This window comes from Paenibacillus sp. BSR1-1 (assembly GCF_030403775.1).
Taxonomy (GTDB): domain Bacteria; phylum Bacillota; class Bacilli; order Bacillales; family Cytobacillaceae; genus Neobacillus.
Genome location: NZ_JAQMWQ010000018.1, coordinates 1 through 57,671, shown reverse-complemented (window position 1 = coordinate 57,671; position 57,671 = coordinate 1). Strand labels below are relative to the sequence as shown.

64 protein-coding genes, 1 pseudogene and 1 riboswitch (1 of these 66 running past the window's edge) are annotated in these 57,671 nt (G+C 37.6%); of the genes and pseudogenes, 49 read left to right on the top strand and 16 right to left on the bottom strand.

Going from position 1 to position 57,671, the window contains the following annotated elements:
• Positions 1-321: pseudogene (locus PH210_RS21275) on the top strand (hypothetical protein); it begins 212 nt to the left of the window's first position.
• 53 nt (positions 322-374) lie between these two features.
• Here PH210_RS21275 and PH210_RS21270 read toward each other — a convergent pair.
• The gene (locus tag PH210_RS21270; protein WP_289988268.1) at positions 375-905 is read right to left on the bottom strand and encodes a YceI family protein; all 531 of its coding nucleotides are present in this window, start codon (positions 903-905) and stop codon (positions 375-377) included.
• A gap of 171 nt (positions 906-1,076) precedes the next feature.
• Between PH210_RS21270 and PH210_RS21265 the strand changes: the two genes are divergently transcribed.
• Entirely contained in the window at positions 1,077-1,943 is an 867-nt protein-coding gene (locus PH210_RS21265) for a hypothetical protein (protein ID WP_289988266.1), read from the top strand.
• 187 nt (positions 1,944-2,130) lie between these two features.
• Positions 2,131-4,455 (top strand): RNA polymerase recycling motor HelD, encoded by a 2,325-nt coding sequence (gene helD / locus PH210_RS21260; protein WP_289988264.1) that lies wholly within the window; start codon positions 2,131-2,133, stop codon positions 4,453-4,455.
• 52 nt (positions 4,456-4,507) lie between these two features.
• Here helD and PH210_RS21255 read toward each other — a convergent pair whose 3' ends face one another.
• A complete protein-coding gene (locus PH210_RS21255; protein ID WP_289988262.1) occupies positions 4,508-4,642 on the bottom strand; it encodes a BA3454 family stress response protein in 135 nt (44 codons plus the stop codon).
• A 106-nt stretch (positions 4,643-4,748) separates the two neighbouring features.
• Between PH210_RS21255 and PH210_RS21250 the strand changes: the two genes are divergently transcribed.
• Positions 4,749-5,210, top strand: a complete 462-nt coding sequence (locus PH210_RS21250) for a GNAT family N-acetyltransferase (RefSeq protein WP_289988261.1) — start codon at positions 4,749-4,751, stop codon at positions 5,208-5,210.
• A gap of 22 nt (positions 5,211-5,232) precedes the next feature.
• On the opposite strand, the gene PH210_RS21245 is transcribed toward PH210_RS21250, so the two are convergent.
• Positions 5,233-5,463: a hypothetical protein gene (locus PH210_RS21245; RefSeq protein ID WP_223595546.1), complete on the bottom strand. Its 231-nt coding sequence runs from the start codon at positions 5,461-5,463 to the stop codon at positions 5,233-5,235.
• Between the two features lie 207 nt (positions 5,464-5,670).
• Here PH210_RS21245 and PH210_RS21240 point away from each other — a divergent pair, with 207 nt between their 5' ends.
• The 4 genes from PH210_RS21240 (at position 5,671) to asnS (ending at position 9,340) form a co-directional block, all read left to right on the top strand.
• A complete protein-coding gene (locus tag PH210_RS21240) occupies positions 5,671-6,420 on the top strand; it encodes an SDR family oxidoreductase (RefSeq protein WP_289988258.1) in 750 nt (249 codons plus the stop codon).
• Positions 6,401-7,429 (top strand): S-adenosylmethionine:tRNA ribosyltransferase-isomerase, encoded by a 1,029-nt coding sequence (locus PH210_RS21235; protein WP_289988256.1) that lies wholly within the window; start codon positions 6,401-6,403, stop codon positions 7,427-7,429. The genes PH210_RS21240 and PH210_RS21235 overlap by 20 nt, the downstream gene beginning before the upstream one ends.
• Before the next feature lie 15 nt (positions 7,430-7,444).
• Positions 7,445-7,798, top strand: a complete 354-nt coding sequence (locus tag PH210_RS21230) for a VOC family protein (protein WP_289988255.1) — start codon at positions 7,445-7,447, stop codon at positions 7,796-7,798.
• 150 nt (positions 7,799-7,948) lie between these two features.
• Entirely contained in the window at positions 7,949-9,340 is a 1,392-nt protein-coding gene (gene asnS / locus PH210_RS21225) for an asparagine--tRNA ligase (protein WP_289988252.1), read from the top strand.
• 57 nt (positions 9,341-9,397) lie between these two features.
• Here asnS and PH210_RS21220 read toward each other — a convergent pair whose 3' ends face one another.
• Entirely contained in the window at positions 9,398-9,571 is a 174-nt protein-coding gene (locus PH210_RS21220; protein WP_289988251.1) for a hypothetical protein, read from the bottom strand.
• Between the two features lie 111 nt (positions 9,572-9,682).
• On the opposite strand from PH210_RS21220, the gene PH210_RS21215 reads away from it, so the two are divergent.
• The 4 genes from PH210_RS21215 to PH210_RS21200 all read left to right on the top strand — a co-directional run bounded on the left by PH210_RS21215 (position 9,683) and on the right by PH210_RS21200 (position 11,120).
• The gene (locus PH210_RS21215) at positions 9,683-9,907 is read left to right on the top strand and encodes a helix-turn-helix domain-containing protein (RefSeq protein ID WP_223595553.1); all 225 of its coding nucleotides are present in this window, start codon (positions 9,683-9,685) and stop codon (positions 9,905-9,907) included.
• 183 nt (positions 9,908-10,090) lie between these two features.
• Positions 10,091-10,462, top strand: coding sequence for a DUF2089 domain-containing protein (locus PH210_RS21210; protein ID WP_289988248.1), 372 nt, complete (start codon positions 10,091-10,093; stop codon positions 10,460-10,462).
• On the top strand, positions 10,463-10,846 hold the full coding sequence (locus PH210_RS21205) for an SHOCT-like domain-containing protein (protein WP_289988246.1): 384 nt from the start codon (positions 10,463-10,465) through the stop codon (positions 10,844-10,846).
• A gap of 4 nt (positions 10,847-10,850) precedes the next feature.
• Positions 10,851-11,120, top strand: coding sequence for a hypothetical protein (locus tag PH210_RS21200; protein ID WP_289988244.1), 270 nt, complete (start codon positions 10,851-10,853; stop codon positions 11,118-11,120).
• A 37-nt stretch (positions 11,121-11,157) separates the two neighbouring features.
• Here PH210_RS21200 and PH210_RS21195 read toward each other — a convergent pair whose 3' ends face one another.
• Positions 11,158-12,633: an amino acid permease gene (locus tag PH210_RS21195; protein WP_289988242.1), complete on the bottom strand. Its 1,476-nt coding sequence runs from the start codon at positions 12,631-12,633 to the stop codon at positions 11,158-11,160.
• Between the two features lie 101 nt (positions 12,634-12,734).
• A riboswitch (Lysine riboswitch) is annotated at positions 12,735-12,924 on the bottom strand.
• 312 nt (positions 12,925-13,236) lie between these two features.
• Here PH210_RS21195 and PH210_RS21190 point away from each other — a divergent pair.
• Positions 13,237-14,052: a YitT family protein gene (locus PH210_RS21190; protein ID WP_289988240.1), complete on the top strand. Its 816-nt coding sequence runs from the start codon at positions 13,237-13,239 to the stop codon at positions 14,050-14,052.
• A gap of 125 nt (positions 14,053-14,177) precedes the next feature.
• A complete protein-coding gene (locus tag PH210_RS21185; protein ID WP_289988238.1) occupies positions 14,178-14,813 on the top strand; it encodes a nitroreductase family protein in 636 nt (211 codons plus the stop codon).
• A gap of 690 nt (positions 14,814-15,503) precedes the next feature.
• On the opposite strand, the gene PH210_RS21180 is transcribed toward PH210_RS21185, so the two are convergent.
• Complete coding sequence (locus PH210_RS21180) at positions 15,504-16,118, bottom strand: PH domain-containing protein (RefSeq protein ID WP_289988236.1); 615 nt, start codon at positions 16,116-16,118, stop codon at positions 15,504-15,506.
• Between the two features lie 159 nt (positions 16,119-16,277).
• On the opposite strand from PH210_RS21180, the gene PH210_RS21175 reads away from it, so the two are divergent.
• Positions 16,278-17,264 (top strand): DMT family transporter, encoded by a 987-nt coding sequence (locus tag PH210_RS21175; protein ID WP_289988235.1) that lies wholly within the window; start codon positions 16,278-16,280, stop codon positions 17,262-17,264.
• 48 nt (positions 17,265-17,312) lie between these two features.
• On the opposite strand, the gene PH210_RS21170 is transcribed toward PH210_RS21175, so the two are convergent.
• The 3 genes from PH210_RS21170 to PH210_RS21160 all read right to left on the bottom strand — a co-directional run bounded on the left by PH210_RS21170 (position 17,313) and on the right by PH210_RS21160 (position 18,680).
• Positions 17,313-18,173, bottom strand: coding sequence for a DUF421 domain-containing protein (locus PH210_RS21170; protein WP_289988233.1), 861 nt, complete (start codon positions 18,171-18,173; stop codon positions 17,313-17,315).
• A gap of 18 nt (positions 18,174-18,191) precedes the next feature.
• Positions 18,192-18,398: a DUF1657 domain-containing protein gene (locus PH210_RS21165; RefSeq protein WP_223595569.1), complete on the bottom strand. Its 207-nt coding sequence runs from the start codon at positions 18,396-18,398 to the stop codon at positions 18,192-18,194.
• 78 nt (positions 18,399-18,476) lie between these two features.
• Positions 18,477-18,680, bottom strand: a complete 204-nt coding sequence (locus tag PH210_RS21160) for a DUF1657 domain-containing protein (RefSeq protein ID WP_223595571.1) — start codon at positions 18,678-18,680, stop codon at positions 18,477-18,479.
• A gap of 181 nt (positions 18,681-18,861) precedes the next feature.
• Between PH210_RS21160 and PH210_RS21155 the strand changes: the two genes are divergently transcribed.
• Positions 18,862-19,200 carry a YmaF family protein gene (locus PH210_RS21155; RefSeq protein ID WP_289988228.1) on the top strand — a complete coding sequence of 113 codons (339 nt, stop codon included), beginning with the start codon at positions 18,862-18,864 and terminating at the stop codon, positions 19,198-19,200.
• Positions 19,201-19,338: 138 nt separating this feature from the next.
• Positions 19,339-19,944, top strand: a complete 606-nt coding sequence (locus PH210_RS21150) for a PH domain-containing protein (protein ID WP_289988226.1) — start codon at positions 19,339-19,341, stop codon at positions 19,942-19,944.
• A 42-nt stretch (positions 19,945-19,986) separates the two neighbouring features.
• On the opposite strand, the gene PH210_RS21145 is transcribed toward PH210_RS21150, so the two are convergent.
• Both PH210_RS21145 and PH210_RS21140 read right to left on the bottom strand, forming a co-directional pair.
• Entirely contained in the window at positions 19,987-21,240 is a 1,254-nt protein-coding gene (locus PH210_RS21145; protein WP_289988224.1) for an erythromycin esterase family protein, read from the bottom strand.
• A gap of 97 nt (positions 21,241-21,337) precedes the next feature.
• Entirely contained in the window at positions 21,338-22,120 is a 783-nt protein-coding gene (locus tag PH210_RS21140) for a GNAT family N-acetyltransferase (RefSeq protein WP_289988220.1), read from the bottom strand.
• Positions 22,121-22,271: 151 nt separating this feature from the next.
• On the opposite strand from PH210_RS21140, the gene PH210_RS21135 reads away from it, so the two are divergent.
• From PH210_RS21135 to PH210_RS21125, 3 genes are all read left to right on the top strand, one after another.
• Positions 22,272-22,931, top strand: coding sequence for an HlyD family secretion protein (locus PH210_RS21135; protein ID WP_289988218.1), 660 nt, complete (start codon positions 22,272-22,274; stop codon positions 22,929-22,931).
• Positions 22,932-22,939: 8 nt separating this feature from the next.
• The gene (locus PH210_RS21130) at positions 22,940-24,727 is read left to right on the top strand and encodes a DHA2 family efflux MFS transporter permease subunit (RefSeq protein ID WP_289988215.1); all 1,788 of its coding nucleotides are present in this window, start codon (positions 22,940-22,942) and stop codon (positions 24,725-24,727) included.
• Positions 24,728-25,410: 683 nt separating this feature from the next.
• Positions 25,411-26,280 (top strand): YitT family protein, encoded by an 870-nt coding sequence (locus PH210_RS21125; RefSeq protein ID WP_483312135.1) that lies wholly within the window; start codon positions 25,411-25,413, stop codon positions 26,278-26,280.
• Between the two features lie 167 nt (positions 26,281-26,447).
• Here the strand turns inward: PH210_RS21125 and PH210_RS21120 are convergent, their stop codons facing one another.
• Positions 26,448-26,699: a sigma-G-dependent sporulation-specific acid-soluble spore protein CsgA gene (locus PH210_RS21120; protein ID WP_289988211.1), complete on the bottom strand. Its 252-nt coding sequence runs from the start codon at positions 26,697-26,699 to the stop codon at positions 26,448-26,450.
• 81 nt (positions 26,700-26,780) lie between these two features.
• Positions 26,781-27,494 (bottom strand): class I SAM-dependent methyltransferase, encoded by a 714-nt coding sequence (locus tag PH210_RS21115; protein ID WP_289988209.1) that lies wholly within the window; start codon positions 27,492-27,494, stop codon positions 26,781-26,783.
• A 254-nt stretch (positions 27,495-27,748) separates the two neighbouring features.
• On the opposite strand from PH210_RS21115, the gene PH210_RS21110 reads away from it, so the two are divergent.
• Entirely contained in the window at positions 27,749-28,300 is a 552-nt protein-coding gene (locus PH210_RS21110; protein WP_289988206.1) for a YkoP family protein, read from the top strand.
• 104 nt (positions 28,301-28,404) lie between these two features.
• On the top strand, positions 28,405-28,674 hold the full coding sequence (locus tag PH210_RS21105; protein ID WP_289988203.1) for a hypothetical protein: 270 nt from the start codon (positions 28,405-28,407) through the stop codon (positions 28,672-28,674).
• Between the two features lie 27 nt (positions 28,675-28,701).
• Here PH210_RS21105 and PH210_RS21100 read toward each other — a convergent pair whose 3' ends face one another.
• Entirely contained in the window at positions 28,702-29,583 is an 882-nt protein-coding gene (locus PH210_RS21100; protein ID WP_289988201.1) for a VanW family protein, read from the bottom strand.
• 173 nt (positions 29,584-29,756) lie between these two features.
• On the opposite strand from PH210_RS21100, the gene PH210_RS21095 reads away from it, so the two are divergent.
• From PH210_RS21095 to PH210_RS20995, 21 genes are all read left to right on the top strand, one after another.
• The gene (locus PH210_RS21095; protein WP_289988383.1) at positions 29,757-30,296 is read left to right on the top strand and encodes a helix-turn-helix domain-containing protein; all 540 of its coding nucleotides are present in this window, start codon (positions 29,757-29,759) and stop codon (positions 30,294-30,296) included.
• Positions 30,297-30,308: 12 nt separating this feature from the next.
• Positions 30,309-31,286, top strand: coding sequence for an alpha/beta hydrolase (locus PH210_RS21090; RefSeq protein ID WP_289988199.1), 978 nt, complete (start codon positions 30,309-30,311; stop codon positions 31,284-31,286).
• Between the two features lie 64 nt (positions 31,287-31,350).
• Positions 31,351-32,346, top strand: a complete 996-nt coding sequence (locus PH210_RS21085; RefSeq protein WP_289988197.1) for a L,D-transpeptidase family protein — start codon at positions 31,351-31,353, stop codon at positions 32,344-32,346.
• Between the two features lie 152 nt (positions 32,347-32,498).
• Entirely contained in the window at positions 32,499-32,693 is a 195-nt protein-coding gene (locus PH210_RS21080) for a hypothetical protein (RefSeq protein WP_289988195.1), read from the top strand.
• Between the two features lie 224 nt (positions 32,694-32,917).
• On the top strand, positions 32,918-33,670 hold the full coding sequence (locus PH210_RS21075) for an SDR family NAD(P)-dependent oxidoreductase (protein WP_289988192.1): 753 nt from the start codon (positions 32,918-32,920) through the stop codon (positions 33,668-33,670).
• 38 nt (positions 33,671-33,708) lie between these two features.
• Positions 33,709-35,322: a long-chain-fatty-acid--CoA ligase gene (locus PH210_RS21070; protein ID WP_289988190.1), complete on the top strand. Its 1,614-nt coding sequence runs from the start codon at positions 33,709-33,711 to the stop codon at positions 35,320-35,322.
• Between the two features lie 288 nt (positions 35,323-35,610).
• Complete coding sequence (locus tag PH210_RS21065) at positions 35,611-36,177, top strand: TetR/AcrR family transcriptional regulator (protein ID WP_289988189.1); 567 nt, start codon at positions 35,611-35,613, stop codon at positions 36,175-36,177.
• Between the two features lie 121 nt (positions 36,178-36,298).
• The gene (locus tag PH210_RS21060) at positions 36,299-37,078 is read left to right on the top strand and encodes an enoyl-CoA hydratase/isomerase family protein (RefSeq protein WP_289988187.1); all 780 of its coding nucleotides are present in this window, start codon (positions 36,299-36,301) and stop codon (positions 37,076-37,078) included.
• A gap of 56 nt (positions 37,079-37,134) precedes the next feature.
• The gene (locus PH210_RS21055) at positions 37,135-38,211 is read left to right on the top strand and encodes a phosphotransferase family protein (protein ID WP_289988186.1); all 1,077 of its coding nucleotides are present in this window, start codon (positions 37,135-37,137) and stop codon (positions 38,209-38,211) included.
• A 12-nt stretch (positions 38,212-38,223) separates the two neighbouring features.
• Positions 38,224-38,994, top strand: coding sequence for an SDR family NAD(P)-dependent oxidoreductase (locus PH210_RS21050; protein ID WP_289988184.1), 771 nt, complete (start codon positions 38,224-38,226; stop codon positions 38,992-38,994).
• Between the two features lie 25 nt (positions 38,995-39,019).
• Positions 39,020-39,799, top strand: coding sequence for an enoyl-CoA hydratase/isomerase family protein (locus tag PH210_RS21045; protein WP_289988182.1), 780 nt, complete (start codon positions 39,020-39,022; stop codon positions 39,797-39,799).
• 9 nt (positions 39,800-39,808) lie between these two features.
• Positions 39,809-40,789, top strand: a complete 981-nt coding sequence (locus PH210_RS21040; RefSeq protein WP_289988180.1) for a quinone oxidoreductase family protein — start codon at positions 39,809-39,811, stop codon at positions 40,787-40,789.
• Positions 40,790-41,095: 306 nt separating this feature from the next.
• On the top strand, positions 41,096-41,797 hold the full coding sequence (locus tag PH210_RS21035; protein WP_289988178.1) for a response regulator transcription factor: 702 nt from the start codon (positions 41,096-41,098) through the stop codon (positions 41,795-41,797).
• Positions 41,769-43,196 carry a sensor histidine kinase gene (locus PH210_RS21030; RefSeq protein ID WP_289988176.1) on the top strand — a complete coding sequence of 476 codons (1,428 nt, stop codon included), beginning with the start codon at positions 41,769-41,771 and terminating at the stop codon, positions 43,194-43,196. Before PH210_RS21035 ends, PH210_RS21030 begins: the two co-directional genes overlap by 29 nt.
• A gap of 225 nt (positions 43,197-43,421) precedes the next feature.
• Positions 43,422-44,825 (top strand): S1C family serine protease, encoded by a 1,404-nt coding sequence (locus PH210_RS21025; RefSeq protein ID WP_289988173.1) that lies wholly within the window; start codon positions 43,422-43,424, stop codon positions 44,823-44,825.
• 44 nt (positions 44,826-44,869) lie between these two features.
• Positions 44,870-45,283 (top strand): hypothetical protein, encoded by a 414-nt coding sequence (locus tag PH210_RS21020; RefSeq protein WP_289988168.1) that lies wholly within the window; start codon positions 44,870-44,872, stop codon positions 45,281-45,283.
• A gap of 80 nt (positions 45,284-45,363) precedes the next feature.
• Positions 45,364-45,498: an RAxF-45 family protein gene (locus tag PH210_RS21015; RefSeq protein ID WP_289988166.1), complete on the top strand. Its 135-nt coding sequence runs from the start codon at positions 45,364-45,366 to the stop codon at positions 45,496-45,498.
• A gap of 152 nt (positions 45,499-45,650) precedes the next feature.
• Positions 45,651-47,522, top strand: a complete 1,872-nt coding sequence (abc-f, locus tag PH210_RS21010) for a ribosomal protection-like ABC-F family protein (RefSeq protein WP_289988164.1) — start codon at positions 45,651-45,653, stop codon at positions 47,520-47,522.
• A 137-nt stretch (positions 47,523-47,659) separates the two neighbouring features.
• On the top strand, positions 47,660-48,985 hold the full coding sequence (locus PH210_RS21005) for a Na+/H+ antiporter NhaC family protein (protein ID WP_289988163.1): 1,326 nt from the start codon (positions 47,660-47,662) through the stop codon (positions 48,983-48,985).
• A 109-nt stretch (positions 48,986-49,094) separates the two neighbouring features.
• Positions 49,095-49,664, top strand: a complete 570-nt coding sequence (locus PH210_RS21000) for a YitT family protein (RefSeq protein ID WP_289988161.1) — start codon at positions 49,095-49,097, stop codon at positions 49,662-49,664.
• Between the two features lie 53 nt (positions 49,665-49,717).
• Complete coding sequence (locus PH210_RS20995) at positions 49,718-50,227, top strand: mismatch-specific DNA-glycosylase (protein ID WP_289988159.1); 510 nt, start codon at positions 49,718-49,720, stop codon at positions 50,225-50,227.
• Positions 50,228-50,251: 24 nt separating this feature from the next.
• Here the strand turns inward: PH210_RS20995 and shc are convergent, their stop codons facing one another.
• Positions 50,252-52,120, bottom strand: coding sequence for a squalene--hopene cyclase (gene shc, locus PH210_RS20990; protein ID WP_289988158.1), 1,869 nt, complete (start codon positions 52,118-52,120; stop codon positions 50,252-50,254).
• Between the two features lie 122 nt (positions 52,121-52,242).
• Here shc and PH210_RS20985 point away from each other — a divergent pair, with 122 nt between their 5' ends.
• The 6 genes from PH210_RS20985 (at position 52,243) to PH210_RS20960 (ending at position 57,003) form a co-directional block, all read left to right on the top strand.
• Complete coding sequence (locus tag PH210_RS20985; RefSeq protein WP_289988156.1) at positions 52,243-53,331, top strand: DUF2515 domain-containing protein; 1,089 nt, start codon at positions 52,243-52,245, stop codon at positions 53,329-53,331.
• Positions 53,258-53,707 (top strand): CBO0543 family protein, encoded by a 450-nt coding sequence (locus PH210_RS20980; protein WP_289988155.1) that lies wholly within the window; start codon positions 53,258-53,260, stop codon positions 53,705-53,707. The genes PH210_RS20985 and PH210_RS20980 overlap by 74 nt, the downstream gene beginning before the upstream one ends.
• Positions 53,708-53,938: 231 nt before the next feature.
• The gene (locus PH210_RS20975) at positions 53,939-54,379 is read left to right on the top strand and encodes a peptidylprolyl isomerase (protein WP_289988153.1); all 441 of its coding nucleotides are present in this window, start codon (positions 53,939-53,941) and stop codon (positions 54,377-54,379) included.
• Positions 54,380-54,480: 101 nt separating this feature from the next.
• On the top strand, positions 54,481-55,269 hold the full coding sequence (locus tag PH210_RS20970; RefSeq protein ID WP_289988151.1) for a divergent polysaccharide deacetylase family protein: 789 nt from the start codon (positions 54,481-54,483) through the stop codon (positions 55,267-55,269).
• A gap of 100 nt (positions 55,270-55,369) precedes the next feature.
• Positions 55,370-56,122 (top strand): exodeoxyribonuclease III, encoded by a 753-nt coding sequence (locus tag PH210_RS20965; protein ID WP_289988149.1) that lies wholly within the window; start codon positions 55,370-55,372, stop codon positions 56,120-56,122.
• Between the two features lie 110 nt (positions 56,123-56,232).
• Complete coding sequence (locus PH210_RS20960) at positions 56,233-57,003, top strand: class I SAM-dependent methyltransferase (RefSeq protein WP_289988146.1); 771 nt, start codon at positions 56,233-56,235, stop codon at positions 57,001-57,003.
• 56 nt (positions 57,004-57,059) lie between these two features.
• On the opposite strand, the gene PH210_RS20955 is transcribed toward PH210_RS20960, so the two are convergent.
• Positions 57,060-57,197: a hypothetical protein gene (locus PH210_RS20955; RefSeq protein WP_289988143.1), complete on the bottom strand. Its 138-nt coding sequence runs from the start codon at positions 57,195-57,197 to the stop codon at positions 57,060-57,062.
• Positions 57,198-57,671: the final 474 nt, after the last annotated feature.

Genomic DNA, 57,671 nt, shown 5'->3' with positions numbered 1-57,671 from the left:
TTGCCTGGCTTAATTCCCATGGGAGAAAAGTTTTTAATGGGACACGTGCCCTCCAGCTAGAGGTACGCAAGGTTAAAGTTCCAAATCAATGAAGGATTTAATGCCCCAATTATTATTAAATACGAACAGACTCTCTCTGCTAACCAAATTAATGTCGCTGGATTTGAATTTATTCGTAATTCAGCTGGTGAAATATTCACCTATGATATCAACACCAATACAAACTATAATTCAGATGCAGAAGATATGGCAGGTAAATTTGGCATGTTAGAGTTGGCCAAGTTTTTGAAGTATGAGATAAATTTACTATCTGAGGACTAAAACAATAGGAAAGAGGCAGTTCCGATTGGAACTGCCTCTATTTTTATTCAGATTTAAGCTTTAGCAGCCTGAATTTGCAGGTTGATTTTTACTTTATCACCAACAAGTACTCCGCCAGTTTCAAGTGCAGCATTCCAAACTAGGCCATAGTCAGAACGGTTTATGCTTCCTGTTGCACTGAAGCCAGCCTTTTCATTTCCCCATGGATCTTTTCCTGTGCCTTCGAATGTTACAGCAAAAGTTTCTTGTTTTGTTACACCACGAAGCGTTAAATCACCTGTCACATTATATTCGCCATCATCTGTTTTTTCAATGCTAGTAGCCTTGAAAGTCATGTTAGGATGATTTGCAGCATCGAAGAAATCAGCAGAAACTAAGTGTCCATCACGATCTTGGTTGCGAGTGTCAACACTAGCTGTTTCAATTGCAAATTCGATTGAAGCAGTTGTCAAATCAGATGGATCTGCTTCAATTGTTGCATTAAAGCTGTTGAAAGAACCTTTTACGTTTGCAATCATCATGTGTCGAACCGAAAAATCTACACTGCTGTGTGCAGCATCTAATGCCCATTTTGATTTAGTCATGGAAAAATCTCTCCCTTTTTTGTTTTGAAATAATTTATCTTGAAATTGAAATAACTTAATTCAAAATAAATTATATGGTTTTGGACATCTTGTTGTCAATTGATTTTTTATAATTTTTTTTCAATCATGACAAATACTAATAAATAATGGTTTATAAGGAGGTGTTGTATTTTGAGAAGATTGAATCGAAATCGTTTGCCTTTTTTCATCCTTTTTCTAATACATACATTCCTTCTAATTGTTGCGGTACATAAAAGCAGAAATCGAAAAAAGATATTTGTTTTGTTGTTAGCAAATATGGGTTTTTCGTATTTATTCGAGTACTTTGTCTTTAATTTAATGAAGGCATATTCCTATAAACCAAAAATTCTTCAAAAGAAACTCTTTGATAATATTTTGGGTGCTTTTTTATCGCAAGCGATCTATGTGCCATTTACGGCTGTTTTTTTAACAGGAATTAAATCAGGCTGGGGAACAAAAGTAGCAGCAGGACTTTATTTTTATTTAGTAGAAAAACTTTTTTTATGGCTTGGGGTTTTTAAATTATCTGGCTGGAAAACAATCTACACGTTAATATTTCTGCCTTTTTATTTTAAATTAAGTGATTTCTGGTTCGCTTCATTAAATAAAAAAACTTCAATTATACGGTTTACCTCACTCTTTTTTATGATCATGGTTACCGAGACTAATCTGTTTTTACTATTTGCCTTTATAAGACGCTACCGATTTGGTATAGGAAAGTACCATTCATGGAGAGAACATTTTATTTTATCACCTTTATACACAACACTATTGTCATTATTTACAGCACTTACATTAAAGAAGAAGAATACAATAAAAGTTAAATTTGGAGTTGTTTTATTTGCCGCTTGTTTAAATAAATTTTTCATAAAGATCAAGCTGTTAAAAAATAATCTTCATCCAATTTCTTATTTTGTAATAAGATTGATAATGATCTTAATTTATGGAGAATATAGCAAGTGGATTTACGAGAATGGAGAAAACGAATCATTAGAAAACAAAAAAACTAATCAGTAGATGCCTAATGGCATTTATTGATTAGTTTCAAAATTTACTTGTGAAAAAGAAAAAAGCGTGGTAAAATGATTTTTGGTTTAATATGTAAAGTGTTGTTTGTTGAATATAATACCCTATAATAACATTAACATATTAGTTTGTGAAAGTCAAACAAAATGGACCAAAATTTTTTCTGGGGAGTGGTTTCATGAACGAAATACAGAATAAAGTTTGGCAAATGGAACAAGAGCGGGTACATGAGGTTGTCGATGAAATTGAGAAAAAAGAAAATAAATTAATGCAAAATACCGGAAAAGTCAGTTCAGATGTCTTAGAGCTTCGAAAAACTTTTTGGGAAGATGTTACCGTCAATTTGGATGATCCTGATGATGTTATCGAAACGGCAGCAAGTATTAAGCAGCAATCAGAATTACTCTCTGAGCGGGAACGGACCCATAAACAATTGGATAAACACCTTAAAACGCTTGATCGGCTTAAATACTCCCCGTACTTTGGAAGAATTGATTTTTTAGAGGATGGAGAAAAGCGAACAGAAAGTGTCTATTTGGGAATTGCTTCGTTTATGGATCAGGAAGATGAGAATTTTTTAATTTATGATTGGCGAGCGCCCATTTCGAGCCTTTATTATGATTATTCCCCAGGACCAGCTCATTATAGAACCATGGATGGAAACATTGAAGGAGTAATGAAATTAAAGCGACAATTTATTATTCGTGCCTCTGAAATAAAAGGGATGTTCGACACCGGTGTAACAATTGGCGATGAAATGCTTCAGGAAGTGCTTGGGAACAACGCAAGCACACAAATGAAAAGCATTGTTGCGACAATTCAACGTGAGCAAAATCTGATAATCCGAAATGAAAAAAGTAAATTACTTATTGTCCAAGGAGTAGCGGGAAGCGGGAAAACCTCAGCAGCCCTGCAAAGAGTAGCTTATTTATTATATCGATATCGTGATACCTTAAAGTCAGAAAATATTATGCTATTTTCTCCAAATCCCTTGTTCAATAGCTATGTGGCTACAGTGCTTCCTGAACTTGGAGAAGAAAACATGCAGCAAGCGACCTTTATGGAGTTCCTTAATCACCGTTTGAGTCATGAATTTGAAGTAGAAGATCCATTCAATCAGATGGAGTATTTGTTAAACGGACAAAATGACGAGGAATTTCAGGGGAGAGTTTCAGGCATCCGATTTAAGGCAAGCCTCGAATTTAAACACATCATCGATCAATATGCATCTAATTTATCAAATGAGGGTTTGCTTTTTAGAGATTTAATCTTTAGAGGTGATGTGTTAATTTCGAAATCTGAAATCCATCGATATTTTTATAATTTAGATAAAAATTTCACTATGCCCAATCGGATTCAGCTTGTTAAAGAATGGTTAATAAAAGAATTGAAGCGTGCTATGAAACGTGAGCGTTCAAGAAGCTGGGTGGAAGAAGAAATTCAATTTCTTGAAAAAGAAGATTATATGGAGGCATACAATCAGCTGCTAGAGAAGAAACATTTTACTGAGAATACGTTTAATGATTTTGAAAGAGAACAAAAACTTCTAGCTGAAATGGTAGTGAAAGAAAAATTTAAACCTTTATTTGCAAGGGTGAAAAATTTAAAATTTATCGACATGCCGGGAATTTATCGGCAAATTTTTGAATCGAGAGATGGAATGATAGAGAATTTACCAGCCAACTGGGACAATTTTGGCAGGCAAACTGTCGATAAATTAATAAATGGGGAAATTCCATATGAAGATGCCACTCCATATGTCTATCTTCAGGATTTAATTCAAGGGAGAAGATCGAATACTTCTATCCGCCATATTTTTATTGATGAAGCACAGGATTATACACCATTTCAATTTGCATTTATCCAAAAATTATTCCCGTATAGCAAGATGACGTTGCTAGGGGATTTCAATCAAGCCATCTTTTCAGGCGCTACGGGTTCCGAGACTGTGTTAACAGATTTAGACTTGAAAGGTGAGGACATTGAAACGTATGTTTTAACAAAAACGTATCGTTCTACTAGAGAAATCGTTGAATTTACGAGTGGGTTGATAGACGGCGGAGATAAAATTGAACCATTTAATAGGAGAGGCAGTAAGCCAATTCTAGAAAAAGCAGAACAATCACAGCTATTTTCTCTCATCACTGAGAAAATCAAAAGCTTTAAGAAACAAGGGCATAAGACTATCGCCGTTATCTGCCGCACAGCAGAGGAAAGTAAAGGCGTGTTTGAGGCGCTTAAGAATAATGTCTCGATCCATTTAATTGAAAAAGGTACTATTTCTTATGAAAAAGGAATTCTCGTTATTCCTTCGTATCTTGCGAAGGGGATAGAATTCGATGCGGTCATTTTGTACGATAGTTCAGCATATAAAAGTGAAAATGAACGAAAGCTCTTTTATACGGTATGCACTAGGGCTATGCACGAATTGCATCTATTTGCAGCTGGTCCGATTAATCCGTTATTAAATTCTGTTCCGAAAGATACCTATGAAATAATTTAATCAATGTGAAAAGCTGCAGGTTCTGAGAATCTGCAGCTTTTCGTTGGTTCATTTATTTTTTCCATTGCTTTTGAACCTGTTCAAAAGCAAGTCGCAGGATTTCTTCATCGGTAGTGTCTCGAGTAGTTATAACATTCGTTAAATAGCTTCTGCCTTCAAATGTAATTGTTACTTCAACTTGTACCATTGGAATCACATACCTTTCTATATTTAATTTGTAAGTTTGCTAAAGTTAATATGGTTTTTTGATATAATGGTTCCAAAAATGGATTGTTAGGTGATCAATTATGTCGATGTTTTTTGAAGAGATAAAGAAAGATACACTTTATATTGCTGTTGAAATAGTTAATTCAAACCCTGAGTATAATGTGTTTGAAAACAGTAAAGAAACAAGGAATCTCGAGGACCTTGAAGATCAATTTTTAAATCAAAACACAATTTGTTCTTTCATTAAACTTGATGACACCTATATTGGCATTATTGATTTTATACTGGAAAATCCAAATGATCATTATCCGTGGTTAGGTTTATTGATGATACATGGTGATTATCAAGGTTATGGTTTTGGTGCACAGGCCTATGCACTATTTGAAAAAGAGATGCTAAAACGAGGTTTGGACACTGTCCGAATTGGTGTGTTACAAGAAAATAAAAAAGCGCAGCATTTTTGGGAGTCGCAAGGATTTGTTTATTATAAAACGACAGTATCCAAAAATGGAAGTGGAATAATGTGCTATCAAAAATCAATTGAATAGAAAACTTCCTAAAAGGAAGCTCTTATACCTCAACAGTCATAAATTCCTCCACAAATAGCTGCACCTCATTCTTGTCAATTTGATTTTTCTTAAGTAGGGATTCGACAATGACAAGATGGGCTTGAATGGAAATATTTTTCTTTAACTCTCGAACTGATACATCGCCATTCAATAATTGGATGGCTTTTTCTCTGATGTCTTGATTCTTAGAAGACTTGTAAAGAAGATAGGCAATGCACGTAATCTTATCCACTGCAAACACTCCTCATTAATCAAGAATCGAACTTTTTTATATAATTCGGCCTTCAATATTTATTTTCCTGCTAATTTTCTGAAAATTATTAAAAAATATTAGACTAAAGTCGTAGATAGAATCGAGCTTCTTTACGAGGTGCTTAAAATACAATTTCCGTATGATAAAACCATAGAAAACAAATTAATTCGTAAGGGGTTTTATAAAATGGAAAATAATCAAGTAGTGATAATTACTGGTGCATCAAAGGGATTAGGGAAAGCATTAACATTAGCATTTGCAAGAAAAGGAGCAAGCTTAGCAATCTGTTCACGAGGAAGCAAAGACTTACTACAGGTAAAGGAGGAAGCGGAAGCTCTTGGTGCAGCAAATGTTCTAGCACTAACTGCTGATGTCTCTAAATCACGGGATGTTGAAAGATTCGTGGCGATTACAGAAGAGGCCTATGGGAAAATTGATGTCTTGATCAATAATGCTTCGATTCTTGGGCCAAGTCCTATGCCGTTGTTAGTAGACTTTCCAGAGGAAGATTTTTTTGAAGTGTTAAAAGTCAATGCTATGAGCCCGTTTTTAGTGACGAGAAGGGTGCTACCTGGCATGCTTTTAAGAAATAGCGGATCTGTCATAAATGTAACTTCAGAAGCGGGTAACACAGGATATGCAGGCTGGGGGGCCTACGGGATTTCAAAATTTGCGGTTGAAGGACTAACAGAAACATGGGCAGATGAGTTGGGCGAAACGGGTGTCCGGGTTAATATGGTTGATCCTGGTGAAATGGATACAGAGATGCACCAATTAGCAGTACCCGATTGTGACTATGAATTAGCCAATCCCAAATATATTGTCGAAGTATTCCTTTACCTCGCCTCAGATAAGTCCAGGAAGGTAAATGGACAGCGATTCCAAGCGCAGGAATTTACCAAAGGGAGTGTTGAAGATGCTGCAAGAAACGCTTAAGTTTGAACTGCCTTCCATTTTAAATGCTTCCATGCCGCCAGAAAGAAGAGGAGTCCGCAGAGACCAGGTCAAAATGATGGTCCAGAACCGCAAAACAGGACTTACAACACATGATCACTTTTTTAATCTTGATGACTATTTAAGAATAGGAGATGTCCTTGTTCTAAACAGCAGCAGAACAGTGCCAGCAATATTAAAATCGGAATTGCTGCGCAATGGGATTTTAATCTATAGAGAAATTGAAATTCGCTTAGCTCGGAGGATAAATGAACGCACTTGGGAAGTACTGGCTGTTACTGAGAGGGTAGAAAATGGCGATTTGCTTGTCTTTACACCGTGTCTGACCGGGGAGGTAATATCTGCACCTAAAAATACCCCGTTTATTACTATCCAGTTTAATCAACGAGGTTCTGCCTTGTATAATGAAATCTACGCAATCGGAGAGCCGGTTCGATATGAATATATTAATAGCGCTTGGGGACTCGATTATTATCAAACGGTTTTTGCCACTCATCTTGGATCAGTTGAAATGCCATCAGCAGGCCGTGCTTTCAGCTGGGAATTATTATTTAAACTACAGAAAAAGGGGATAAAGCTCGTTTTTATCCAGCTCCATACAGGTTTAAGTTATTTATTAGATGATAAGTGGGAGCATTCACCAACTGAAAACCGTGAAGAATATAATATTCCAGGTGAGGCATGGGAGGATATTTTACAGGCAAAGATGAATGGTAAAAGGATAATTGCAGTAGGAACGACAGTTGTCCGAGCAATGGAAACGGCTGCCTTAAACGGTTGTTTATCTGGATGGACAAATCTATATATTAAGCAGAATTACAACATAAAAATCGCTGATGGAATTATTACAGGTATGCACGAACCAGAAGCAAGCCATTTAGATATGCTCTCAGCCTTCATCAAACAGAAGGATTTATTCAATGCTTATCAAGAGGCAATCTCAATGGGCTATTTATGGCATGAATTTGGGGATATGAATCTTATTCTATAATGTCAGGAGAATAGTATGTTAAAACTCCACCATTACTCAATAGAAGTTACTGACGTTTATATTGTTAAGGCTTTTTATATAAGTTTATTGGGGTTTACCGAGGATGAAAAGGTAGAGTTTGCCGGTGAAGAAATCCTATTTTTACGGAATGGAGATTTTCTCCTTGAACTTATTGAAGTAAATCAAGCAGAATCTCCTCCTGGAAATGTTCATCTATGTTTTGAAACAAAAAATATAAATGATATTATGGAAAAGTTTTTAAAAGCTGGAATTGCTCCTAATGAAGGTCCGTATATCCTTAAAAATGGCTGGAAGACGGTTTTCTATAGAGGACATGCGAATGAAATATTAGAATTTCTTGAGCCTTAATTTGTTGTATATTGCTTATTGAGTTAAATTTTTTGTATAATATTGAAGGGATAAAAGAAAAACGATATTAATGCCAAATTCTACCTTTCGTCCCGCATTGGGAGGAAGGTTTTTATTTATCCATTAAGCAATACATAGGAGGATTTACTGATGAAACAAGCCTTGATCAAGGATTTGTACCGAAATACAGAAACTTATGTGGATCAGAAAGTTCAATTATCCGGCTGGATTAGAACGATCCGTGATTCCAAAACCTTTGGCTTCATTGAATTAAATGATGGAAGCTTCTTTAAAGGTGTGCAAATTGTTTTCGATGATCAATTAGAGAACTTTAAGGAAATTGCCAAGCTGCCAATTAGCTCTACGATTAAAGTGGAAGGAAATTTCATCCACACTCCTCAAGCTAAGCAGCCATTTGAGATTAAAGCAACAAACATTGCCATTGAAGGAATCTCTAGTGTGGATTATCCTTTACAGAAGAAAAAGCATACCTTTGAATACTTACGGACGATCGCTCACTTAAGACCAAGAACAAACACATTCTCTGCCGTTTTTCGCGTTAGGTCTTTAGCGTCCTATGCAATTCATAAATTTTTCCAGGATAAAGGTTTTGTTTACGTTCACTCTCCGATTATCACAGGCAGTGATACTGAAGGGGCAGGGGAAATGTTCCGTGTAACCACACTTGATATGGACAACCTTCCAAAAAATGACGAAGGAAAAACGGATCTTTCAATGGATTTCTTTAACAAAGAGACCAATCTAACCGTTAGTGGACAGCTTTCTGCTGAAGCCTTTGCTTTAGCCTTCCGCAATGTCTATACTTTTGGTCCAACTTTTAGAGCAGAAAACTCAAACACTGCAAGGCATGCTGCTGAATTCTGGATGATTGAGCCTGAACTCGCATTCGCTGAACTTCCGGATATTATGGACCTTGCAGAAGAGATGGTAAAATATGTGATTGGTTACGTATTGGAACAAGCACCAGAAGAGATGAACTTCTTTAACAGCTTCATTGAAAAAGGTTTGTTAGAACGTTTAAATAATGCTCACACTGCTGAATTTGGCCGGGTAACCTATTCGGAAGCCATTGATTTATTAAAAGAATCCAAAGAAACGTTTGCATATCCAGTTGAATGGGGATTGGATCTGCAAACAGAACACGAACGCTATTTGTGTGAAAAGGTATTTAAGCGTCCTGTTTTCGTTACGGATTATCCAAAGGAAATAAAAGCTTTCTATATGCGTTTAAATGAAGACAACAAAACAGTGGCCGCGACTGATCTGCTTGTTCCAGGAATTGGTGAGCTAATCGGCGGCAGTCAGCGTGAAGAACGCGAAGATGTACTTGCTGGTAAAATTAATGAACTTGGTATGAATGAAGAAGATTATTGGTGGTATTTAGAATTAAGAAAATACGGCGGAACAAAGCATTCTGGCTACGGGCTTGGCTTTGAGCGTTTAATTATGTATCTAACAGGAATGTCAAACATTAGAGACGTCATTCCATTCCCAAGAACAACTGGTAATGCTGAATTTTAAACTTTATTAACAAAAAGAAGACCAATTCACTGAATTGGTCTTCTTTTTAAAGTTAACTTATATATTTTTCAATTCTTCCTCGAAATAAAATGTGCCAGGATATTCTTTAACAATATAAGAAAATCTTTTCATATTTTTAACGTATTGCCATTTTAATATGGTAACAACCTCGCCAGTATCCTTAATATTAACAGTTTGACCGTTATTAAAACGGTTATTTGTGTTTTTCAAAGTAACACCCCTTTTATGATCTATTTAATTATAACATATAATGAATGTAACCAACTCCCCTTTCTATTACCATTTTACTGTGTTATGCTTAATAAAAGTGAGGTGTCATTTTTGACCAATTATAAAGCAAAGAAAAGCAACCTCAAGGACTTATTAGCGAAAAACGGTATGGACTTGGATAGTTTGGAGCGGAATACGCAAATTCCGAAAAGTCAACTTAACGACTACATATCAAAAAAGGTAATGAACCTAAATACTGCGATGACCATTTCCAAAGAATTAAATTGCCAAATTGAAGATTTATATGTTTGGTCTTTAGAGGAAAAGCTAAGTTAATCGTTCCATTAAAAACAGACTCAATTGTGAGTCTGTTTTTTTTATATCAATGAAACAATATAATTAATTTTAAATATAATATAATTAATTTTTTTATTAGTTTTTATCAAATAATTAAATTAATACCTTTAAAAATTTTATTAATTATTGTATGATGTGGTTAATAAAGGAAAGGAGAATATGATGGCGTACCCGCTCATAACAAATTGTCCGGTTTGCAGCAAACAATTAAAAATTACGAAGCTTCAGTGTACCCATTGCCAAACGACTGTGGAAAATGAATTTCAACTATCTAAATTTGCAGCTCTTGGACAGGATCAGCTTCAGTTTATAGAAACATTTTTAAAATGCCGTGGAAATATTAAGGAAGTTGAAAAAGAACTTGGAATTTCCTACCCAACTGTACGTGGAAAATTAGACGATATTATTACTTCACTTGGTTACACCACAAATAAAAAGGTGGAAATTGATAAGAAAAAAATAGTTTCGATGCTTGAAAAAGGCGAAATCACTGCTGAAGAGGCCATTCATTTATTAAAAGAGGGGGAACTATAAATGAAAGAAGAGATCTCAAGGGTGTTAACGATGGTAGAAGAAGGGAAGCTGGATAAAGAAAAAGCAACAGAATTAATTAATGTACTTCAAGGTAAGGAGCAATTCATTCCACTTAACAAAGATGCTCCTTATTTAAATAAAACATTAAAGATCCGCGTATCTTCAGAAGAAGGAGACAACGTGAATGTAAACCTTCCGATTAAGTTAATTAAAGCTGTTTTAAAAGTTGGCACGAGTATTGCGGAGAAAATACCTGAGGCTGAGAAGTATGTAAAGCATGTTAATGTAGATATGTTAATCGAAGCTATCGAAAATGAAGTAGATGGACAGATTGTCGATATCACTTCGGCAAAAGGTGAAAAAGTTTTCGTGGTCATTGAATAAATCTATGCTTAAAGTTCGAGTGAAATTAAAAGAAAAAAAGGTAACCATACCTGTTCCTTACCCGATCTTAAACCTCCTTTTAAGATTGATTACTTCAAAAAGAATAACAAGTTTGGTAAATAAAGCAATCGAAAATGATGGGAAAAAGTTTACGATTCCGCAAATAGATAGAAAAGACGTAAAGCCACTATTTAAGGCATTAATAGAGCAACGGGGATTAACTTTGGTGGAAACTAAATTTAAAGATGGAACTGAAGTAACCGTTCAGTTATGAATAATAAAGAGCACGCTCAAATGCGTGCTCTTTAACATTAATTATTTAAATCACATTTATCTAAAGGAATAACCTTAGTTTTCTTTGTGATTTTATATCCAAGCCATAGGATTAAGAATAACGGCAATCCGATATAGGAAACCATAACCCCGTTCCAATCAATATGATCCCCCATAAATGCGGAATAGTTTTGTCCTAGGACAACGAAACCACAAACTGCAAAGGCAAAGATTGGTCCAAATGGGAAGAGTTTTGATTTATATGGTAATAAGTTTAAATCTCTACCCTGAGCAACATAGGATCTACGGAAGCGATAATGACAAATTGCAATTCCAAGCCAGGCGATAAAACCAGACATACCTGAAGCGTTTAACAACCAAACGTATACGGTTCCATCACCAAAGAAAGAAGCAAGAAATGCAAGTGTACCCACTAGTGTTGTTACGATTAATGCATTTACAGGAACACCGTTTTTATTTAATTTACCAAGAAATTTTGGTGCTTTTCCTTCACGTGCCAAATCCCAAAGCATTCGAGTTGAAGCATACATGCCTGAGTTTCCTGCAGACAGTACAGCTGTTAAGATAACGGCATTCATAACTGAAGCAGCAAAAGCAATGCCTGCTTTTTGGAAAACAAGTGTGAAAGGACTGACTGTAACATCACCATTCGCTAAGTCGCCATTAGTATATGGAATTAAAAGGCCGATAACTAAAATAGCTAAAACATAAAATAAAAGAATACGCCAGAATACTTGTTTAACCGCACGCGGAATGGCTTTTGTTGGATTATCTGTTTCCCCGGCTGCAACTCCAAGGAGTTCTGTACCTTGGAATGAGAATCCAGCTGCCATAAAGATACCTAACATCGTCATAAAACCGCCGTGAAAAGGTGCATCGCCGACAGTTAAGTTTTTGAACCCTACGGCTTCTTCTCCCATAATGCCAAAAATCATTAACGTGCCTGTAACGATAAAGATAATTACCGTAACTACTTTCACTAAAGAGAACCAATATTCAGCTTCTCCGAATCCTTTTACAGAAAGGAAATTTAATAAAAACATAACGACTAAGAAGATTCCGCTCCAAATAAAAGAAGGAGTGTGCGGAAACCAGAATTTCATGATCATTGTAACGGCTGCTAATTCTGCCGCAATGGTAATGGCCCAGTTATACCAATAATTCCAGCCAAGTGCAAAACCGAGTGAAGGATCAACAAATTTAGTGGCATAGGTGCTAAAGCTTCCAGCAACTGGCATGTAAGCACCCATCTCAGCTAAGCTCTGCATTAAAAAGTACACCATTATGCCAATAACGAGATAAGAAAGGATAGCACCTCCAGGACCGGCAGTATGAATAGCTCCGCCACTTGCCAGGAATAGCCCTGTGCCAATTGTACCTCCAAGTGAAATCATCGTCAGGTGTCTCGATTTTAAACTCCGTTTTAATCCATCTTTGTTAGAAGGTTTAACATCTATGCTTACATCTTCTTTTAATACCCGTGCATTTTGCATAATTATAACTCCCTTAAAATTAGTTTATGGAAGGAGTTTGGAATAAAAAATGCCATCGAGATAGACATCGATGGCATTTATAATACCCCGCATCATACCTTCCGAAAGATAGCTCAACACGAACAGCTGGTAGGGCCATTCGTGACAGTTCTGTTCCTATTTGGAGACAGCCCCAGCATGCTTGTTCAGAGAAGAAAGCACACTTCGGCAGTTTTTCCTTTCATACGGAGTCAATAATGTCTCTGCATTTCGTCCGTGATACTAATAAAAACCGCGACCTCTACCTCATCGGCTTGATGAGGATTTATTTATGAAGTTTAATATATTACTAAAGTATAAATGCTATTGGAAAATTGTCAATGATTCATCACAAAAAAATAATTTAATAAGCATGAAATAAAAATTTCTTGATGAATAAATATTCATATAAAAGGAAAATCATAATTGGGTATGAATATTATATTATCCGATATTTCTCCCGTATAGAGGATGAAAATAATTGTCAGATAATTTATTATTATTATAAAAAACTATTAAATTTACATGAGGAAATAAAGTCGGTATTATTTCTAAATAAATGGATAAGTATGGGAGGATTTCCTCGTGCGGATTTTTGGACTGATTATTGGATCTCTTATTATTGTTATTGCTTTTAACCTTTTTTTAATTCCACATGAAGTGTTAAGCAGCGGATTAAGCGGAATTTCCATGATGTTTGGAATGATTACCCCGATTAATACAGGGTTGGCCAACTTTCTTTTGAATTTCCCGTTATTAATCATTGGATATAAAATGCTTGGGAAAAAGTTTATCATGAATACCATCTTTTCAGTATTAATTATTTCTGTAGGGCTTTATGTAATACCAGTATTCCCAATCGCAAAAGGCACAATCCTTTCCTCCATATTCGGTGGAGCTTTAACAGGCTTAGGTGTGGGAATCGTGTTCCGCTGTTCAGGATCAACTGGAGGCTTTGACATTATAGGGATGATCGTTGCACGTAAAAAAGACTTTCCAATAGGTGTTTTACTTTCAGGCATGAATGCAGTCGTTATTTTAATAAGCGGCTTTTTGTTCACGTGGGATGCTGCTCTTAATACATTAGTTTCGATATTTGTTACTGGTAAAGTGGTGGATGCTATCTATACCGATCATGCAAAATTAACAATCATGATTATAACAGAAAAAGGCGAAGAGATGAGACAGCATTTACTGACTAACCTGTACCGGGGTTTAACCATAATGGATGGAGTAGGCGGTTATTCAAATGATAAACGTAATGTAATGTTTACAGTTATTTCCCGTTACGAACTTAATGAAGTAAAAACGCTGATAACCGAAGTTGATCCAAATGCTTTCGTAAATATTACCGAAACAATTGAAGTCATGGGGCTGTTTCACAGGCCAAGTCCTTCATAACTAATGCTTGCACTTATTCAAAGTGCAAGCATTTTACTTGTATCTAGGTAATGATTTCATGGTATCGTTATCGGGGGATAAACAAACGATAAGTAATATCTCCCACCCAAAAGGAGGAAGCATCGATGACAACATCTGTTAGTACAAAAAGTTTGACTGAGTTGATTAATGAACGTCATTCAGTAAGAAAATATGATGCAAATTATAAAATTCCTAAAGAGGAAATTAATGATATTGTAAAAGAAGCAACAAAAGCACCATCGTCTAGTAATTTACAGCCATGGCGCTTTATTGTGATCGAAGACCAAGAAGTTAAAAAAGAACTTAGAACAATTGCGAACAATCAAGAACAGGTGGAAACAGCTTCTGCCGTGATTGCGGTCATTGGCGATAAAGAGATGTATAAAAGTGTAGAAAAAGTTTATCGCAGTGCTTTTGAAGCTGGATATTTAGATGAAGCAAGCATGAGTCGATTAATCGAAAACACCAACAAAACGTATCCTTTTGCTTCGGAAGAGATTCTAAAAAACATCGCTTCCTTTGATGCAGGACTAGTTTCCATGCAATTAATGTTAATTGCTAAAGATAGAGGCTATGATACGGTGCCAATGGGCGGTTTTAGCAAGGAGCAATTTGCGAAAAAATTTGACCTGCCTGAACGCTTTTTCCCTGTTGTCCTAATCGCCATTGGGAAAGCCGCTGCACCGGCTCATCATACAACCAGATTGCCATTAGATGATGTTTTAATTGATTATATCTAAATAAAATAACCCCTGTTGGGGATTATCAGATTGTCGAGAAAGGGGATTTTTCTCGGCAATTTCTTTGTCTAAATCTAAATTACCGATGTTTAATTAATTGATTGTCCCTGCTATTTGGCCTGTTGATTTCCGCTCCAGGCACTCGCTTTCCGCGGGGAGGTCCTGGAGCCTACTCGGCGCTTTGGCCTGCGGGGTCTCCAGTGACCTCTATTTCCCGCAGGAGTCGAGTGCCCTCCGCTTCAATCAACAGGTAGGTAGATGAACCAAAGTTATTGCAACACACCTTTTTCCAACCTGGCTAAATGGGCTGCAAATTTTTTTATATTTTTAGCAGCCTTTCCCCTTAACAGGGATTGGCGGAGCCTGTACAGTTTTTGAGTCTGCGAAGCTTCACTCAAATTTTTCCTTTCAAAATTTATAAAGCATTTTTTCCTATTGAAAAACACTCTGTTGATTGGAGCGGAAGGCGCGAAGACTCCTGCGGGAGTACGGGGCAGGGGAGACCCCGCAGAAGCGAAGCGACAAGGAGGCTCCCTGGCACGCCCGCGGAAAGCGAAGCGCCTGGAGCGCAAATCAACAAGACTTGTTTAAAAACCTATACATTATATATAAGAATATGAATGAAATAAAATGCTGCCGAAGGGTTTTCGACAACCTGATAACCCCCGATTAGGGTTATTTTTGTTTGATTTAATTATTAATGTACTTTTCAAAAACAGAGCCAAAGTCCTTCACGCAATATTGCTTTTTGCTGTCTTCTAACCATTGGAATGCCGCTTGGTTAAGCATTTTAAACTGAACCACTAAATTGCTGTCAGGACTTGTTACACGGCCTAATGTAGTAGAGGCTACTTCAAGGCTTTGCTTTGCGAATTGAAAGGAAACGTCATTTTCATGTGTGATTTCAGATATTTTGATTAAAGCTTTATATAAGTCTTTTACTTCTTCAATATGTTTCTTATGAACATCAATAGAAAATGGCATAGAACCAATTTTGAATTTAATTTCTACGTCTAGATCGACGGTTCCAGCTGTTTCAAGCATGACATCGGAAATTTTGTGGATAGCATAACTATATCGGTGCAGCATGCGCTTTTTACTTGTGGCGCTTGTGCCGTCTAAATGGATAAGAGCATTGTTCGTAAAACAATATTCATCTGATTTTGATTTAATTAAGAAATAGATTTTTTCATTATCTTCATGCATCACATAATCATCGGCGTCCACTTTATCATAATTTTCCGGTTTAATAACCGCACCAACATCACTTAGTCCCAAAATATCAGCAGCAACTTTTCCGAACATGGTATCTACCTCACTCTTTGTAATTTATTTTGACCAAAATATGTACGTGCGAAAAAGAAGAAAGTTTCAATTTTTCTATAAACAAATAATTCAGAAATCTGATATACTATTAAAGTTGATCTGCGTAAGAGAAAAATTTTTTTGAAGGGGATATAGTCGATGCGGCCCATCATTTTAGGCATTCTTGCCGCTTTCTTTTTTGCGTTTACCTTTATTTTAAACCGGTCAATGGACTTAGGAGGCGGGAGCTGGATTTGGAGTGCATCCTTACGTTATTTCTTTATGGTTCCCTTTCTTTTCGTTATAGTAAGCATGAGAAAAAATCTAAAGCAATTATTTGCAGAAATGAAAAAAAGTCCAGGTGCATGGTTTCTATGGAGTTTTGTTGGATTTGGATTGTTCTATGCACCTATTTGTTTCTCAGCTGCTTACGCTCCGGGTTGGCTAATTGCAGCCACCTGGCAAATCACCATTATCTCCGGTTCATTGTTAGCTCCGCTATTTTATGAAACCATTTTGACAGATAAAGGACCAATCCAATTAAGAGGAAGAATTCCATTCAAAGGATTGGCCATGTCATTGATTATTTTATTGGGAATTATCTTAATGCAACTTGAGCAGGCCAACCATCTTTCTGTTTTGGCGATTTTCTTAGGGGTGATTCCCGTTGTAATTGCATCTTTTGCTTATCCTCTTGGCAACCGAAAAATGATGGAAGTATGCGACGGACGTTTAGATGTATTTCAACGTGTATTAGGGATGACATTGGCCAGTCTCCCGCTATGGATTATTTTATCTCTATATGGTTTTCTTACAGAAGGACCTCCCAGCTCGGGACAAACGATACAATCAGGACTTGTTGCCATTTCTTCCGGTGTCATTGCCACCATTCTCTTTTTTCATGCTACCGATTTGGTAAGAGGAAATATGCAGAAATTAGCAGCGGTTGAAGCCACACAATCAATGGAAGTTTTATTTGCTTTAGTTGGGGAGTTGTTGCTGCTGAATTCTTTATTCCCCTCAATGGTCTCCTGGATTGGAATGATATTAGTTATGGCTGGAATGGTGCTTCATAGCTATATTTCTCATAAAAGTCCCGCCACTCCCCCGCTAATTACTAGTAAAAAAAATTCAGTTAATTCCTAAAAATATTGAATCCTTATCAATCAAACGTTGATAAGGATTTTTCGTGTTCTATCCATTTAAAAATGGACTAAGCTTATCGATTGTTTCCTGCATAAGCGCAGCATTTTTCTTGTACATTGCTTTTGATTGTTCACAATCGGTCTGATGCGAAAATATTTCTAAATCGGCTTGGGTCTTTTTCAGTGTTGCAAGTAATAGAGGTCTTTGTTGCGGCTCGGGAACCTGAATTTTATCATCATACAGATCCACGGTTAATTCACCGTAAGAGTCAACCTGACCTATGAAAACATTAGCAAGAGAAACGTTTAGTTTTTCTAATTCTGTATAGAGCCAGGCTCTGCTTTTTCGAGCGATTCGCAATGGTTCATCGATGATATTTCCATCCATTATGACCGTTTGCGGCTCTTTTTCATTTGGCACTTTCATTTGTAAGTCTTTTGGTGTAAGCGGACGGTTTTCCTTTTTTAACATGGCGGTTAAATTGCCACGGGGTTCTAGGACCGCAAATTCCACATCTGCAAGCCTAAAAATATCCTTTTGACGAAGCAGTGCTGAAAGCTCGTCAATCGTATATCTTTCTTTCTTTAAATTTTCTTCCAAAATTTTTCCATCTTTAATAACAACCGTTCCTTTTCCTTCGACCATGTCCCGAAAACTTTTACTGTATAAGGAAATAAAGTCAACCAGCCAGGTAACAAAGCCAAATACCACACACGCCAATATTCCATGATAGATATTGGCTTCAAGTCCGGTTACAACCTCCCCGGCAATACTGCCGATTGTAATACCGGCAATATATTCGAAAAAAGAAAGCTCAGAAATTTGTTTTTTTCCAAGAATTTTAGTTGTTAGAAATAAGAGCAAGATAAATATAAGCGAACGAACAATGATAAATATCCATCCTGGCACTATTTTTCACCCCAATGATTATGAGCCTTTATATTGTGGTTCCTGTCGTTCTAGTTCCAAAACACGATATTGAAGGTCTTTTTTGATATCGGCCATCGTTAAGGAAGTTTCATGAAACACAGCTTGAGCTTCTTTATCTAAAGAATTTAAGGCAAGCGAAGACAGCTGCGCTTCAATTCCTTTTATTGTAATCAGACATTGCTTAACATTTGAAGCAACGGTCACTAGAAAAACTTCCTTTCGTTTGTTTTTAAGCCTAAAAAATAAATGAAAAATGGGTTGGCTAAGCGCCAACCTAATTGATTATTGATTGTATTGTGGTTCTTCAGTTAAGATTTCTTGAAGACGAGGCTCAAGGCTATCAAGAACTTGTTGTGTTTGCTGGGCAGCCTGTTGATAGAGTTGTTTTGCATTTTGGTTATCAGTTGCCAGCGCAAAGGTTTCGAAACTTGCCTGTGCACTTTTTAATCCAGCTAATGCTTGTTTTACCTGTGTTCCTACAGTCATAAGTTAATCCTTCTTTCGTGATAATGATTGAAATTACAAAAATAGTATGTGATTTATCTTGGTGCTTATGTACTTATTTTTATATTTGGGCGACTGAAAATTTTTCCACCACCACTAATTCAATTATTTTTTTTAGAATGTGTGCATATAGATGAAACATTAAAATCGTGAGGTGATTGTAATGCCTAAAGTTGGAAAAGATGATTTTGTTCCAGGTTTTGTTCCACACCATAATCATGGTTCTGTAGACTATACTGGTGTTAGTTCAGGGCATGTCCACCAATGTCTTGATGTAACCTCACCACCAATACCAACACAGGATGGCGGACATATTCATTTTACTGAGGGATATGTTTTATTTGAGGATGGGCATACCCATCATTACCGTGCATATTCAGGACCGGCTATCCCAGTGGGAAATGGAATGCATGTTCATTACTATGATTTTCATACTACGGAAGAAAGCGGCCACAGTCATCATGTTAAAGGCGTGGATCACCCAGCACCTGGAACAAAATAGAATGGGATAAAAACCAGTTAATGTTTGACTGGTTTTTTTAATTCAGATTTTTGTGAAACTTTATCTGGAAAGTTACGTAAAATTATTCAGATAATGGTAAAATAAAAGGGATAAAATACATAAGGATGGTATTTTTATATGTTGTTGCAAAAAAGGAAAGAGTCTACTGAGGATAGTCAGGTAAAGCTTGTTGCCTATACAATTATTTTGTACATCAGCAGTTTATTTGTTCCATTTATTGTTGTGGCTTCCTATCAGAGTATGGTCTATTACTCCCGAAATCAATGGTTTTTTACAACGCCATTATCAGCCTATATCACTTTTGCGGCAGGAATGTTAATAATAGCGTTCGCTTTAACCGTTTATCTTATTTTTCGGCAGCGATCGAATGGCAGCGGATTAAAATGGGTCACTTGGGTCTTAATTCTTGGAAGCATACCAGTATTTGTAATGAGCTTAACCAATTATTATTTTTTTGATGAAAAAGGAATCCATTATAACTCCCTTACTAAAATTAGGGAAGAGGACTATGAATGGGATAAAATTAAAAAAATTCATATCGTTTATCGAAACCACCAAGGAACCACGAGTATATTGCAATATCAATTTGAAAGTAGGAATGGCAGGGAAATTACCATACCTTTTAATGATAAACTTTCAGAAAATAAGTGGCGGGTTGAAAAAATGGTAAAAGAGAACAATATTCTTGTAACAGATAATTTTAAAAATCCTATTACGGATTAGCATTAGAAAGGTCTTCCTAAAAAAATTGGAAGACCTTTCTAATTATATTAAAATATGCTCCAAGACGAGGGGGCGCAATGCTGTGGTTTTATCGATAAAAATAAATCCATCATACCTTTGACTCATGTTAGAGGGTACATAATTTCCAAAATGCTCATATTCAGGCCGGTATACTACACCTATCGCTCGATGACCAATGGTTGTGGAAAATTCTTCTTGGTTTTTATTATTAAAAATGAGGTATTTATTAAAAGCACCCGAATTGTGCATAAGATATTCCCAGCTTCCATATTGCGCTGGCGGAACTTCAGTTACCTGATAGTCCAGACCCCATTCAGTTGCCGAAATAACGGTGCCGTTAAAGGTTCCGAAGCCGATAATGAACACGTCTTCCGGTTTGTTTTGTTCTCTAATTAATTGTCCGACATTTACCATTCCCTCATCCTTCATGTCAGTTGCCCTTGCATCGCCAACATGAGTATTATGCTCCCAAATAATCACTTTTGCGTCTTCGCCATAAAACTTCATTACCGAATCTAGGGCATCTACCATATGTTTGTCCCGAACATTCCACGACCTTACATCACTTGTTACCATCGTACGATAGTATTCCTCAGCATGTGCCGTAACCAAGGCATTTACTTCCATATTCAGACTGCTTTCCTCTTGGTCATCGAATCGCCATTTGTTTTTTCGAATTGATTCTAAAAGTTCTAACGATTCTTTCATACAATCGTCCGATAGAAACCCTGCCGAGACTGCATAAGTTTCATGATTTCGGTTAAAAGGTTCATAGCAGGAGAATGCTTTTTTCGCATGGATTAGGCTAGGGGAATTGTTTTTTTCTAAATATCGGAGGATTTCATCCATACTTTCCCAAAGACTATATACATCCAAACCATAAAATCCGACTTTTTGTGTTCGTGAATGCTCCAGGTTATATCTTTTTAACCATTCGATTAGAGTAATGATTTCTTGATTAGCCCACATCCATGTTGGCCATCTATTATAGGATTGAAGCACCTCTTTTACATCTATACCATTTTTGTCAATCCCCTTTACGTACCGGTTAACACTTTGGCAGGATGGCCAATCTCCCTCAACGGCAATAAATGAAAAACCTTTTTCTTTAATCAATAGTTTTGATATCTCAGCACGAACTGAATAAAACTCGGAAGTTCCATGAGAGGATTCACCGAGGAGCACGTATTTAGCATCACCTATAGCATCAATTAAAGGGGTAAGGTCTGAAATTGTGTCGAAAGGTTTTGCGTGTTTTTTTATGGATTCATACATTGCATTATCGCATCCCTTCATAGTTCATGTTGGTAATTTTCCCTTATAATTTTCGGCTATTACATAAAAAAGAATCCTTTTTTAAAGGATTCTTTCATTAACGGTGCATCGTCCACATGCCAATATCTTTAAAGCCTAGTTTTTTATAGATTCGACCTGCCTCAGGATTATCATAAAAGAGACAAAGAGTTTTTCCTTCTGATAAAACATCATTAAAAAGCTTTTGCATAATCCCAGTGGCAAGTCCCTGACGGCGATTTTCATTTCTTGTGCAAACGCCGACAATCATGGCAGAGATGGAATTTTCAGCTGTTGTTGACACACATGCGGTCATTATGCCGTTTTCTTCAGTATAATAGTTCCTTGATGTATTGGACTCTATTGATTTTAATAAGATTTCACGGGCATCACTTCGTATTTGAAATTCTTTAATCGTGCTGCGAAGGGAAATAATTCTGTCAACATCCTCTATTCCTGCTGAGTGTATTTCTAAATCTGTCGTCCCCAAGTTTTCTGGTGAACGGCATTCAGCAAAGTATGTAACCTGTTTTGGTCCAAGTTCCAATTCTTTATAGGACTCGAATCGTTCTACAATATCTGATTTTCCGGATAGGTAAAGAGGCTTCTTATACTCATTCATGATTGAAGCAAAACCTCTAACATTAAATTCCCCTTTAGCATACGGAATAAATGATTGATAAAAGCGGAGGAGGACGGCTCTGAACTCTCCTTGTGGATCAAATTCCCCCCAAATTTCCTGAAAATCAGAATGATATCCAAATACCTCTAAATCCCCAATAATAAATAAATTTATCGAAGGTTCCCCACGTAAAAAGGAGAGGACCTTTTTGTGATCATTTTCTGATAGTTTTCTAATCAAATTAATCTCCCCCTAGGTTCTATTAGATTAATCAAATAATACGAAAAATTCAACCATTTAAAACTGAAAAGTTTGTTGCTTCTTTAGTAAAACCTAATAAGTCTACACAAACTACTATTTAATAAAACCTAATAGAGAGGGAGTAAAGGATATGAAGACAGGTCGATTAATTTTATTAAATATCATCATTTTAATTATCCTAGTAGGCGGAGGATTTGCTGCATATTCCTACTACAACAACACTGTAAATTATATATCAACAGATAATGCACAAATTGCAGGTCAGCAAGTCACTATTTCCGCTCCGGCCAGTGGGAAATTAACCAAGTGGGATGCAAAGCTTGGAGACCACTTTACCAAAGATGAGCAAATTGGTTCCGTAATTACTGCAGGTACTGGAGCTGGGACCGCACCTGCGGAAATAAAGATTACCCTTCCAAGTGATGGAACGGTAGTCCAAACAAGTGCTGTCAAAGATTCATTTGTGGCAGCTGGGATGCCTTTAGCTCAAATGTTTGATCTCGAAAATTTATGGGTGACGGCCAATATCGAGGAAACCAGTATAGATGAAATAGCTGTTAATCAAGAAGTTGATATATATGTAGATGCCTTTCCAAACACGACATTAAAGGGAAGAGTGGAGAATATCGGTTTAGCTACATCTGGGACATTTTCGTTATTACCTAGTACAAATGCAAGCGGTAATTATACCAAAGTAACACAAGTCATCCCTGTTAAAATAGCCATTGAGGATTATAAGGGTCTCCAATTAGTCCCAGGTATGAATGTAACCGTGAGAGTCCATAAGTAGGTGAAAATATGTCGATTTATATTTCTGTTTATATTATTTTATGCATTTTGCTTTTATTCGTATTGAATTATTTATTTTTGAAAAAAAAGAAGAAGAATGCTAAAAGAGAAAGTGCCATTAATTCTAGGGTTTCTGAGGCGGACAATGAGGATTTACACTTGCAAGTGGAAGACCTATTAAAGGAATCTGCTATTCCTGAACCTGCCTTAGAATATGTCGAAGCAAATGTAAAACCAAAGCGAAAAGCAACTGGCAGATCAAGAATGCAAGATGCCAAAGAAGATTCAGGAAAAGGAAAAATTCTGGCAGCATTGATGTTGGGAGCTTTTGTTGCGATTTTAAATCAGACGCTATTGAATGTAGCAATCCCTCATATTATGACAGACTTAAATGTTTCAGCCACTACGGTTCAATGGCTTTCTACAGGGTATATGCTTGTAAATGGTATATTTATCCCAGTTACTGCCTATTTAATTGAAAAGTTTGGGACTAGGAAATTGTTTATCACTTCCGTGTTTCTGTTTACATTTGGTTCCATAATTTGTTCATTTTCGGCAAATTTCAGTATGCTGATGGTTGGAAGGGTTGTTCAGGCTTCTGGTGCAGGGATTATAATGCCGCTATTAATGACCGTCTTTTTCTCTTTATATCCACCAGAGAAGCGAGGAAAAGCAATGGGGATTATGGGAGTGGTTATGCTGTTTGCACCAGCCATTGGTCCTACTTTGTCAGGGTGGATTGTAGAACATTATTCGTGGAGACTTTTATTTGATGTGGTAATTCCAATAGGTATTCTTGATTTAATTTTGAGTGTCTTTTGGATGAGAGATGTTACTGAGGTGACCAACCCGAAATTTGATTTCCCGGGTTTGTTATTTTCAACCTTGGGTTTTGGCTTCCTTTTATATGGCTTCAGCGAAGCTGGAAGCCATGGATGGTCCAGTGGTACAGTTGTAATCTCCTTAATAATAGGGGCAATCACCTTAATTGCCTTCGTTTGGAGAGAGCTGACTACTAAAAATCCGATGCTTGATTTACGTGTCTTTAAGTACGATATTTTCGCCTTAACCACCATTATCAGTATGATCATTAATATGGCAATGTTCGGAGCGATGATCTTGCTTCCGATTTATTTGCAAAACATTCGCGGCTTTACTGCTTTTGATTCTGGTCTATTGTTATTGCCTGGGGCAATTGTTATGGGTATCATGTCTCCGATTGCGGGAGCACTATTTGATAAAATGGGTGCAAGGTGGTTAGCAGTTATTGGTTTAACCATTACAGTGATCACTACTTGGCTCTTTACCCAATTGAGTATGACTACTAGTTTTAGTCATATATTATTACTTTACGTGTTAAGAATGTTCGGGATGTCTTTTTTAATGATGACAGTTATGACGGAAGGGCTAAATCAATTACCCCGCCATCTTGGGGCCCATGGAACAGCGGCTTCGAATACAGCAAGGCAGGTTGCCGGCAGCATAGGTACAGCCTTTTTAGTAACGGTGATGACAACAAGACAGGGCGCTCACATGGGGGAATATTCGAATCTTATCACAAGTGTCAATCCTTTTATTGCAAGTAAGACAGTTCAAATTGGACAGGGCATCGCCGAATTGGCTCATTTGCCGGCCGCAGCAGGGAGCCAGATAGGGACGTTTTTGATTTATGGACAAACGATGAAGCAAGCCACAATCGATGGTATTAATGATTCGTTTATCGTGGCAACGGGAATCGCTATGGTCGCATTAATTCTCGCCTTCTTCATCAAACGGGCACGATTAAAAGAACAATAACAGGAAAGCAGCAGGGGAGAAATTACCTTGTTGCTTTTTAATTTAAAATTTCATAGAAATTCACAGCTTCGTAACAACTATTAAATTTATTCTAAAAATTCGGTGTTATAATAAAAGTGTAGAAGTTAATATATAAAATATTAACATCTTAGGAGACTCAACCAAACGTGTTCGTTCCGTTTGTGAACGAGTAGTAAGGATATTCCTTTAACACATTTGGCAAGTGGAGCGATGTAACATAATTGTTTATTGCCATGAAGCTGATTAGCCAAATAAAGGAATAATGAGTTTTTAAGATTTTGTTTCATTAAGGAATTTGAATTCCATTTATTCATGAGAATTAATTCCTTCAACGGAACAAGCACACACCGGCTGATATTTCAAAGTTTCCATTTAGAACAAATTTTTTCAGTAAAGGAATATAATTTGAAAAATAATATCGGCTGATGTCATGGTTGGGTCCCTTAAGATGTTACTGCTAATTAAGGAGCTGCTTCAAAAGGAAGTAGCTTCTTTTTATGTAGGAAATAATGGAAAATAATGTTTTTTATGCTTTAATAGAGCATATTAATATTAATAAAGTTAATGTTTCGATATAATTAAATATAGAAATCTAATTTGAAAGGGGCAAGATAATGACAGGAACACAAGAATTAAATGTTATTGCACAGCAGACCGCCATTATGGAAAAAATACAACACCGAAGATTAACAAAGAAAAAGCTTTTTCAGAGAGTTTTGTTAATCACTATTGGTGCCATATTAATGGCTGTTGGACTTGAAATTTTCCTCGTACCAAACAACGTTATTGATGGCGGAATTACCGGCATCTCCATCATGCTATCGTACCTTACTGGCTGGAAAATCGGTATTTTCCTTTTTATTCTAAATATCCCTTTTTTCTTTATTGGTTATAAACAAATCGGAAAAACCTTCGCTTTATCCACGCTTTATGGGATCATCGTTCTTTCCATTGCAACCACATTGCTCCATCCAGTCCCAGCTTTTACGCAAGATATTACCTTGGCCACTGTTTTTGGAGGTGTTGTCCTCGGTATTGGCGTAGGTATTGTAATTCGGTACGGAGGTTCCTTAGACGGTACCGAGATACTGGCAATTTTATTTAATAATAAACTGCCATTCTCAGTTGGAGAAATTATTATGTTCTTCAACCTTTTTATCCTTGGAAGTGCTGGATTTGTTTTCTCGTGGGACCGTGCTATGTATTCACTAATTGCCTATTTTGTAGCTTACAAAACGATTGATATTACGATTACAGGTCTGGATGAATCCAAATCAGTGTGGATCATCAGTGATAATGCCAAGGAAATCGGCGATGCAATATTAAGTCGACTTGGCCGTGGTGTTACTTACATCAATGGGGAAGGTGCCTATTCTGGAGATGATAAGAAGGTTATCTTTTGCGTTATCAACCGTCTTGAAGAGGCAAAATTGAAGGAAATCGTTACCGAAAATGACCAAAGTGCCTTTTTAGCAGTAGCAGATATTGCCGAAGTCAGAGGCGGCAGGTTTAAGAAGAGAGACATACATTAAAAATCATATTGTTGTAATTTTCTGATATTTAATGTCGTATTATGATGAATAAGGTAGGGTTAAACAATCAAGATTTGTCGTACTATGCGCTTACCTCGGAAATAAATAGGCGAAAAATGAAATATTTCCTAAAAAGATGGCATAAATTTATGCCATCTTTTTACGTATTATAGTAATAATTCATACACTTCATTTAATTGATAGGCCCTTTTTTCGTCCTGTTCTTCTTTTGCATAGTTAATTTCTTTAGGAAGAATGGCATTTAAAAAATTAATTTCTTTTTGGTTTAAATCCCTTACAAATGCTCCCTCCGATGAATAATGACCTCCCGAAAGCTTATGATATAATTGTTTACCTTCAGAGTGTTGGTCAGTATAATTTGATAATATTTCCCTAAGGTACCCTAATGTTTTATCCACGTGATCACCCATCCTTTCAATAGCTTATTTTTCGTCGAGAATTTTTTAATATACACTAGAATATGAAAGGATAAAGCCCTGTTAATTTTTGGAGGAAGTAATGATCCGATAACTTAAAATATCTTGGTATTTAAGTACAATATGGCCATGCTGGTTTAAAATATCAAATAATTCTGGTTCGAAGTTTTTGGAAAAATTAAATTCTGCTCCTTGGTTTCCAATAATCGGACTAAATTTTTTTAGTTTTAATTTTATTTTTTTAAAACCAGTACTTTCTAAAAGTCTTTTCCAGTCTTCCTCAAGCAAAATTGAATCCAAAGCGTAAAAATTTTTAATTTCCAATTCATCTTGGGGGGATAGTTTTTGGTTGATCGTCATTTCATTTGCAATAAGTCTTCCACCCTTTTTTAAAACCCTATAAAATTCTTTAAGAGCCGCAGGTTTATCAACAAAAGCTAAAACCGATTCGCAAATGATAAAATCGAAGGTTTCATCTTCAAAGGGAATACTTTCTATAGAGCCTTGAATTACTTGAATAGGAAGCTGCATGGTTTGAAACCGATTTTTTGCTTTTTCAATCATAATCGGATTGATCTCCAATCCAAATACCTTTGCCTTATACTGCTGAAATATATAAGCCGCAGTCTGGCCCGTGCCGCAGCCAGCATCCAAAATGATCGAATCCTTAGTAATACTTTCGTTTGAAAGGAGATGCTTTGTTAATTGGATTCCACCAGGATGTGCTCCGCCAACGCCAAACTTGGCCAAGAAATCAAAATATGTTAGGCCTCCCATAGACACCACCCAGTTTTCTTTTATGCATAGTATGTAAATAGGGGGAAAGAGGTTCATTAGTTTCATTTTAATGGAATAAAGAAATGTTTTAACAATAATAATATTATGTAAACTGAAATTAATATTATTTTTAAGAATTCCTGTTTACCACGGAATTTAGCATTTTCAAATTTCAATCACATATCCTTATATTACCATATTAAAAACCAATATTCATCGTCACCCTATGGATAAGTTGGAATGGAGTGTAAGTTATGTTTATCCGTCTTATTATCATCTTGATTTGGAAGATTTTAGATCCACTATTTTATCAATTTTCCCGATTACACTACATAAATGATCAATCAGTTTTTCGGGTTCGCATAACAAAATACAAAGGGGAAAAATTCGTTCTTTCTGATGGTACAATCATTTCCAAAAATGATTTCCTTTTAAAGATTCATTTACATAATGTTCAATTACTAAGTGAGTTTTTAAAAATAAAAAATGAACTTTCCAGAGCAAGAAAAATATATACGAGGGTATTAAAATCAATGCCATTGCTGGCAAGTTATTTAATGGAGCATCCTGAGGAAGAGAAGATTAAAGGTATTATTGGAATTACGACTATAAATAAGGGGGTAATATCGTTAGGCTTTGAATGTTTTTCACCCTCAAGTAAATGGTATCGGTTCTTTAAAAAGTTAGGCCAGCTCCCAATCATGTTACTTTCTAACTCGTCGTCAAAGTCAAATACACTTACCTATTTATTTTTATCTAAGGACATTCTATATGAAAAATACGGAAAAAAGCCTGCCAGCCATTAACAAAATAGGTTCTGTTTGCCCTTCATATTCAAATCAAAATTGCACAAATTAAGCAAATGGAAGGGATTTAATCTCTTCTATAACATGCTGAAGGAGTGCTGATAATGAAAAGCTTAAGAAAACAGCCTTTTTTCAATTTGTTTATGCCTAAACGGAAGAGCAGGGGGGCCATGTGGGCATCTCTCGTAGGCATAGGGTTGAGCGCTGCAGTACTTGGGGTAACAAAAGGAAAGCGTAAAGATATGGCACTTCCTATCCAAAATGCTGTGAAAAATATGGTGCCAAAGTTTAACAACATAAACACAATGAATACTGCTGCCTTAACGGAGTTCTCTGAAGAATTGTTAGAAAGTGCATTAAATAATAAACAATAAGTAAAAAGTCCGCATTTTGCGGACTTTTTAATATGGAGAATTTGGAATTTTTCTTGGAATATAATTCATGCCATCAGAAGAGTACAGCTTTATAATTAACAAGTTGCCAAGTGTTCTTGCCCTGATTAATACAGGCTGATTATACTTGTTCTTAAATTGAAAATCTGGACCATACCAACTAACCGTAGCATCACGGCCAGGAGGGATATACGGAACCTTTCTTGTGTGAGAAAATCGTTCTATAATTTGCAGACCAGCATTATCAACTGCATTAAAAAGAGTGGAAGACACTTGGCAGATTCCTCCGCCAACATCCTCTGAATATTCTCCTCTGACAATAACAGTGGCACGTTGGTACCCCCGTGAAACAGTACGTTTACCTACTACTCTGTTGAAGGAAAATGTCTCGCCAGGGAATACAACATAATTATTAATTGCCTCAGCTGCTAACTGAATATTAGTAGTACGGTTTTTATTCTGCGCATTAAAGGAAGTAACATAACGCCCAATTCTCATTCTGCCAATACTTTCAAGTAATTCACTATCCACCTTTGGATAGATCGTTGACATAGGTATTTCAAGTCTAGTTGGACTATGATTAAAAAAATATGTATAAACGTGCTCAGTAAAAGCTTGGCGGTTAATTTGGTACCCAACTTTTTCTGAGTGAATACTACCGTGTTGATCAAGATAGGCATTTTCAGGTGCGATAGAAAATTGTTTATCAAGTTGGTCCAAAAACTGGTTATATTTTTTCATATTTACAATCGGTAAATCTATGTATGGATTCGTAAAGTCCAATTGATTAATATGGGAAACAGGCTGGCCATCTTTTGTTATGAGTAAGCTAATTGGAGCATTTACTTGCTGTGCTAACAGCATACCTCCAAATATCCATGATAAAATCATTATCCCTTAACCCCCTCTTTATAATATAAGTCGAAATTTATCATTTCATGTAACAGAAAAAATTAATTGGAAAATTTTAAAAGAATTTCTAATTTATCCTTTACAAAGAACAAGAATTAAATTATTATCATTATTGATAATGATAATAAAAATTTAGGAGTTTAGATAAAGTGATGAAGGAATCTGCAGTTGACGTTATTTTGCATCCTGTCCGAATGAGAATTATTCAGTATTTAATTAATCAACAGCTAACCGCACAGCAATTAAAAGAGTTGCTTCCCGATATCCCACAAGCAACGTTATACCGAAATTTAAAAAAATTAGTTGAAGCAGAAGTCATTCATATCGTAGATGAAATTCCAAACCGCGGAACCATCGAGAAAGTGTACTCTATAAATAATGCCAGCAATACTTCTATCAGCCCTGCTGAAGTAAATAAGCTTTCAACTGATGACCTGATGAGTCTTTTCATCAAATTCATGGCGAATTTAATGGGGGAATATGAACGGTATATAAACCAAGAAAAAATTGATTTAGTCAATGATGGTGTTACTTTCCGGCAGGCATCCATGTACCTCAGTGATGAAGAATACAAAGAATTTATTAATGATCTTGTTGCTGTTTATTCAAAAATTATGAAATACGAGCCAACGAGGGATAGAAGAAGAAGAACAATCGCTACAATAATCATTCCAGAACAAAAGAAAGAATAGGGGGATTATATAATGACATTTAGGGAGAAAGAAGTAACAATTCAAAGTGGTGCAGCACTTAAGGGAACTTTATGTTTACCGGTAAATCATGAAGAAAAAACACCTGCTGTTTTAATCATTACAGGGTCAGGGAAATTGGACAGAAATGGTAAAGTTAATAAAAAACTTGATTTGAAGCTATATCGTCAATTAGCGGAATATTTAACCTCGATTGGTTTTATTAGCCTTAGATATGATAAGCGAGGTGTGGCCGCCAGTGAAGGGGATTTTTTAACAACTGGGCTGTGGGATTTAGTTGATGACGCCCAGGCTGCTATTAAATTTTTAAAAGACATTCCTGAAGTGGACGATGAAAAAATAATCGTACTAGGTCATAGTGAAGGAGCAGCTATTGGCACAGCATTAGCAGCTAGAGAAGACCTTGGAGGATTAATTTTACTATCTGGTGCCGTAGAAACATTAGGTGAAGCGTTAAAGAGACAAAGAGATATTGCCACAGAAGACATGATTAATGCCAATGGCTTTCAGGGATTTTTACTACGTTTACTTGGTGCACATAAAAAAGTGGAAAAACAAGCACAAAAGTTCTTAAAAAAAATTCTAAGCTCAACTGATGATGTCATGAAGCAAAATTTTGTAAAAATAAATGCGAAATGGATGCGTGAACATCTATCCTATAATGTCCGTGAAGATTTGGCAAAGGTTACCTGCCCTGTTCTTGCGATAACAGGAGCAAGGGATATTCAGGCAAATCCAACAGTACTAAAAGATTTACCCCTTTATGTAAAAGGGGATGCACAATATTTTGTCGTGGAAAATATGGGGCATTCATGTAAATATATAACAAAAGCGTCCACTATTTTTTCGATTAAAAAGGATCTTCCGATTGAAGCCGAATTGCCCGTTCATCCTGAATTGTTAAAGTTGTTGGCATCATGGCTTTCAGGACATTATGTAAGAAATCCAAAAGTAGAAACGGTAATTCTTTAATCCAAATAGTTTTGATAGTATTATAATAGAAGAGTTTTAAATTTAAGATTGGTGGTAACAAAAAGTGAGAATCAGAGTTTTATTGATGTTTATTTGTGCATTTCTTATTATTAACCCGATTTATCCAAAGGCGGATGAAAGTAGTAACGGAACTCATTATTCAGGCTGGCAATATGATAATGGAAAATGGTATTTCTATGGAAGCGATGGTGTCATGCGGCATGGGTGGCTAAATGATGATGGAAAATGGTATTTTCTTGACAGTGACGGAGTGATGAAAAAAGGCTGGCTTCAGTATAATGGAAAATGGTATTTTCTTGATGCAAGGGGAGTCATGCAGACAGGCTGGCTTTTCCACAATAACCGCTGGTACTATTTAAATCCATATGGAGCGATGCAAACAGGATGGGTTTATGTGGGCAGATGGTATTATCTTAATCAAAATGGCAGCTGGATTCCCAATACGATTGCCGATCATTTTACAACCATTTCAGAAAACAATCAACTTATCCTCGTAACCACAACAGGATATAACACGGTTAATGCAAAAATCCGGACCTTTGAAAAAATAGATAATAAATGGTATGAGAAATTAACCATCAACGGGTACATTGGGAAAGAAGGCTTTGCCACTGTAATGAGAGAAGGGGCGAAAAAGTCACCAAGAGGAAAATATACGATTGGAACAGCATTCGGCCGTTATCAAAACCCGGGAACAAAACTCCCATACCGCCAAATCACTCCAGATGATGTTTGGGTAGACGATTCGAGTTCTTCACTATATAACACTTGGCAAAAAGCTTCTGAAAATCAAGGACGATGGAGTAGTGCTGAGAAAATGGATGTCTCGCCCTATAACTATGGCTTTGTCATTAATTACAATACAGCGGAAAGAATTCCAGGTGCAGGTTCAGCTATCTTTTTTCATGTAGCAAGCAGCTATACACTTGGATGCACTGGGACGGCGCAAACGAATGTTCTTTCAATATTAAGATGGCTGGATCCTGCAAAACGTCCAATTATCATCCAAACTCCAGAAAGTGAATTCAACAAATATTAAAAGGACAATTAAGGAGGGGGGCTAAAAACTGGCTACCCTCTTTTTTAGGTAGGATAATGAAAAATTTGTAGAAATATAGTATAGTATCAACAGATATCATTTGAATAGGAATGTGCTAGCAGTTTGTTAACAGAAAGATAGGAGTGTTTACCATGAGTGAAAGCGAAAGAATCCAATTAAATGTAAGAATTTCTAAGGATACTTCAGCAAAGCTGGATGAAATTGTCGAGTATTACCAACAAGGCTTAAAGCTCGGACGGATTTATAAAGGAGATGTTTTAACGGATATTATTGAAAAATCGTATGAAGTAATGAACAAGCAAAAGAAAGGAATTAAGAGATTTTAGCAGCCAATGGGTCGAGACTTTTTTTATGTTTCTCGATCTTTTTTAATATCCTTGGTTGAATATTAATTGTAAATTTATTAGAATATTTAGAAAAGAATTTGAATATTTAAGTTTTGAATGTATAATTAAATTAAAACATACCAACCGGTTAGTACAAAGGTGGGTAGTTTTGAACGCGCTTACATATTATCAGATCATTTCGGAAGGAAAGGTTGGGGATTTTTATGAGATTACTAGGAAAAGCAGCAATTGTTACTGGCGGAGGGGGCGGAATTGGACGCTCTACTGCAATCCTTTTTGCAAAAGAGGGGGCAAAAGTAGCAGTTGCAGATATCGATTCACTATTGGGAGAAGAAACGGTCAGCCTAATAAAAGAGACAGGCGGCGAGGCCATTTTTGTTAAAACGGATGTTTCTGATTCAAGTCAAATTAAAGACCTAATCAATATTACAACAAATGCCTTTGGCGGACTCCATATCATGTTTAATAATGCAGGCATCGGGAATTCAGAGGTAAGAAGCGTTGATATTACGGAAGAAGAGTGGGACCGAGTAGTCGATATTAATTTAAAAGGAGTTTTCTTAGGGATTAAGTATGCTGTCCCAGAGTTAATCAAGGCAGGCGGCGGTGCGATTATTAACACTTCTAGTTTATTAGGGTTAAAAGGTCAAAAATATGTGGCCCCGTATAATGCATCAAAAGCAGGGGTTGTGGTCCTTACTCAAAATGCGGCACTTGAGTATGGAAAATACAATATTCGTGTGAACGCCATTGCACCAGGAGTAATTGATACAAAAATCATTGATAACTGGAAGCAAAATGAAAGGAAATGGCCGATCATTTCGAAAGCCAATGCTCTTAGAAGAATCGGAACACCTGATGAAGTGGCTAAGGCGGTTTTATTTTTAGCATCCGACGAAGCATCCTTTGTTACTGGAACAACTCTTTCTGTTGATGGTGGAGGTCTAATCTTTTAAACACGTTAGACTATAAATAAATTTCTGGAGGAGAATTTATGACACAAGCAAACACCTGGCTGGCACAATATCCTGATTCCATTGCAAAAACTATTGAATTTCCAAATAAAACAGTAGGTCATGTCCTTCAAGAAACAGCGGAAAAATATCCAACGAATAACGCTCTTTCTTTTTATGGAAAAAAAATCACTTATCAGCAATTAAACGGACTTGTTCACTCGTTTACTTCTGCACTTCAACAAAATCAAGTTCAAAAAGGCGATCGAGTAGCGATTATGCTGCCAAACTGCCCTCAATATGTTGTGTCCTACTACGGAGCACTTACTGCTGGGGCAATTGTAACACAGGTGAATCCGATGTCGGTTGAGAGGGAGCTTGAATATATCCTGAAGGATTCAGGTGCGGAAACGATGATTGTTTTAGATGCTCTTTATCCAAGGGTAAAAAGCGTTCAAGCCCGGACAAATTTGAAGAATATCATTGTTGTCAGCTTACAGCCTGCAGAGCAGGATTTTAAACCTGATCGGAGCTTTGATAGCTTTCTGACAGAAGGAAACGGCTATGTCCTTCCAGTTGAATTTGAACCAGAGCATGATGTGGCTGTGCTTCAATATACAGGAGGAACCACCGGAAGATCAAAGGGAGCAATGCTGACACATAAAAATATCCTAGCCAATGTCATTCAGTGTTACGAATTTTTTAAACATGAATTTCAGGTTGGTAAGGAGCGCTGTTTAACAGTTATTCCTCTTTTCCATGTTTTTGGCATGAGTTCGTGTATGAATCTTTCCATATTTACGGCCGCTGAATCCATTATGCTTCCTCGTTTTGATTTAGAAGAGGTATTAAGTACAATTAAAAACGAGCAGCCGACTACCTTCCCAGGCGTTCCTACCATGTATGTAGCGATTACTAACCATCCGCGTGCAGAGGAATATGGAATCAGCAGTATTAAAACGTGCAATAGCGGCAGTGCACCAATGCCTATTGAATTGATGCGTGAATTTGAAGGCAAAACAGGTGCAAAAATACTGGAAGGATACGGCCTTTCAGAAGCTTCCCCTACCACACACTGCAACCCTCCATTCGCGGACAGAAAACCTGGCAGTGTTGGAATTGGTGTGCCTTCCACAGAATACAAAATTGTAGATTTGGAAACGGGAACGAAGGAATTGCCAGTTGGTGAACTTGGAGAAGTAATCATCAAAGGCCCGCAAATTATGAAGGGGTATTGGAATATGCCGGAAGAAACCGCCAATACCTTAAGGGATGGCTGGCTATATACCGGCGACATCGCCAAGGTGGATGAAGATGGCTACCTTTATATCGTTGATAGGAAGAAAGATATGATTATTGCTAGCGGCTATAATATTTATCCGCGAGATATTGAAGAGGTTCTTTATGAGCATCCTGCTGTTCAAGAGGCAGTGGTAATCGGGGTCCCTGACCCATACAGAGGTGAAGATGTAAAGGCTGTCCTCGTCCTGAAATCTGGAAAAAACGCTACAGATAAAGAAATTATTCAATATTGCAAGCAAAACCTGGCAGCCTATAAAGTTCCTCGTATTGTAGAGTTCCGGGACCAATTACCTAAAACAGGCGTCGGAAAAATCCTTCGCCGCACCTTAAGAGAAGAAGCTTTAAATAAATAAGTTAATAGTCATTGTTAAGCTTGTACTATGTTGATTGGAGCGGAAGGAGCGAAGACTCCTGCGGGAGGACGGGGCAAAAGAGGCTCCCCGGACAGCCCGCGAATCGCTCGCGTATGGAGCGCAAATCAACAGACCATATTATACACGAATATTTAATGCCTACAGATTATTAATCCAAATGAATGTCTAGGAGGAAAAACCCTTATAAGATTCAAAGATGGATTATAAAGGAGAGATAGAGAATATGGTATAATTCCAGTAGACATTTAAGATTGCGAGGACATTAAGGTGAAAGAGAAAATAACAGCACAAAGCATTCGATTATTCGAAAAAAAGGGTTTTAGTGAGACATCGATTCAAGATATCGTAGATACTCTTGGAGTGACTAAGGGAACCTTTTACTATTATTTTTCGAGTAAAGAAGAACTATTAATGGATATACACCTAGGTTATATTGAAGATTTACTGAATCGACAAGAAAAAATAATTCATGATAATTCTAAGACATACAAAGAGAAATTATTTGAAGTTGTATACATGCTCATATCGGATATTGAGACAAGAGGATTGGCAGCAAAGATTTTTTTCAGAGAAATGAAAAATATAAGTGAAGACCGGCGTGCTATTATTATTCCAAAACGAAATGAATTTAGGTTAAACATTGAAGAGTTAATCAAGGCCGGCATGGAGGCAGGGGAATTCCGCCCTAATCTGAATGCATCGATACTCTCCTTTGGCATACTAGGGGTTACAAACTGGAGTTATCATTGGTTTAATCCTGAGGGTAATTGCTCAGACCGGGAAGTTGCCGAGATTTTTGTCGAAATGATTTTAAAGGGGATTCAAATAAATTGACGAAAAATTGAGAGAGGGTTTTATTAAAGTTTTAACCCCCTCTCTTTTTTAGCTAATGTAACATACTAACTGGTTAGTATTGTTTGAATTTTGAAATTTCAATGAGGGAGTGAAATTTAGTATGGCTCAATATATTACCGTTGAAAAAGAAAATAACATTGCAATAGTTACATTGAATCGACCGCCGTTAAATGTCTTAAGTAAACAAGTTTTTCATGAATTGCATCTTGCATTTCAAGAATTAAAGGATGACTTAGAGGTTGTAGCTGTTTTGGTGACGGGAGCAGGTACTAAGGCATTTGCTGCTGGAGCGGATATTAAGGAATTTCCGCAAATGATGGGGAATCCAAATATGAATCAAAATGTAAGGAACAGTCATATTGCATTGAATTTTATTGATGAATTTCCCAAGCCAACCATTGCCGTATTAAATGGCCTAACCTTTGGCGGCGGCTGTGAGCTGGCACTAGCATGTGACATCCGAATTGTGGAGGAACATGCGCAAATTGGATTGCCTGAAATCAAACTTGGCTTATTCCCTGGCGGGGGAGGAACCCAGCGGCTTCCTAGATTGGTTGGAGAAGCAAAAGCTAAAGAATTAATGTTTACAGGCGATCCGATTTCTGCACAGGAAGCCGAAAAAATTGGCCTTGTAAATCGTCTTGTCCCAAGCGGTGAAGGGTTGACTAGCGCAAAAGAATTGGCGAAGAGAATTTCTAGGCATTCATTACAGGCGCTTTCCCGAATAAAAAAATCAGTCGACGAAGGGTTAAACCAGCCCCTGACTGAAGGAATTGAACTTGAGGCTGCACTTTTTGCAGAAATTTTCCAGACAGAGGACATAAAAGAGGGAGTCCAGGCATTTCTTGAAAAAAGAAAACCGGTTTTCCAACATCGCTAAGCAGAAAAATAAGGTGATAATTAGTCTGAATTTTCTAAAATGTAGGGAGGAAAAATATGCCTCAGCAAATGAATAAAGATACTATTCCTGTTCGAAAAGGGGAAGAATTGAATCTCATTGCTCTAGAAAAATATTTACATGAGAATATTAAATCTCTGCCAAAAGCGCCCCTGGAGGTTTTGCAATTTTCCGCGGGTCACTCGAACTTGACCTATCAATTAAAAATGGGGAATTGGGAGGCAGTCTTGCGCCGTCCCCCACTGGGGCCGGTTGCACCGAAAGCTCATGATATGGAGCGTGAATTTAGAATTCTATCCGAACTTAACCCCATCTTCGCTGCTGCTCCAAAGCCGATACTCTTTTCAGATAATCAGGAAATTGTCGGCAGTACATTTTTCATCATGGAAAGAAAAAATGGAATTGTTTTAGATACTTCTTTTCCTGAAGGGATAGTGGTTTCACCTGAACTTTGCAAACAAATCTCTGAAATAATGGTTGATAATCTAGTGAAATTGCATTCTCTTAATTACAAAGAAACAGGTCTTCCTGAAATTAGTAAACCTGTTGGGTTTATGGAGAGACAGGTGCATGGCTGGATTGGGCGGTATGAAAGAGCAAAGACAGAGGAAATTGAACAGGTTGATTCATTAAAACATTGGCTCGCTAATCATATTCCCAAACACTCAGAGGCAGCTATTATTCATTATGATTATAAATTGAATAATGCGATGCTTAATGAAAATTTTACTGAAATGGTAGGTTTATTTGATTGGGAGATGACCACAGTTGGGGATCCGCTTGTTGATCTTGGGGCAGCGATGAGTTATTGGAATCTTCCAGGTGATCCAGAAACCTTGAAAAAGGGAGATGGCAAGAATCCAGTTACCGCTGTCCATGATGGGTTTTTTACACGAAAAGAATTCATTGAGTTATATGCGAGAAAGAGTGGCAGGGATGTCTCTAATTTGCACTTTTATTTAACATTTGCCTACTTTAAGCTTGCAGTCATTTGCCAGCAAATCTACTTCCGTTATAAAAAAGGTCAGACAAGTGATAGCCGATTTGCCAATTTAGATAATTACGTCAAAGGTTTAATTCAGCATGCAACCATGGTTGCTAATGAAGAATTGTAGGAGGGCTTGATGATGAGATTTTCACAAACCATTGCACTCGTTACAGGTGCTGGAAGCGGGATAGGCAGGGCTGCAGCGGTTCGGCTGGCGAGTGAAGGGTCCAAGGTGATCTTAGTCGGCAGAACGAGAAGCAAGCTTGAAGAAACTGCCGCAGAAATTAATCAAAAAAGCAGAATTCCATTGGCGGAGGTATTTACAGCGGACTGTACGGATGCGGAGGATGTCGAGGAATTAGCGGAATATGTCCAGCAGCATTATGGCGACCTTCATGTACTCATAAATAACGCTGGAGGATCTCGCCATGGAAATATTTTGGAAATGCCGGAACAGGACTGGGACTGGGTTCAGGGTGTAAACCTTAAAAGCGTATTTCTCGTTTCAAAGACCCTTGGAAAAATAATGGTTGAAGGCGCCAAAAAAGAGGAGCATAACCGCGCCATTGTAAATGTTGCCTCCTTATCCGGACATCAAGCTGGGGCAGAAATTCCTCATTATAGTGCGGCCAAAGCAGGAGTCATTAATTTTACCAGAGCACTCGCATTAGAAATGTCGCAATATGGAATACGTGTAAACTCAGTCTCACCGGGATTTGTTGAGACGCCGCTAACGGAACGCGGACTGCAAAATGATCGCTTTGTAAAAGCCATTCAAAGAAATACTGCATTAAAAAGAGTAGGCATCCCAGAAGAAATTGCCAATGTTATTGCTTTTGCAGCCTCAAGCGAAGCCTCTTATATGACGGGTACTGATTTGCTTGTAGATGGCGGCTGGCTGATAAAATAAAAAATACTGGAGAGGAAGATAAGATTTGACTAACGAACATTTATTAATTGAAAAATTAGGTCCTGTATTATCATTAACATTAAACCGCCCTGAAAGCTTAAATGCGTTTAGTCCAGAAATGATATTAGGGTTGAAGGATGCACTAAGGAATGCTCAAAATGATGAAGATGTACAGGTAATTATTTTATCTGGCTCAGGCCGTTCGTTCAGTGCAGGCGGGGATGTTAAAAACATGGGGCAAGCGAAAGGTGTGCAAGTATATGAGCATATCGGTAAACTCAATGAATTGATTTTATTGATGAAAGAAACGGAAAAACCGATTATTGCTGCAGTTCACGGCTTTGCCGCCGGAGCAGGTTTCAATTTAGCCCTTGCTTGTGACCTGATTGTCGCTGCAGATGATAGTAAATTTGCTTTAAGCTTTTCACAGGTAGGGTTGATTTCTGATGGCGGAGGTTCCTATCACTTACCGCGCTTAATTGGGCCTCATCTCGCTAAACAATTTTTCTTTACGGCAGAGCCTATTACTGCAGAACGGCTTTATCAATTGGGGGTCATTAATTTTCTTTTCCCACTTGAAAAACTTCAGGAGGAAACTACGAAGCTCGCGTTGAAATTAGCACATGGTGCAGGAAAGGCCTTCGGCAAACAGAAAAAATTAGTTGATCAAGCATTCACTTCCACGTTGGAAGAGATTCTTGAACAAGAGCGCCTGATTCAAGTGTTAATGGTTGAAACAGAGGACCATCAGGAAGGCATCACAGCCTTTAAAGAAAAGAGAAAACCGGTATTTAAAGGAAAGTAGGAATGTAGAATGAAGGCAGTTCAACTAACAGAATTCGGCGGACCAGAGGTACTTAAATTAGTAGATTTGGAAAAACCTGTACCAGCGGGTCATGAAGTATTAATCGAGATAAAGGCAATTGGAGTAAATTATGCGGATACAGCAAGAAGGGAGGGTCAGTATGTCATTCATACACCACTTCCTTTTATTCCAGGAGCAGAAATTGCTGGTGTTGTCGTTGAAGTGGGCGAGAAGGTAACAAAAGTAACACCGGGTACAAGGGTCGTAACCTTAATTGAATCAAATGGGTATGCAGAATTTGCGATAGCAGACGAACGTTCGCTTATTCCTCTTCCGGAGCAGTTGGATTTCCGAACTGCGGCTGCCTTGCCTCTTCAAGGCTTAAGTGCCTACCATATTTTAAAGACGATGGGTCGTTTAGAAAAAGGAGAAAGCGTTCTTGTCCATGCAGCAGCCGGAGGGGTTGGAACGATTGCAGTTCAGCTTGCCAAGCTTTTTGGCGCTGGAAAAGTCATAGCAACTGCAAGCTCTCCTGAGAAATTAGAGCTGGCACGTGAAATGGGTGCGGATGTTCTTATTAATTATACGGAACCGGAATGGGAAAAGCAGGTGCTTGAGGCAACAAACGGAAAAGGGGTAGATGTTGCACTTGAAATGGCAGGTGGGGAGATATTTCATAAGACCTTAAGATGTATGGCCACGTTTGGCCGACTAGTTATATTCGGGGTAGCCAGCGGTGAACAGCCTAAATTTTATCCTTCATCGTTAATGGCTAGAAATCAATCGGTCATCGGATTCTTCCTCCCGCAAATCATGAGAAAGCCCGAATTGCTGCAGCCTAGTTTAGTAGAATTATTGACGTATTTAGGACAAGGGAAGCTTAAGCTTACAATTGGCGGGGTATTCCCACTAGATGAGGCAGCCAAGGTCCATTCTTTGCTGCAGTCGAGAAAAACCCAAGGAAAATTGATTTTGGAACCAAAATGGTAGGTGTTAATGCAGAAACACTTTTTGCCGGTGCACTTGCAAATTTTTTATGAAACAGAAGACCTGGACAATAGTCCGGGTTTTTTATTTGAGTATGTGTTAGAGGACATTGTTGTTTAGCAAACTGTTGATTGGAGCGGAAAGCGAAGCGCCTGGAGGGCAAATCATCAGCCAAATTTGAAAATATTAAAAAACTATGAACAAAGTATTAATTAGTAAAGAAGAATTGGGCAGAACCTTTGATAAGTGAAAAATTTCGATTACACTAGAAGGAAGAACAGTTTTTTTAGGCAAGGAGATGACATTATTTTGAAAATATTAGTGATAGAAGATAATAAAAGTGTTTGCTCGATGATTGAAATGTTTTTTGCTAAAGAAGGAATCGATGGTGAATTTGTCAATGACGGTATTGAAGGATATAACCGTTTTAAAAAAGGCACTTGGGATGCCTTGATTGTGGATTGGATGCTGCCTGGTATGGACGGTGTCAGCATTTGCCGCAAAATTAGAGAGGAAAAGCATACTGTTCCAATTATCATGTTAACGGCAAAGGATAGTGAGTCAGATCAGGTGCTTGGTCTTGAAATGGGGGCAGATGATTATGTCACTAAGCCCTTTAGTCCGCTTACCTTAATGGCGAGAATTAAAGCGGTAACTCGCCGCTTTCAAGCACAAGTGCCAAATGAGCGCCACGATTTCCTCCAGACCGAACATTTTAAAGTGAATAAAACGACAAGAGAAGTGATTATTGATGGGGCGCAAATTACAAATTTGACTCCAAAAGAGTTCGATTTATTGTATTATTTGGTGGAACATCCCCGCCAAGTATTCTCAAGAGAGCAATTACTTGAAAGGGTTTGGGGCTACCAATTTTATGGTGATGAACGAACCGTCGATGTTCACATTAAACGGCTGCGGAAAAAGGTTGAAACCACCTCGCAGCCATTCTTCCATACTGTTTGGGGAGTAGGTTATAAATTCGATGACTCAAGTAAAGCAGACGAAGTTTAGGTATTTTTACCAGCAGTTTTTCAGCCATATTAGTATTATCATTGTCGCATTTTTAATCTTGAGTATTATATTTGCACACTATGTTGAAAACTTAGTGTATTCGAACAAAGCAGAAGAGCTGAGTTCATACGGAAAGGCGATATTAAAAGATATAAAAGAGAATCCATATGGAACCGATCAGACCATTAACCGGTATAGCAGCGTTTTGGCGGCCAGAAAAATGAGCTTTAGTATGTTTGACCAGGATGGCAATTTATATTTGGTGAGTAAAAATGGTCCCACTATAAAAGGCTTATCGAAATCCGAATGGGAAAAAATAAAGAAGGGTCAAACGATCATCATCCCGATTGATTATCAAAGATTTGGGCAGGATGGAGTAACATTTGTCGTATTACCCTATATAGAAAATGACAAATTTTATGGAGGGATTTTATTAACCTCACCAATCAGCGGATCAAGTGCTATGATCCATCAAATTAATAAATTTTTATTATATACGATTTTAATAGCATTTGGTGTTTCATTCTTACAAAGCTGGTTTTTGTCACGAATACATGTTATTCGCATCAAGAGGCTTCGTGAAGCCGCCTCACTTGTGTCTGCTGGACACTATCAGGTTCATGTTCATTCTTCTAATTTTGATGAAATTGGAGAATTAGCCAATGAGTTTAATCATATGGTGGATAAAATAAATGCTTCCATGGAGGAAATCGAAAGCTTGGAGAACAGACGCCGGCAATTTATGGCCGATGTTTCGCATGAAATGCGTACCCCCCTTACCACCATCAGCGGCGTAGTTGAAGGACTGAAAAATGATATGATTCCAGAGGAAGATAAAGAGCGGGGCATCAACCTTGTTAGTCAAGAGGCAAAAAGACTGATTCGATTAGTCAATGAAAATTTAGATTATGATAAAATTCGTTCGAATCAAATCCAATTATTTAGAGAAGATATACAACTTCTAGAAGTGCTCGAAATTATTCAAGAACAATTAGACCTCCAGGCAGAGGAAAAAAATAATCAAATCGTGGTAGAGGCTGATCCTGATGTCTTTGTTAACGCAGACTATGATCGATTAATCCAAATTTTGATCAATATTACCAAAAATAGCATTCAATTCACCTCGGATGGTACCATTTGGTTAAAGGGCCGGTCCGAGGGAGATACCACTATTATAGAGGTGGAAGACACTGGAATTGGTATTGATCCAACTGAAGTAGAAAATATTTGGCGGCGGTTTTATAAAGCCGATATATCTCGGACCAGTAACCCCTACGGAGAGTTCGGCTTAGGTCTTTCAATCGTAAAACAACTGGTCCTTCTTCATAACGGAGAAATTAATGTGACCAGTGAAAAAGGAAAAGGAACCAAATTCGTCATACAATTCAAAAATAATTAATAAAGCTCCGACAATCGTCGGGCTTTTTTTATTGGCTGTGTTATTGAACATTGTTGATTCTTAACACTGTTGATTGGAGCGCAAATCAACAACCTAGTTTAACAGAGCCATTTTATTTTTTCTTAAATTTTTCCTAAACTCGTTAAAGTTTGTTAATAATTTCTTAAGATTTGTCGTTTAAAGTGAAATCAAGATAACTAACAAGCCTAAAGGAGATTGATTGAAATGGAATTTAAAGATACAAATGAATTCGAAAAAGATCAAACCCATTCATCAACTGAGAATAACAATACCGAATTACCAAATATGACAGAAGAGCGAATCCAATCAGTAGACGCCACATTCCCTGTGGAGGAGAACGAGTCAGCAGCATCCGATAAAATGGAGGAAAATGCAGAAATCGAAGAAAATGAAGTGGCTGGTCATACACGTACAGCCGTCCAAACTGAAAAAAATAAAAAAAGCTATGTGAAGGGATTTGCCACTACAATCGCCGCTGGTGTAATCGGATCGGTCTTGACGTTAACCATTCTGCCACATACTGATTATCTAAAAAACTATTATGGTACTGATCAGAACCAAGCTGTTACAGCATCGAACTCGAACACTCAGGTTAAGGAGGTTTCCGCAAAGCCAACAGTCAGGACATCGGGTTCCATTGCGGATACGGTGGAAAAAGTATCGAAGGCTATCGTTGGAATTGTTAATTATCAGCAGCAGCAAAATAATTTTTATGGCAGCTCCAATTCCTCGCAAAGCGTTGAAACAGGCTCAGGTTCAGGGGTTATTTTTCAAAAAAATAATAATATTGCATATATCGTAACCAATAACCATGTCGTAGAAGGGGCATCGAAGCTTGAAATTTCCTTATATGATGGTCAGAAGACAACGGCAGAGGTTGTAGGTACGGATGCCTTAACCGATCTTGCCGTCCTAAAAATTGATGCAAAATATGTGACGGCAACGGCTGACTTTGGAGACTCCTCGACACTACGTCCCGGCGACCAAGTTTTTGCGATTGGAAATCCGCTGGGACTTGATTTGTCCAGAACCGTTACACAAGGTATTGTCAGTGCAACCAATCGCAGCATATCCGTATCGACCTCTGCCGGAAATTGGGATACAAATGTAATCCAAACAGATGCTGCCATCAACCCGGGTAACAGTGGTGGTGCTTTGATTAATCCAAATGGTCAAGTAATTGGAATCAATAGCTTAAAAATTTCTGAGAGCGGGGTGGAAGGCTTAGGATTTGCGATTCCAAGTAACGATTTGATCCCAATTGTGAATCAATTAATTAAAAATGGGAAAATTGAGCGTCCCTACCTTGGTGTCGGACTATCGGACCTAGATCAGGTTCCACAAATGTATTACCAGAACCTACCTAATAATGTCAATAAAGGTGTGCTGGTCATGAATATTGACCCGAATTCAGCTGCAGCTCGAGCGGGATTCCAACCGAAGGATTTAATCGTTTCCATGAATGGAACAGCAATTGCTAATTCCTCGGATTTAAGAAAATATCTATATACCAAAGCGAAAATTGGTGATGAAATTAAATTTGAAGTCTATCGTGATGGAAAACTGCAAACGTTAAAAGTAAAATTATCCGCAAATACAACAAACTGATTTGAGGTACATTAACACCAAAGATTTTATTAAGAGGTGTGCCAATGAATCGGGTTGGAAAATATGCATCCAGTGAACATGTAGACGATATTGAGCTAATGAATATGGTGTTTGAGCTTCCTGAAAAGGATAAAATGCTAATGTGGTCAGAAGGCTATATTGATCTTGTGATTGAGAAATTACCAATATATGCACAGGATATATTGGAAAATCGCAAGGAAAAGTGGGAAGATACCAAGATTTATTATGAGAAACAGCTAAAACAAATATTAAACGATGAGGAATATAAGAATAAAATGATGGGCGAACGGAAAGAGTTCGCCCTCTTCGTTAAGGAACGGTATCCTGAATTCCAATCACTGCTTTTTTTAATCTATGATGGGAATATTAAGGATAAGGATTTGCGGAAATTTGTTTACCGGAGAAGGTTTGGAGCCCGTAAAAATTATCTTCATTAACTTGAAAATTCGGGCTTGCAAATCGTAAAGGAAAAAATTACAATAAAAATAAATTGATTAGAATCGGAGGTGGAGAAGAGATGAAACGTTCAATTTTTGCACGCTTGTTATGGCTTGAAGCCCTTAATATTTACCGTGCAATTTTTCATGAAGCGGTTTTCCAAGGGGGGAGTCTGCCCTTTTTTCGAAACTGCATAGTGAAATTTGAACGATAACACATCTCTTTACCCACATTAGAACGGTATAAAGAGAGTGCTGAGGCACTCTTTTTCTATGCCTTTTTATCAGCCTCGGGAGGAATAGATGCCCGTGGCTTTTTTTTATCTTTAGATGTGTTCATCGAATTTTTAATAAAAGGAGAATGAACATGATTGTTTGCAGTGTTAACCATATAGCGAAATCGTTTGGCGGAAATATGATTTTTAAAGATTTATCCCTCGAAGTACATGAAGGCAGCCGTATAGGCTTAGTTGGCCGCAACGGCAGCGGCAAAACTACTTTATTAAAATTGCTTGCTCAACAGGAATCTGTTGATGAGGGAGTTATTCATTGGAAAAAGGCACTTAAAATCGGCTACTTGGCACAGATTCCTGATTTCGGGGACCTGAATGTGAAGGAAGTTTTGAAAACCGCATTCGAACAATTAACAAAGACGGAAGCGAAGCTGAAACAATTGGAGCTTGAGATGGGGCAGGTAATGGCTCCGGAAAAATTGCAGGGATTAATTGAGCAGTACGGAATGCTTCAAGATGATTTTATTTTAAATGGCGGCTACGAAATGGACGCTCAAATGGACCGTGTTGCGAATGGCTTAAATATTGCTGATTTTCTTGTGAAGCCTTTTTCACTGTTAAGTGGCGGTGAGAAAACCAAGGTTGGTCTTGGTTTAAGTTTATTGAAAAATCCAGAACTCTTATTACTTGATGAGCCAACCAATCATTTAGATTTGATGGCCATTGAGTGGTTAGGTTCCTTCTTAAAGGCCTACAAAGGCACTATTATTCTAATCTCTCATGACAGGTACTTTTTAGATGAAGTAGTGAACAAGGTTTTTGAGATGGAAGATGGAGAAATTGATTTATACCATACGAATTTTAGTAACTATGTCAAGGAAAAGGAAGAACGGCTGTTAAGAGAATTCCAAGAGTACCAAGAACAGCAGAAGAAAATTAAAAAGATGAAGGAAGCCATTAAGCGGCTGCGGGACTGGGCTAACCGCTCTAATCCTCCTAGCGCTGCTCTTCATAGGCGTGCGACTAATATGCAGCGTGCGCTTGATCGTATCGAAAAGTTAGAACGTCCGAAAATGGAAGTTAAGAAAATGGGAATTGATTTCGAAGCGAATGACCGGAGTGGAAAGGATGTTATTATCCTTGAGAACGTTTCAAAAAGTTATGGCAGCCGTAAGCTTTTTGATAATGTGAACATGCTTGTTCAATATAAGGATCGAACGGCGATTGTCGGTGAAAACGGGACAGGAAAGTCGACCGTTTTAAAAATGATTTTACAAGAATGTGAGGCAGACAATGGCGTTGTTAAGGTAGGCAGCAATGTGAAGATTGGCTATTTATCGCAGCATGTTTTTGCTGATTTAGGAGAGGATCAGCTGATTGATGTGTTTCGTTCTGAAGTCAAAGTAAATGAAGGCGAGGCCCGACATATCTTAGCACGATTCCTATTCTTCGGACCTGCGGTATTCCGCAAGGTGAATCAATTAAGCGGCGGTGAAAGAATGCGTCTTCGCCTTGCGCAGCTTATGTACCAGGACATTAACCTTCTGATTTTGGATGAACCGACTAATCATTTGGATATTGATTCCTGTGAGGTATTGGAGGAGGCACTTGAACAATTTAACGGCACTATTTTAGCTGTCTCCCATGATCGTTATTTTCTCAACAAACTTTTTAATAAAATTTATTGGCTGCAAAATGGGACTGTTCACTTTTTCGATGGGAACTATGATTGGGCAAAAGAAAAACTGCCTGCCTTCGTATCTAATTCAGCATTTGTCCCTAACCCGCCTTCATTAAAAAAAATGAAAGAAATTGAACATGATAAGCCGAAAAATTTGGATGACCTCGAAGATATGATCGAGCAAATCGAGATTAATATTCATTTGTTACAAAGACAAATGGAATCAGAAAGTGACCTTTCTTTACTGCAAAGCATTTATTCTGAATTAGAGATGCTGGAAAATGAACGTGAACAGCTCTATCAGCAGCTGGATGAAGTTGTATAACAAATTGAAGGGATATACACCTTTGGTTGAGCCGTTTTCACGAGCGGCTCTTCTTTATATTAAAGAATAAATTCTTCTCTAAATCAGAAGTTTTCCGTATAATTATGTATGGTTTTCTTTTTAAAGGTGGTCTTGAAATGGTATCTAATTTTTCTATCTTCCAAGTTCTTTTTCTGCTCATCACGACCATTTTAGGAGTGGTCTGTTCCGTCATTTACCATCAGCCGCTCGTTATCGGTTTTATGCCAGGGTTTCTTGTTTTGACATATTTAGCATTCCAAAAAGGAATGTCATTGAAGCAGACACTAAAAATTAGTTTTATCGGAGTTTACAAAACGAGAATTGTCATTATTATACTCTTTCTTGTTAGTTTTTTACTTCCTTCCTGGTATTTATCGGAAACGATTGGTCAAATGGTTAAAGTGGCCCTAAACTTTATTAATTCGGACCATTTTTTGGTTCTTTCGTTTCTTGTCTCTCTTGTCTTCTCGATGCTTCTTGGGACAACAGTTGGGACACTAAGTGCCATTGGAGTTCCGATTTTGGGGACGGCCATGGTTTTACATTTGCCTATAGAAGTTGTGGCGGGAGCATTAGTCTCAGGTGCTTTTGTAGGGGATCGGACTTCGCCGTTTTCCAGTGCCCATCAGCTTTTATCACATACTGTTGAACTTACAGTTAAAAAGCAATGGAAGGCGATGCTTTTGTCAACGGTAATCGCAGTCCTCGTTTCCTTTTGTTTTTATGCTTTCTTCGATTTACATAGTTATGGAGACAGCAAAATAAATCCGGCACATTTCGAGTGGAATCAGCTTTCTTGGATTAAGTTTATCCCGCCATTGGTGTTAATCGTTTTTGTTCTTTTTCGAATAAGCATAATTTATGCGTTTATATCTAGTATCTTATCAGCAGCCGTTATTGCATTAGCTGAGGGCACTCCTTTTTCCAAATTAGTAATTGACTTTTGGCATGGTATTGATGGTCTTGGCGGCGGTTTAATTCATATGTACGAATTACTGCTGTTTCTCGCTTTGGCAGGTGCTTATAATGGGTTGTTAGAGGAATTGAATGTCATTCAGCCCTATTTAGATAAATGGCTGAAATCCTCAAGGTCCTTAATAGGAGATACGGTAAAAACACTGATCGCAACACTGATCATCACATTTATTGCGGCCAATCAAACACTGCCTATCATTTTAACAGGGAGGTCCTTTTTACCTCATTGGTCTTCTAAATACGGAAATGAAGAATTAGCTAGGGTAATGGGGGATACGACGATGCTCTTTCCAGGCATGGTTCCATGGAGTGTCTTAGCGATAATGTGCAGCACGATTGTTGGCATTCCCTTACTTGGATATTTACCGTATGCGATATTTTTATGGATTTTACCAATATTCACCATCTGTCTTTCGATTATAAAACAATTTCGTAAATCAAAGGGAAAACGGATTGTTGCTGCTTGAACCAGAGTCTATATGAGGCTCTGATTTTTTTTACCTAAAATCCTTCCGAATGAAGTCCCTTTTTCAATCATATAAGAGGTATTAAAGATATGGGACAAGGGATGGTTGGATGTTAAAAAAATTTGCGATTATAGGCTTTGGGGGCACGATGATCGGAATAGGGGTAAATGGATTTATTCTTCCTTTTCATTTGATAAATGGCGGCTTTTTTGGCATAAGTCTCTTGGCCAACTATTTGTGGGGGTTAAAAGTTGGCCTTACATTTATTTGCTTAAATATTCCGGTTTTCATCTATGCCTTTAGATATGAACCTGAATACTTTGTGAATGGTTTAGCGGGGGCAGTGGTTTCTGGTTTTATGCTCGATTTTCTAATGCCATTTAGCGGAATGATCCACTTGCCCATTCTAAGCAGTGTTATAATTGGCGCGGTTTTAATTGGTATTGGTGTTGGCTTTATGTTGCGAAATCATATTAGCCCCGGCGGGATGGATTTGCTGGCGCTTTTAATCGCAAAAAAGACTAATGTGAATGTTGGCATAATTTGTTTCGCTATTGATGCAGTTATAATTACCACTGGATTAATCCTATTAAAAGATGCCAGGCTTCTTTATTCACTTGTAATTGTTTCGATTATTGGTTTATTTGCTTGTGTCATTACTTCGATCCGTAAAGTATAGATCTAGTCAAATTTTTGATAAAATGAGCTCATCTACCATCAAGGAGTATAACAATGAAACCAATAAGCGATCATGTAAAAGAAAATTTAAAGATTTTATTTGTCGGCTTTAATCCAAGTATTCGTTCTAGTGAACTCGGTCACCATTATGCCAATCCAAATAATCGTTTTTGGAAAATTATTTATGAAGCAGGCTTAACACCAAGGAAATATGAGGCTGCTGAAGATTATACACTTTTAGAACTAGGATACGGATTCACCAACATTGTTCAAAGGCCGACAAAGGCTGCAGATGAAATTAAGAAGGAAGAATACATGGAGGGCAGAGAAATCTTAAAACAGAAGATTGCTAAATTTAAGCCAAAAGTAGTTTGTTTTGTTGGAAAAGGTGTTTATCAAGAGTATAGTGGACGTAAAGCTGCACCGTGGGGGGTTCAAGCGGAAGCTGTCGTGCCTGGGACGATCGATTTTGTTGCACCGTCCTCTAGTGGACTTGTTAGAATGCGGCTTGAAGAAATCGTTGAAATTTATAAAATGCTAACCGATTTAAACATCGACGGTTGAAGAGGACCGTCGATGTTTTTTAGATTATTTTTTTTCGTACTTCTTTTGATAACGGGATAAAGCTAAAAGCGGAAAAATATAACGGTAGCTATGGTAATGAATATAAAAACCGCCCGCCATTCCTTGTCCTTTAGGGTAGTCAGTGGTCCAATCTGTTTGTTCCAGTGAATTTAATAAATATTTAATTCCTTTTTCAATAGTTTCGGTTGGTTTATCGAAAATAGAAATCAATGCATCAAGGACCCAGGCAGTATGAGTCAAGGTGCTTGCGCCTAATGGGACATAGGTTTTTTTGTTGTCGCTATGGCAAGATTCTCCCCAGCCGCCATCTTCATTCTGGATTCTGCTCAGCCAGTTCACGGCCGTTTGAATTGAAGGATGACTTTTTGGCACATCCACGGCTAATAACCCTGTAACGGAAGCCCATGTTCCGTATAAATAACAAATTCCCCAGCGACTATACCAGGAGCCATCCTTTTCTTGATTCTTAAAAAGCCATTTTACACCTTTTTGGATGGCGGAATGATCATTTGGAAGATTGGTATAGTTCCCGAAAAATTCTAATGTTCTTCCGGTAATATCTGCACAAGAAGGGTCTGTTAACAGAAACTCTCCTTTTTCAATTGGTACAAATTCAAGTACCTTTGTATTCGTATTTTTTTCAAAGCCGGCCCAGCCACCATCGTCGTTTTGCATCGATAAAACCCAGCGGATTCCCCGTTCCCAAGCTGCTAGATCAGTTGGTAAGCTTCTAGAAATCGATCTGAGTGAAGCGGTCGTGTCATCAACATCAGGATTTATGGTATTTACATCGGAAAAGCCCCACCCCCCTGGCAGGCTAGAAGGGTTATGGATCACCCAATCCCCGAATTTTGTATGCTGCCGTGTGAGAAGGTAAGTATTGGCTTTTGAGACCATCGAATCTTCTGGAGGGACGCCAGCTGATTGTAACGTGTAACTAATTAACGATGTATTCCACACATCCGCGGTGGTATATTGCATATGGGGCAATCCATTAATTTCACATTTCATTGCACGGATTCCTTCTATAGCTTTTACAATGACGGGATCTGTTTTTTTATATCCAAGAGAAAGTAATGCGAAGATCATCAAAAAAGTGCAGCTGTAATAACTGTATAACGTGCCATCTGGTTCAAGGTGGTCAAGCATATATTTTTTCGCCCGTTCAATCGCTAAATTACGCAGCTGTTCGGGTAAACCAATTAAGCTTTTGACCCCATCTTCAATATAAGAGAGTAAGGATTTTATTTCATTAGAGCGGACCCACTGGTCTTTGCTATAACGATGTAAATGCAATTCCATAAGATTTGGGCTTTTTTCTGTCATGATTGAAAACTTCTTACTAGCAAGGATCATAATCGGCGTCAGGTTGGCCCTGCCAAAAACGGAGAAGGAATAAAAATTGAATGGGAATATGTGCGGCAAAAGAATCACTTCAATCGGCAGCGGGGAAAATGCCGGCCATTTGTATTGACCAGTTAAAGAAAGCATGATTTTTGTGAACATACTGACCTCTTCCAAGCCGCCGTTTGCTAGAATAAACTGTTTAGAAGCACGAAGTTGTTCAGCATTCTCGCTGTAATATCCTGAATAAAGAAGTGCATAATAGGCCTCTACCGTTAATGATAGATTCCCTTCACCCTCATCGTAAAATAGCTTCCACGAACCATTTTTCTCCTGCCTGCTTAAAATTCTCTTCGCCAGCCCTTGTATTAATTCCTCATCATTTAATTCCAATGACCGTAATAAAATGATCATATAGGCATCTGTTGACAGTCCTGTTTCAAATGGATAATTCCATGAGCCATCGGGAGATTGGTCTTTTCTCAGCATTTCGATCAGCCACTCAATGCCTTTTCTAGTCTCCAGCATCTGAATTCATCATTCCTCTCCCATAAAAATATTCTCATCTATACATATTCGTATCGGAGGATGAGAATTCATAAGGGAGGGAATGAGCTATTCTTTTTATAAGGAATAAGGAAAAGTCTCCGTTGGAAAGCATACGAGCTGAATTAAGAAGGAAAATCAAATCGTCATCTTCGTTCAGCCAAATCTCAAAGGGTGAAAAAGTTTTTTTGGAACAAATAAGAAGCAAAACAGCAGAACAAAATCTCAACAATGTAACAAGGACGAAGGCTTATCTTGATTTTTATCTGCAGCATCCGGAAATCCATTGGGCTTTTTTAGGGCACATGGTTTCCCGAAATGGCGGCTACAACATGACAGATCTAAAAGGTGAATTTCTGACCCGATTGATGGCAAGTAAAGATCGGGAAACTTTTTTTACCTTTCTAGAACGAGGGAATTGGCTTGTTTTTCAAGACGTCTATCCGCAATTTTTACTTTATGCAGAAAGTCTCAGGCAGAATATACCCTTATTTCACCTGCTTCCTTTTTTAAATATATCTACTTTCATGGAGACCATTTGGAATCATTTTTGGAGGGAGCAATGCACGTATATTCTTGCGATTGCGATGGTTATCAATGAACAGAGTTACTTAGAACAAAGAGTGGTGAAAAATCCGTTTTATCAAAAAGAGGTATTAGGCAAATTTGAGTTTCTTCTCCAGGATTGGCTTTCCTTTAACCACATTCTCTTTCCTAATGAAAAAAAGAACCTATGCGGGCAGACTCTGCACCAGTTTGAATCACTGAATGAGCGAATTTTACTTGGAAAAAGGTTATATTCCATCCTTTTTGATAATAAAGAACGTTTGGAGCAAACAGTGGAATGGGCGAAAAGAAATCCACATACTGGTTCAAGAAAAGATTACTGGCCTCATATCTTTAACAGTGTGAATGAAGGAATACCTGGTTTTGCTTATCAACTTCGATTAAAAGCCTGTAAGTTAAAAAGCGGGGCACGAAAAATATATAGTCCCACCCTTGAAAACGCTTGGAAAAATGTGAAGCATGCGGAAGCTGAAAAAGGGGATTGGTTTCGTGATTTCCGTGTGGCCGATTATTTAGTAGAGAATACCGAAATTGTTAATGGGGAGATTGTGAATGAATACTGTAAAACACTTGAACGGCTCGAGCTTGCGGCCCTTGCGAAAAAAGCGATTAACTTTATGGAATAAACATTATCTGGCCAGTGCGGTGTTTGCGTCATTACTTGGATCTTATTTAGACCTTTATTTTGTTGGAAAAGGATTGTACCATTTTCCTAAAAGACCCTTACCTGAGATATTTTCTATAAATATTGCATTCACCTTGGCGGGACTGCCAGTCTTGATAATGGTGGTTCTACACTTTCTATCACAAGTAAATAAATGGGGGAAAGCGGGTATAATCCTATTTGTCAGCCTCCTTATGCCGATTTTGGAAAAATTAGCAGAGGAGTTGGGCTGGTTTGTTCATGCGGAGGAATGGAAGCACGGATATACATTTGTTGGATACTTAGTTTTCTTAATAATTATTTATAGTTGTTTCAGATGGATGGAAAAACATAAATAACAAAAGCCGGGATGATTCATCCCGGCTTTCATGATGCCACTAAGTGCACCATGGGCCCCTGCCGTCCGTACAGTGGTTAAGTGTCCCGCAACAAGCGAATGTTCAGCAGGGGCTCTCCATTATTTTATCACATACACGACTAAAATATAATGCTTACAAATGCCAATACTTTCTTTTCTTTTTCTAAAAGTGTATGATAAGAATGATTTTTTACATAAAGGAGTGTTTGACATGGCTAAAAAAGGACATTTTTTAATGGAAAATGGCGAGAAGATTGAGTTTGAATTATACCCTGAAGCAGCACCGGGAACCGTTGAGAATTTTGAAACATTAGCAAATAAAGGATTTTACAATGGTTTAAACTTCCATCGTGTTATCCCGGGGTTTGTAAGTCAGGGGGGATGCCCTCATGGAACTGGTACCGGCGGACCTGGCTACACTATTAAGTGTGAAACAGAAGGAAATCCACACAAACACGTACCAGGCGCCTTATCAATGGCTCATGCAGGACGAAACACTGGCGGAAGTCAGTTCTTCATCGTTCATGAATCACAGCCGCATTTAAATGGAGTTCATACTGTATTCGGTCAAGTAACATCCGGATTAGAAACCGCAAAATCAATGAGAAACGGCGATAAAATGCAAGAAGTTAAGGTATATGATGAAGAGTAATAAGTAGGAGAGAGCCATCTGGCTCTCTTTTTTTTGTTTGGGAATGTTTGTGTGTCCATTGGGAAAAATATTTTCAAAAAGTTCTACTTTTGGGGGTCTATATGAAAAAGTTTATATTTATGTTAATCCCGTTTCTGCTTTTTTCGTTTAACCAAAAAGTCTCAGCCCAAAATACCGATTCCAAGCAATTAAAGGCAGCTGTAATCATCGACGATTTTGGAGGAGGGACGGGCGGCGTTAGGGATTTTTTGGAAGGTGATATACCGATTACGGCAGCGGTCATGCCATTTACTGAAAATTCGAAAGCGCATGCAGAGTGGGCTCATAAAAATGGTTTTGAAGTGATGGTTCACTTGCCAATGGAACCGAAAAGGGGCAAGAGGTCGTGGCTAGGTCCAAAGCCAATTACAGTAGACCTCACGCCAAAACAAGTGAGGCAGCGGGTTAAAGAAGCGATAAAGACTGTTCCCTATGCAGTTGGTCTTAATAATCATATGGGGTCACTGGCAGTTGAAAACGAACGAATCGTAAGGGCAATTGTTGAGGTGGCAAAAGAAAATAAGCTATACATTATTGACAGCGGCACTAGTCCTGAATCCAAATTCCCTGAGATTGCAAACGAACTTGGTGTACCTCTTTTAAAAAGAGACGTTTTCCTTGATGACATTTCATCTTCATCACATGTTTACAAACAGATGATCCGACTCGCAAAGGTAACTGAAATTAAAGGGAAGGGGATTGCCATTGGACATGTGGGTGTGACGGGGAAAGTCTGTTCAGTAGGGGTTTTCCAATCCATGGCTGAATTTAAGAAACGCCATATTAAAATTGTCCCAGTCTCAGAACTTTTATCTGAACAACTAATCGAAAAAAACTTTGTTCCAAAATAAAGGCAGCTGCAAACTGCCTTTTTTGCTGAATTTAAATTTTCTGGTACAATGTCTCCTATCAAACTATTAAATTAGACATAAAGGGAGATGGAATAGTGATATGAAGTTAATATCATGGAATGTCAACGGTCTTAGAGCATGTGTCAAAAAAGGATTTTTAGATTATTTTCATCAAATGGATGCGGATATTTTTTGTATTCAGGAAACGAAATTACAAGAAGGACAAATTAGCCTGGAATTAGATGGTTACTATCAATACTGGAATTATGCTATTAAGAAAGGTTATTCAGGAACTGCTGTTTTTACGAAAGTGGAACCGATTTCCGTGAAGTATGGAGTTGGAACGGATGAGAGTGAAGATGAAGGAAGGATTCTTACTTTGGAGTTTGAACATTTTTTCTTAGTCAATGTGTATACCCCAAATTCCCAGCGTGATTTGGCAAGAATTGGTTACCGTTTGGAATGGGAAGACCGCATCCTTAATCACCTGCAAGAGTTAGACAAAATTAAACCGGTCATTCTTTGCGGGGACTTAAATGTCGCCCACCAAGAAATTGACTTGCGAAACCCAAAATCAAATCTGGGGAACTCTGGATTTACCGAAGAAGAGAGAGGGAAAATGACTACTCTACTGAACGCTGGGTTTGTCGATAGTTATCGCCATTTTAATCCTGACAAGGAAGGCGCTTATACATGGTGGTCTTATATGGCCAAAGTTCGGGAGCGGAATATTGGCTGGCGGATTGACTATTTTATTGTCTCAAAAACGTTTTGTGAGCAATTGAAATATGCAGATATCCATTCTGAGGTTATGGGCAGTGACCATTGTCCTGTAATACTTGAACTGCATTAGTATCATTTCATAACTTTTTCTTATAACAAAGTATAAAAAAACCGTCATTTTCATTATGAGTTAAATATTCTATAGTTAATTTAACAATGAAAAGAACGGGGGAATCTAAAATGGATATTAAAAAAGATGTTCAAGAGCAGTTTGGAAAAAGCGCCGATTCATATGTTAGCAGTTCTATCCATAAAAAAGGGAAGGACCTTCAGAAATTATTAGAGATGGCTGCTCTTCATGGGGAGGAAGAAATGCTTGACATTGCCACAGGCGGCGGTCATACGGCTAACGCATTTGCACCTTTTGTAAAAAAAGTGACGGCGGTTGATATAACTGCGGAGATGTTATCGGCTGCCGAAAACTTTATCAAAGGAAATAACAATCAAAATGTTGACTTCTTTATAGGAGATGCCGAAAATCTTCCTTTTCCGGATGAATCATTTGATCTTGTGACATGCCGAATTGCTCCACATCATTTTCCGAATGTAAAACGTTTTATTAACGAAGTATATCGGGTCCTTAAGCCAAATGGACAATTTTTACTTGATGATAATGTCACACCAGAAGAAGAAGAATTTGATCAATTCTATAATACGATTGAAAAATGGCGCGATTACAGTCATTATCGGGCTTGGAAAAAATCGGAATGGCTGCAAATGCTTGAATTAAACAGTTTTGAAATAACTGAATGGTATCGGTTCGAAAAAATCTTTCAATTTGAATCGTGGTGCAATCGCATGAATCTGCCACAAACAGAAAAAGAAAAATTAGCACAATACATCATAAATACTTCACCAAAAGTAAAACGAAAATTTCGCATTATATTAGAACACGATCAAGTTATTTCCTTTCAAGGGGAAGCTGCCGTCATAAAGGCAATTAGAAAATAAAAAAACCTTTGCACGAAGAGAAGCATTCTCTTTTTGCAAAGGTTTTTTTATCATGATTAGATTTCATTAAGTGCGGTCCCAATTTCATCGAATTCAGGCGATCTTTCATTTTGACCTGAATTTTCTATTTGTTCCTGTTCCATTGAGGTAACCGAACCTTGGTCTTCTTCCTTTTTTTGAAGATGCCAATTCACTTTATCACCACTCCTTTTGAAAACGAATTACTAAAGTATTTTTTCCTATAATGGTGAAACTAAACCATAAATCGCTTTTGATAAGTTACTTTTTTAGCCATATAAAAATATCCTTCTCTTTAAAATATATGTGTAAATGAAATGAAAAATAGTAGTTGACGAAAATAGTATTGGGTAGTATTATAGTCAATGTCGCTGCTGCGAAACGCATTAATAAAGCTACTAAGTTTTTAATAAACTAATTCGTAGGTATTGACAAGGTTAAGATGTTATGTTAGGATAATAAACGTCGCTAATTTAATAGATTAGCAGAAAAAAACACGATTGTTCTTTGAAAACTAAACAAACAGAAATGTCAACAAACAATAATATTCGTTTCACTTGAAACGAAGCCAACGTTTTATTTTATGAGCTAATCAACTTTCTTGGAGAGTTTGATCCTGGCTCAGGACGAACGCTGGCGGCGTGCCTAAT

Bases quoted from the DNA above. Each gene is read 5' to 3' on its own strand.
- PH210_RS21270 (WP_289988268.1), bottom strand. From the start codon at position 905: ATGACTAAATCAAAATGGGCATTAGATGCTGCACACAGCAGTGTAGAT.
- helD (WP_289988264.1), top strand. From the start codon at position 2,131: ATGAACGAAATACAGAATAAAGTTTGGCAAATGGAACAAGAGCGGGTA.
- PH210_RS21255 (WP_289988262.1), bottom strand. From the start codon at position 4,642: ATGGTACAAGTTGAAGTAACAATTACATTTGAAGGCAGAAGCTATTTA.
- PH210_RS21250 (WP_289988261.1), top strand. From the start codon at position 4,749: ATGTTTTTTGAAGAGATAAAGAAAGATACACTTTATATTGCTGTTGAA.
- PH210_RS21240 (WP_289988258.1), top strand. From the start codon at position 5,671: ATGGAAAATAATCAAGTAGTGATAATTACTGGTGCATCAAAGGGATTA.
- PH210_RS21235 (WP_289988256.1), top strand. From the start codon at position 6,401: ATGCTGCAAGAAACGCTTAAGTTTGAACTGCCTTCCATTTTAAATGCT.
- PH210_RS21230 (WP_289988255.1), top strand. From the start codon at position 7,445: ATGTTAAAACTCCACCATTACTCAATAGAAGTTACTGACGTTTATATT.
- asnS (WP_289988252.1), top strand. From the start codon at position 7,949: ATGAAACAAGCCTTGATCAAGGATTTGTACCGAAATACAGAAACTTAT.
- PH210_RS21210 (WP_289988248.1), top strand. From the start codon at position 10,091: ATGGCGTACCCGCTCATAACAAATTGTCCGGTTTGCAGCAAACAATTA.
- PH210_RS21205 (WP_289988246.1), top strand. From the start codon at position 10,463: ATGAAAGAAGAGATCTCAAGGGTGTTAACGATGGTAGAAGAAGGGAAG.
- PH210_RS21200 (WP_289988244.1), top strand. From the start codon at position 10,851: ATGCTTAAAGTTCGAGTGAAATTAAAAGAAAAAAAGGTAACCATACCT.
- PH210_RS21195 (WP_289988242.1), bottom strand. From the start codon at position 12,633: ATGCAAAATGCACGGGTATTAAAAGAAGATGTAAGCATAGATGTTAAA.
- PH210_RS21185 (WP_289988238.1), top strand. From the start codon at position 14,178: ATGACAACATCTGTTAGTACAAAAAGTTTGACTGAGTTGATTAATGAA.
- PH210_RS21180 (WP_289988236.1), bottom strand. From the start codon at position 16,118: ATGTTCGGAAAAGTTGCTGCTGATATTTTGGGACTAAGTGATGTTGGT.
- PH210_RS21175 (WP_289988235.1), top strand. From the start codon at position 16,278: ATGCGGCCCATCATTTTAGGCATTCTTGCCGCTTTCTTTTTTGCGTTT.
- PH210_RS21160 (WP_223595571.1), bottom strand. From the start codon at position 18,680: ATGACTGTAGGAACACAGGTAAAACAAGCATTAGCTGGATTAAAAAGT.
- PH210_RS21155 (WP_289988228.1), top strand. From the start codon at position 18,862: ATGCCTAAAGTTGGAAAAGATGATTTTGTTCCAGGTTTTGTTCCACAC.
- PH210_RS21150 (WP_289988226.1), top strand. From the start codon at position 19,339: ATGTTGTTGCAAAAAAGGAAAGAGTCTACTGAGGATAGTCAGGTAAAG.
- PH210_RS21145 (WP_289988224.1), bottom strand. From the start codon at position 21,240: ATGTATGAATCCATAAAAAAACACGCAAAACCTTTCGACACAATTTCA.
- PH210_RS21135 (WP_289988218.1), top strand. From the start codon at position 22,272: ATGAAGACAGGTCGATTAATTTTATTAAATATCATCATTTTAATTATC.
- PH210_RS21130 (WP_289988215.1), top strand. From the start codon at position 22,940: ATGTCGATTTATATTTCTGTTTATATTATTTTATGCATTTTGCTTTTA.
- PH210_RS21125 (WP_483312135.1), top strand. From the start codon at position 25,411: ATGGAAAAAATACAACACCGAAGATTAACAAAGAAAAAGCTTTTTCAG.
- PH210_RS21115 (WP_289988209.1), bottom strand. From the start codon at position 27,494: ATGGGAGGCCTAACATATTTTGATTTCTTGGCCAAGTTTGGCGTTGGC.
- PH210_RS21110 (WP_289988206.1), top strand. From the start codon at position 27,749: ATGTTTATCCGTCTTATTATCATCTTGATTTGGAAGATTTTAGATCCA.
- PH210_RS21105 (WP_289988203.1), top strand. From the start codon at position 28,405: ATGAAAAGCTTAAGAAAACAGCCTTTTTTCAATTTGTTTATGCCTAAA.
- PH210_RS21100 (WP_289988201.1), bottom strand. From the start codon at position 29,583: ATGATTTTATCATGGATATTTGGAGGTATGCTGTTAGCACAGCAAGTA.
- PH210_RS21095 (WP_289988383.1), top strand. From the start codon at position 29,757: ATGAAGGAATCTGCAGTTGACGTTATTTTGCATCCTGTCCGAATGAGA.
- PH210_RS21090 (WP_289988199.1), top strand. From the start codon at position 30,309: ATGACATTTAGGGAGAAAGAAGTAACAATTCAAAGTGGTGCAGCACTT.
- PH210_RS21080 (WP_289988195.1), top strand. From the start codon at position 32,499: ATGAGTGAAAGCGAAAGAATCCAATTAAATGTAAGAATTTCTAAGGAT.
- PH210_RS21075 (WP_289988192.1), top strand. From the start codon at position 32,918: ATGAGATTACTAGGAAAAGCAGCAATTGTTACTGGCGGAGGGGGCGGA.
- PH210_RS21070 (WP_289988190.1), top strand. From the start codon at position 33,709: ATGACACAAGCAAACACCTGGCTGGCACAATATCCTGATTCCATTGCA.
- PH210_RS21060 (WP_289988187.1), top strand. From the start codon at position 36,299: ATGGCTCAATATATTACCGTTGAAAAAGAAAATAACATTGCAATAGTT.
- PH210_RS21055 (WP_289988186.1), top strand. From the start codon at position 37,135: ATGCCTCAGCAAATGAATAAAGATACTATTCCTGTTCGAAAAGGGGAA.
- PH210_RS21050 (WP_289988184.1), top strand. From the start codon at position 38,224: ATGAGATTTTCACAAACCATTGCACTCGTTACAGGTGCTGGAAGCGGG.
- PH210_RS21040 (WP_289988180.1), top strand. From the start codon at position 39,809: ATGAAGGCAGTTCAACTAACAGAATTCGGCGGACCAGAGGTACTTAAA.
- PH210_RS21030 (WP_289988176.1), top strand. From the start codon at position 41,769: ATGACTCAAGTAAAGCAGACGAAGTTTAGGTATTTTTACCAGCAGTTT.
- PH210_RS21025 (WP_289988173.1), top strand. From the start codon at position 43,422: ATGGAATTTAAAGATACAAATGAATTCGAAAAAGATCAAACCCATTCA.
- PH210_RS21020 (WP_289988168.1), top strand. From the start codon at position 44,870: ATGAATCGGGTTGGAAAATATGCATCCAGTGAACATGTAGACGATATT.
- PH210_RS21015 (WP_289988166.1), top strand. From the start codon at position 45,364: ATGAAACGTTCAATTTTTGCACGCTTGTTATGGCTTGAAGCCCTTAAT.
- abc-f (WP_289988164.1), top strand. From the start codon at position 45,651: ATGATTGTTTGCAGTGTTAACCATATAGCGAAATCGTTTGGCGGAAAT.
- PH210_RS21005 (WP_289988163.1), top strand. From the start codon at position 47,660: ATGGTATCTAATTTTTCTATCTTCCAAGTTCTTTTTCTGCTCATCACG.
- PH210_RS21000 (WP_289988161.1), top strand. From the start codon at position 49,095: ATGTTAAAAAAATTTGCGATTATAGGCTTTGGGGGCACGATGATCGGA.
- PH210_RS20995 (WP_289988159.1), top strand. From the start codon at position 49,718: ATGAAACCAATAAGCGATCATGTAAAAGAAAATTTAAAGATTTTATTT.
- shc (WP_289988158.1), bottom strand. From the start codon at position 52,120: ATGCTGGAGACTAGAAAAGGCATTGAGTGGCTGATCGAAATGCTGAGA.
- PH210_RS20980 (WP_289988155.1), top strand. From the start codon at position 53,258: ATGAATACTGTAAAACACTTGAACGGCTCGAGCTTGCGGCCCTTGCGA.
- PH210_RS20975 (WP_289988153.1), top strand. From the start codon at position 53,939: ATGGCTAAAAAAGGACATTTTTTAATGGAAAATGGCGAGAAGATTGAG.
- PH210_RS20970 (WP_289988151.1), top strand. From the start codon at position 54,481: ATGAAAAAGTTTATATTTATGTTAATCCCGTTTCTGCTTTTTTCGTTT.
- PH210_RS20965 (WP_289988149.1), top strand. From the start codon at position 55,370: ATGAAGTTAATATCATGGAATGTCAACGGTCTTAGAGCATGTGTCAAA.
- PH210_RS20960 (WP_289988146.1), top strand. From the start codon at position 56,233: ATGGATATTAAAAAAGATGTTCAAGAGCAGTTTGGAAAAAGCGCCGAT.